Origin of the sequence: Variovorax sp. ZS18.2.2, assembly GCF_024701975.1 — a bacterium.
Taxonomy (GTDB): Bacteria; Pseudomonadota; Gammaproteobacteria; order Burkholderiales; family Burkholderiaceae_C; genus Variovorax.
This window is the reverse complement of the sequence record NZ_JANLNM010000004.1, coordinates 451,968-508,668: the sequence shown is the minus strand read 5'-3', so window position 1 is coordinate 508,668 and position 56,701 is coordinate 451,968. Positions and strand designations below refer to the sequence as shown.

Below are 56,701 nucleotides of genomic sequence, written 5' to 3'. Positions count from 1 at the left end.
CGCCAGGGTCAGCATGTCGATGCCTTGCCCATACAAAAGCCGCAACGTGATCGCAGTGTGTCGCAGGCAATAAAGGGTTCTCGATTGACCCAACGGCCCCTTTTCAAGACCGGTCTTCTCGAGCACCCAATGAAAGAAGAAGTTGAGCACTGCGAGAGCATGTTCACGATTCTTCAACTGAGGCAGAAAAATATAGTCCTCTGCGGCGCCGAATCCGTGTTCACGGCGACAAGCGAGCAGACATTCATAGACCCGCACAGCCGGACGCAAGCTCACGATGGGCTGGCTGTGCCGCTTGGTCTCCGGCAGATTCATTCGCAGGTAGACGTGCTTGCCGCGCACGACCTCGATGTGCTTGTGCTTCATGAGCTTGATGTCGCTCGGACGAACGAAGGTGTTAACCATCCAGCGAATCAGCCAAGGCAGCTCGTTCGGCATCACGAGAAGTTCACGTGCAATCCAGAAGCGCTCGCCCGAGCTCAGCCTGTCGAGCACTGGATGCGAATGTCCTCGCAAGCTGCGCGCAGTTGCAACGATCGTCCGGTATTCAGAAACACTGAAGCTTCCACGCGGCTGACTGCGCACCTTGACCTTCGGAAACAGTGGCGCCTCGCGCAGCACGCCGGTGTGCACGCCATGCATCACCACCTTTCGCAAGAGCACCAGGTACTGCGCAATCGTCGTGCTGGTGAAACCCTGCTCACCAAGGTGATCGATCAGTCGCTGCACATCGGATGTAGCAAGCGACTGGGCAGGCAAATCGCCCAGCAGCGGAACGATGTGCGCACGCAATCTGTTGCCCATCACTTGCCATGTGGCGCGTCCGATTTCTCCTCGCTGAACGCGCGCCGCTTCGGCTTGCATCAGTCCCTTCGAAAGGTCACTGACAAAAACTGATAACAAATTTTGTTCGAACGTAATTTCATTTGCAGGCGTATGAATTGCGGAATAGGTGCGCGCAAAAAAACCGGAATCATTTGCTGCTGGCACGCTATTGAAGAGGGTTATGACATTTGTGTCCATGTCATATCTCGCAAGCAATCTCGATACCATTTATCATCACGGGTAAACAAATGAAAACTCCCTTGGAAAAAACTACGCACACGGCATCTGTACCGGCGCAATTGACGCCCGCCGACTATCTCAGAAAAATTCTCAACGCCCGGGTTTACGACGTTGCTGTCGAGTCCGCGCTCGAGAAGGCGCGCGCACTCAGTGAGCGTCTTGGAAATACCGTATTGCTCAAGCGCGAAGACCAGCAACCGGTATTCAGCTTCAAACTTCGCGGCGCATATAACAAGATGGCGCATTTGAGCGCTGGGCAGTTGGCAAGTGGCGTGATCTGTGCATCGGCCGGCAATCACGCCCAAGGCGTCGCGCTCGGCGCGCGCAAGCTAGGCACCCGTGCAGTGATCGTCATGCCGGTCACCACGCCCAAACTGAAGATCGATGCCGTGCGCGGATTCGGCGGCGAAATCGTCCTGCACGGCGACAGTTATTCCGATGCTTATCTGTATGCGCTTGAATTGCAGAAACAGCAGAACCTGACATTCGTCCATCCCTTCGATGATCCGGACGTCATCGCGGGCCAGGGCACCATCGCCATGGAAATCCTGCGGCAGCACCAAGGTCCGCTCGATGCGGTCTTCGTCGCGATCGGCGGCGGTGGCTTGATCTCCGGCGTGGCCAACTACATCAAGGCCGTGCGTCCCGAGATCAAGGTGATCGGCGTTCAGATGAACGACTCCGACGCAATGATGCAATCGGTCGCCGCCCGCCAACGCGTGAACCTGCCCGACGTGGGCCTGTTCTCCGACGGCACCGCCGTCAAGCTGGTCGGCGAGGAAACTTTCCGCATCGCCAGCGAACTGGTCGACGAATACATCGCCGTCGATACCGATGCCGTTTGCGCCGCCATCAAGGACGTCTTCGTCGACACGCGCAGCATCGTGGAGCCCGCGGGCGCGTTGGCCGTGGCGGCGATCAAGCAGTACGTGGCCGGACACGGTCGCCGCGGCGAGACCTACGCGGCCATCCTGTGCGGCGCCAACATGAACTTCGACCGGCTGCGCTTCGTGGCCGAGCGCGCCGAGGTCGGCGAAGAACGCGAGGCGCTGTTCGCCGTCACGATCCCAGAAGAGCGCGGCAGCTTCCGCCGCTTCTGCGAACTGGTCAGCGAGCTGCCTGCGAGCGATGCCGAGGAATCGGGATCGACCGGCGGCGCATTGCGCAACGTGACCGAGTTCAACTACCGCATCAGCGACGCGGCCAAGGCGCACGTGTTCGTTGGCCTCACGACATCGGCGCGCGGTGAATCGGCCACCATCGCCCGAAGCTTCATCGACCACGGTTTCGACGCGCTCGACCTCACGCACGACGAGCTCGCCAAGGAACATCTGCGGCACCTGGTCGGCGGGCGCACCGGCCTCGCGCACGACGAGCGCCTGCTGCGCTTTGTGTTCCCCGAGCGTCCCGGCGCGCTGCTCAAGTTCCTGAGCCTGATGCGGCCGAACTGGAACATCAGCCTCTTCCACTACCGCAACCAGGGCGCCGACTACGGCCGCATCCTGGTGGGGCTGCAGGTGCCGGCGGGCGACGCCGCGGCCTTCGATGCGTTCCTCGAAAACCTGGGCTATCCCTACGTCGAGGAAACGGCCAATCCGGCCTACCGGCTGTTCCTGCAGGCCTGAGGCACGGCCCTTGCAACCAACGAAAAAGCCGGCGCGAAGCCGGCTTTTTCATGGGCGTTGCATTGCCGCTATTGCGCAGCGACTGGCGCCTGCCCTTGCGGCTGTTGCGCCGCCTCGGTCGGGGGCGGCATCACCACGGCGGGCATGGTGGACGGCAACATCCCGGCCGACCTCTGCGCCGGCACCGGTGCGGGCGACACGCCAGAGATCGGCGGCGGCGGCAGCCCCACGCCGATCGGCGCGCGCACCGGCAGCTGCAGCGTGAACGCCGGCGGTCCGTCTACTTGTGCGCCGAGCGTCGCCGCGCGCACGCCCACCGACTGCAGCACGTAGTTGTCGCCGACGCGCGAGCCGACGCGGAACGGCTTGGGCGGCTTGCCGTCGATGGCGATCAGCGCAGCGCCCTGGTTCGACGGATCGGCGACCACGCCCACCAGCGCGAAGCGGCTGGCCGCCTCGGGGGCTGCGGGCGCCGCGGCCTGCGCGGACACCACGCCGAGCAAACGCCCGACCGCCTCGGCATCCGCCGTGACCGAAGGCCGCGGCATCGCGGCCGCAGCGGCCACGGCATCGGCCGGCGAGGAGAGGCGCAGGGCCCAGAACACCGCAGCGCCAGCGGCCAGCGCCCAAAGCCCCGTTGTTGCAAGTGGGGCATGCCAGCGGGCAGCGGAGTAAGGACTTGTCATGGGCGCGGATTATCATGCAGCGCGCTTTCCGAATCATGTCGCCCAACCTATGAACAAATTCCTTCGTGCCGCTTCCCGGACCGCCCAGCGCGGCTTCACGCTGATCGAACTGATGGTGGTGCTGGTCATCATCGGCGTGCTCGCCGCGCTGATCGTGCCGAACGTGATCGAGCGTGCCGACGACGCCCGCGTGACGGCCGCCCGCACCGACATCAACAACCTGATGCAGGCGCTCAAGCTCTACCGCCTGGACAACCAGCGCTACCCGACCGCCGAGCAGGGCCTGCAGTCGCTGCTGACGCGCCCCACCGTGGGCCCGGCCGCTCCGAACTGGAAGCCCTACGTCGAGAAGCTGCCCAACGACCCCTGGGGCCACCCCTACCAGTACATGAACCCGGGCATCAAGGGCGAAATCGACGTGCTCTCGTTCGGCGCTGATGGACAGAACGGCGGCGAGGGCAAGAATGCCGACATCGGCAGTTGGCAATAGCAGCAAGGGCAGCACGGCGCGCGGCTTCACGCTGCTCGAGCTGATCATCGTGATCGCGATCATCGCGATCGCCACCGCCAGCGTGAGCTTTGCCATGCGCGACACCAACGCGGCCAAGCTCGACCGCGAAGCCGACCGGCTCGCCGCGCTCCTCGAATCGGCCCGCGCCCAGTCGCGGGCCAGCGGCGTCGCCGTGCGGTGGCGCCCTGTCGAAGGCAGCTTCGTGTTCGATGGCCTCCCGGCCGACGCCATCCCCAGCGGCTGGGTCGCCGAAGGCATCACCGCCCAGGCCGCGCTCGGCAACGGCACGCTGGTTCCCGCGCTGCAGCTCGGGCCCGATCCGATCATCGCGGCGCAGCAGATCACGCTCTATTCCGCCGGCCCGCCCGCGCGCGCGCTGCGCATCGCCACCGACGGCCTGCGGCCCTTCACCGTCTTCCCCGTGCCATGAGATTGCGGCGCCGAAAAAGGGCATGGGCCTCCAGCGGTTTCACGCTGATCGAAGTGCTGATCGCGCTGGGCATCGTCGCGCTCGCGTTGGCCGCGGGTTCGCAGGCCACGATGTCGCTCACGCGCAATGCGCTGCGCCAGTCCGACCTGGTGCTGGCCGACCTGTGCGCGGAAAACGAACTCGCCAAGGCCCGCCTCGCGCGCCAGATGCCGGCCGTGGGCGACTCGGGCTCGATCTGCGTGCAGGCGGGCGCCTCGTTCAACGTGACGACCTCGACCGTTCCCACGCTCAATCCGAACTTCCGGCGCGTCGATGTGCAGGTGCGCGATGAAGGCGACTTGCCGATCCTGCGCATCTCGACCGTGGTGGGACGCTACTGATGAAGACGAAGAAGACATCGCGCGGCTTCACGCTGATCGAACTGCTCGTCGCTATCTCGGTGATGGCCCTGCTCTCGCTTGTGAGCTGGCGCGGGCTGGACAGCATGTCGCGCGCCACCACGCAGAACCAGCAGCGCGCCGACGCCATCCTGACCCTGCAGGCCACGCTCGCCCAATGGGGCGCCGACCTCGACGCCGTGACCTCGATCGCGCAGACCCGCCCCATCGACTGGGACGGCAACGTGCTGCGGCTCACGCGCCGCGGCAGCGATCCGATGGCGCCCAGCATGCAGGTGGTGGCCTGGATCCTGCGGCCGGGCGCCGAAGGCCCGCGCTGGCAGCGCTGGCAGTCGCAGTCCTTCACCACGCGCGGCGAATGGCAGCAGGCCTGGAACCTCGCGGCCTCCTGGGCGCAGGATGGCGGCGCACAAGGCGGTGGCTACAACGACGTGGTGCTGATGCCCGCCAGCGGCTGGCAGCTCTATTACTTCCGCGACAACAACTGGACGCCCGCGAGTTCGCTGCCCACGACACCCACCACGCCGGTCAATCCGGCCAACCCCGCGGGCCCGATCGTCACCATGCCCGATGGCGTACGCCTGGTGATCAGCCTGCCGCCCGGCGACGGGTTGTCGGGCACGCTCACACGCGATTGGGTCAAGCCGATCGTGGGGGGCGCGCGGTCATGAGGAAGCACGCTCCCGCATTCATGCGCCGCGCACGCCGCCAGTCCGGTGCCGCGCTGCTCGCGGCGATGCTGACAGTGATGCTCGTCGCCACCTTCTCCGCGGCCGCGCTGTGGCAGCAATGGCGCGCGGCCGAGGTCGAAGGCGCCGAGCGCGCGCGCGTGCAGGCGGCCTGGGTGCTGATCGGCGCGCTCGACTGGTCGCGGCTGATCCTTGCCGAGGACGGCCGTGCCGGCGGCCCCGACCACCTGGGCGAACCGTGGGCGGTGCCGCTCGAAGAGGTCCGGCTCACCAGCTTCCTGTCGGCAGAGAAGAACGTGGCAAGCGACAACCTCGAAGGCCTCCCTGACGCCTTTCTCTCGGGCCGCATCGTCGATGCGCAGTCCAAGCTCAATGTGCTGTCGCTGGTCGATGCGGGCAAGCCGGTGCCGGCCAGCGTCGCCACCTTCACCCGGCTCTTCACCCTGCTGGGCCTGCCGGCCTCGGAGCTCAGCCTGATGACGACCGGACTCGTCAGGGCGCTGTCCACCGGCACCGACGAAGCCTCCGGCGGCGGCGATGCGAGCAATGCGCCCTTGATGCCGCAGGAGGTCTCGCAACTGGTGTGGCTCGGGCTCTCGCCTTCGACCGCCGCGGCCATCGAACCCTACGTGACCGTCCTGCCGGTCAAGACCACCCTGAACCTCAACACCGCGAGCGCCGAAGCCATCAGCGCCAGCATGGAGAACCTGCCGATCGCCAGCGCGCGGCAGTTGGTGGAAAAGCGCACCCGCTCCTTCTTCAAGACCATCGACGAGGCCAACCAGGGGCTGCCCAGCGAAGGCTCCCGCTTCAACGCAGCCCAGCACGGCGTGGGCACCCAGTACTTCGAGGTCTACGGGCGCCTCCGCCTGGACCGCACCTGGGTCGAAGAGCATTCGCTCCTGCAACGCAACGGTGTCACCGTGACGACTGTCTGGCGCACCCGCGGCGCCGGCGCAACGACCACTCCGGCTAAACCCTGAGTACCGTTGACATATATTGATCAAAAAGCCTTATAACGCCCGTCACATCTGTCAACTACGCTATTCAAATAATAGCAATTGACTGTCAGACGCCCTCCTACAATCACCGGCTTTTCCGACCACCTCCATGACCCCGCTGCTGCTCATTGCCCCTCTGCCTCCGGCCGACGCCGCGGGTGAGTACGACTGGGCCCAGGCCGGCGACGACGGCATTGCATTGCGCGACCAGGGCCGTGCGCTGCTGGCGCTGCTGCCTTCGGGCAGCGAAGTCACGCTCGGCATTCCTTCCGCGGCCCTGTCGTGGCACCGCGTCACGCTGCCCAAGGGCAGCATGGGCAGCGCGTCGAAGCTGCGCGCCGTGCTCGACGGCCTGCTCGAAGAACACCTGCTCGACGACCCCGAGGCCCTGCACTTCGCGCTCGAGCCCGACGCGAAGGCCGGCGCCCCCGTGTGGGTGGCGGCGTGCAACCGCATCTGGCTGCGCAGCATCGTGCAGGGGCTCGAAGCGGCCGGGCGCCGCGTGGTGCGCATCGTCCCCGAATTCGCACCGCAGGCCGCAGACGGCCCGCCGCTCCTGCAGGTCACCGGCGAACCCGAAGCCCCGCAGCTCACCGTCTGCGATGCCGACGGCGTGGTCTCGCTGCCGCTGGCCGGCGCCGGGCTCGCGCTCTCGGGCAGCCTGCCGCTGGACACCGCCGTCATCACCACCGAGCCTGCGGTCGCCGAGGCCGCCGAGCACCTGCTGGAGCGCCGCGTGCCGATCGTGCAGGCGCCGCAGCGCTGGCTCAACGCCGCGCGCACGCCGTGGGAGCTTGCGCAGTTCGATCTCGCCGCAACGGGCCGCGCGCGCGCCGGCAAGAAATTCGCCTCCGTGCTGCAGACGCTGCGCTACGCGCCCGAATGGCGCGCCGCGCGCTGGGGCATCGTCGTGCTGCTGCTGACGCAATTGATCGGCCTCAACGCCTGGGCCTGGAAGGAGCGCAGCGCGCTCGAGTCCAAGCGCCAGGCCGCCAAGACCATCCTCACCCAGACCTTTCCCTCGGTGAAGATCGTGATCGACCCGCAACTGCAGATGACCCGCGAAGTCGCGGCGCTGCAGCAGGCCGTGGGCGACGTGGCCGCAACCGATTTCGAACCCATGGTCGGCGCGCTCGCCACCAACCTTCCACCCGGCCGCACGCCGTCGGCCGTCGACTACACCGGCGGCCAGCTGCGCCTGCGCGGCCTCGGGCTGCAACCGTCGGAGGTCTCGCAGATCACCGGCGCGATGGCGCCGCGCGGCTACAGCGTGCGCACCGAGGGCGATCTGCTGCTCGTGCAGGCCGAGGCCACCCGATGAACTTCAGCGAACAACTCAAGGCCCGTTGGGCCGCCCTCGAAACGCGCGAGCGCCAGATGGTCGGCGCGGCCATCGCGCTCGTGGCACTGGCCTTGCTTTGGTGGGTTGCGCTCGCCCCCGCGTTGCGCACGCTGGCCGCGGCCCCGGCCGAACACGCGCAGCTCGATGCGCAACTGCAGCAGATGGCCACCTTGCAGAACCGCGCGAAGGCGCTGCAGTCGCAGCCCCGGCTCGCCCGCGACGACGCGCTGCGCTCCCTCGAAACCTCGGTGCGCGAAGGCCTCGGCGTCAACAACGCGCAGCTCATGACGGCCGGCGGCGATGGCGCCACCGTCACACTGCGCGCCACGCCCGCCAGTACGGTCGCCCAATGGCTCGCGCAGGCGCGCGGCAACGCCCATGCGGTGCCGCGCGAAGTGCATCTGACGCGCGCTCCCGTCGCTCCGCCAGCCACGCCGACGCCCGCCAGCAAGGACGCGCCGCAGCTCCCGCAAGTCCGCTGGGAGGGCACGGTCGTGATGGCGCTGCCCGCCCCCCGATGAACAGCCCGGCATGGTGACGCGCGCCCCTCTCTCCTCGCTTTCCGAGTCGAAGCCGCGACGCGGCTGGCGCTGGGCCCTCCTCGGCATCGTCATCGGCGCGGTGCTGGCGGTGGTGCTGTTCGCGCCCGCGCGCTGGCTTGCCTCGGCGCTGTCGAACTGGAGCCAGGGCCGGCTGCTGCTGGTCAATCCGCGCGGCACGGTGTGGAACGGCGCGGCCGCCGTGGTGTTTGCCAGCGGTGCCGGCGGCGCGCAGGCCGTCTCGCTGCCCGGCCTCCTGCACTGGCGCCTGCGGCCGAGCTTCAGCGGCATCTTCGCCTCGCTCGACCTGCCCTGCTGCGCCCCTCGCCCGCTCGAACTCAAGGCCAGCCCGCGCGGCAACGGCATGCAGGTCGACTGGCAGGACGGCCGCTCGCGCTGGCCCGCCACGATGCTCACCGGCCTCGGCGCCCCGTGGAACACGCTCAAGCTCGACGGCGCGCTCGACCTCTCCACCAAGGCCTTCTCGCTGCAATGGGACGGCCCCGTGCTGCGCATCGCGGGCCAGGCCACGCTCGACGCCACCGACGTTTCTTCCAGCCTGTCGACCCTGCGGCCGATGGGCAGCTACCGGCTCTCGCTCGAAGGCGGCAACAGCCCCACGCTCCTGCTCAGCACGCGCGAAGGCAGCCTGCAACTGAACGGCAGCGGCAGCTGGAACGGCACCGCCTTCCGCTTCAACGGCGAAGCCAGTGCCGCGGCCGGCCGCGAAGACGCTCTTTCCAATTTGTTGAACATCATCGGACGGCGCGACAACGCGCGTTCGATCATCACCCTGGGTTGATCATGATGAAGCCACTGTCCACGCCCGGCGCCCGCCTCGGCATCGTCGCACTCGCGGCGCGCCTGCTGATCGCGGCGTCCTTCCTGCAGGTCGTGCCGCCCGCCTTCGCGCAGGGCGAAGCACCGCGCCGCGGCGAGCCGATCACGCTCAACTTCTCCAACGCCGACATCGAGGCCGTGGCCCGCACCATGGCGGTGGTCACCGGTCGCGACGTGGTGGTCGATCCGCGCGTCAAGGGCACGATGAACCTGGTCACCGACCGGGCCATCCAGCCGGCCGCCGCCTTCAACCAGTTCGCCTCGGCACTGCGCCTGCAGGGCTTTGCGGTGGTGGAGGCCGACGGCCTCTACAAGGTGGTGCCCGAGGCCGATGCCAAGCTGCAGAGCAGCACCGTGAACACCTCGATCGGCGCCACCGCGTCCTCGGGCAGCAACCAGATCGTCACGCAGATCTTTCGGCTCAACTACGAGTCGCCCAACAGCCTGCTGCCGGTGCTGCGCCCGCTGATTCCGCCGAATAACACCATCAACGTGAACCCGGGCAACAACTCGCTCGTGATCACCGACTACGCCGACAACATGCGCCGTCTCGCGCGCATCATCGCGGCGCTCGACGTGCCCAACGCGTCCGATATCGAGATCATCCAGCTCAAGCACTCGGTCGCGAGCGACCTGCTGCCGCTGGTGCAGCGGCTGGTCGACGGCAGCGGTTCGGGCGCGGCACCGGGGGCTGCACCGGGCGCGGTCGATGCGTCGTTCCGCACCACGCTGCTGGCCGATCCGCGCAGCAACTCGCTGATCCTGCGCGCCGCCAATCCGGCGCGCGCGCAGCTGGTTCGCACGCTGGTCGAGAAGCTCGACCGCCCGCCCGTGGACAGCAGCAACGGTCTGGCCGGCAACATCTACGTGGTCTACCTGAAGAACGCCGATGCGGTGCGGCTCGCGGCCACGCTGCGTGCTGCGATGGCGGCGAATCAGCAGTCCACGCCGGGCACGCCCGGTGCCGCGGGCGGCGGTGGCGGCAGCCCCGCGCCGCAGCAAACCAGCTTCCAGCCCAACAACCAGAACAGCCTGAGCGGCAGCGGGCAAAGCGGCTCGCCGGCCGCCAATGCACCGCTCAACAACGCCAACCAGCCGTCGACCGGCGGGCAGATCCAGGCCGACCCGTCGACCAACTCGCTGATCATCACGGCGCCCGAGCCGCAGTACCGGCAGATGCGCGCGGTGATCGACAAGCTCGACGGCCGGCGTGCACAGGTGATGATCGAGGCGCTGATCGTGGAGGTGAGTGACACCGCGGCTGCCAAGTTCGGCGTGCAATGGCAAAGCGCGCTGGGCGGCAATGCCGTGCTCGGCACCAACTCCACCGTCGCGGGTTCCAGCATCCTGGCGCTCACGCAAGCATTGGCCACGCGCAACGCGGCCGGCATTCAGCTGCCGGCGGGCCTGAACCTCGGCATCGCCGGCAAGGTCGGCGGCCAGTACATCCTGGGCGCGATCGCCAGCTTCTTCGACAGCGACAAGGACGCCAACGTGCTGTCCAAGCCCAACCTGCTGACGCTGGACAACGAAGAGGCCAAGATCGTCATCGGCCAGAACGTGCCCTTTCCCTCGGGCTCGTACGCCAGTTCCGGGGGCGCGGTGGGTGTGAATCCATTCACCACGGTCGAACGCAAGGACGTGGGTCTCACCTTGCGCGTGCGCCCGACCATCAACGAGAACGGCACCGTCAAGCTGACGATCTTCCAGGAGACCTCCACGGTCGATCCAAACAGCATCAACAACGTGAACGGCCCCACCACCAGCAAGCGCTCCATCGAGTCGAGCGTGCTGGTGGAAGACGGTGGCCTCGTCATGCTGGGCGGCCTGCTCTCGGACACCTACAACAACACGGTCGAGAAGGTCCCGCTTGCCGGCGACATTCCTGTGCTCGGCAACCTGTTCAAGAGCCAGGCCCGCTCGCGCGAAAAAATCAACCTCATGATGTTCCTGCGTCCGGCGGTTATGCGCGACGGCAACGCGACCGAGGCCTTTGCCTTCGACCGCTACGACGAGATCCGCGGCATGCAGCAACGCACACAGCCTGACCCATCCAACGTGATGCTGCGCGCCGTGGACGGCGCCAACGTGCTGCCCGAGCTCCCGCCACGTGCAGCCGACACCGGCCGGCAGAGGGAATCCCGCCTCCAGGGCACGCAGCTCATTCCGCCGCCGCAGCCGGCGACCGACCCCCGCAAGCTCGCCCCCAGCCCCCTGCGCGGCGCCCTGCCCCCCACCGACGACCCGATCAGCGCCCGCGAACTGCCTTGATGTCCATGCGCTACCCGCTTCCCTACGCGTTCGCACGCAGCCAGCAACTCCTTCTTGAAGAAGCCGACGACGGCCGCTACACGCTGTGGATGTCGGACCACCCCGCGCGCAGCGCGGTCGGCGAAGTGGCGCGCAAGTACAGCGTGCAAGCCTTCGAGGTGCTGGCCGATGCGGCGCTCGCTCAGCGCATCAGCGCGGCCTATTCGCAGGGCGAATCGAGTGCCGCCGCGGTGGTGAGCGAAGTGCAGAACGATGCCGACCTCTCGCGCATGATGCAGGAGCTGCCCGCGGTCGAAGACTTGCTGGCCAGCGCGGGCGATGCGCCCATCATCCGCATGCTCAATGCGCTGCTCACGCAGGCCGCGCGCGACGGTGCGAGCGACATCCACATCGAGCCTTACGAGCGCACCTCGTCCGTGCGCTTTCGCATCGACGGCACGCTGCGCGAAGTGGTGCAGCCCAACCGCGCGCTGCACGCCGCGCTGATCTCGCGCCTGAAGATCATGGCCGACCTCGACATCTCCGAGAAGCGGCTGCCGCAGGACGGGCGCATCAGCTTGCGCATCGGCACGCGCGCGGTCGACGTGCGCGTCTCCACGCTGCCGAGCGCGCATGGCGAGCGCGCCGTGCTGCGCTTGCTGGACAAGAGCGAATCGAAGCTCACGCTCGAATCGGTGGGCATGCAGGGCGACACGCTACAGCGCTTCGAAAAACTCATCACGCAGCCGCACGGCATCATCCTGGTGACCGGCCCGACCGGCTCGGGCAAGACCACCACGCTGTATGCCGCGCTGGCCCGGCTCGATGCGAGCCGCAGCAACATCATGACGGTGGAAGACCCCATCGAGTACGAGCTGCCGGGCGTGGGCCAGACGCAGATCAACGCCAAGATCGAGCTCACCTTCGCCAAGGCCCTGCGCGCGATCCTCCGGCAAGACCCGGACGTGATCATGATCGGCGAAATCCGCGACTTCGAGACCGCGCAGATCGCCATCCAGGCCTCGCTCACCGGTCACCTGGTGCTCGCGACGCTGCACACCAACGATTCGGTCAGCGCCGTCACGCGCCTCACCGACATGGGCGTCGAGCCATTCCTCTTGAGCTCGTCGCTGCTGGGCGTGCTCGCGCAGCGCCTCGTGCGCAAGGTCTGCACGACCTGCGCGGGCGCCGGCTGCGATGTCTGCGGGCAAACGGGCTACCAGGGCCGCACCGGCATCTTCGAATTGCTGGTGGCCGATGAAACCGTGCAGGGCCTCATCCACAGCAAGGCCGCCGAGAGCGAATTGCTCAAGGCCGGCGCGCGCGGCGGCCTGCGCCTGATGCGCGAGGACGGCGAACGGCTGGTGCAGGCCGGTATCACCTCGCGCGCGGAACTCCTGCGCGTCACGCGCGACTAGCGCCGCAGCCTCGCCATGCCCGCCTATTCCTTCGAAGCCATCGACGCCAGCGGCCAGTCGCGCGAAGGCGTGCTGGAAGCCGACACCGCGCGCAGCGCCCGCAGCCTGCTGCGTGCGCAGGCGCTGATTCCGCTGTCGGTCAAGCCGGTCGGCAGCGACCACATCAATGGCACCGGGCAGCGCAGCGGTCTTTCCCGCTGGCTGGGCGGCGGCAAGCGCGTCTTCAATTCCACGGGCCTGGCCGTGTGGACGCGCCAGCTCGCGGGCCTCGTCTCCTCGGGCCTGCCGCTCGAACGCGCGCTCACGGCGCTCACCGACGAAGCCGAGTCGGAGCCGCAACGCAACCTCGTCGCCTCGCTGCGCGCCGAGGTCAACGCGGGTTCGCCCTTCGCGCGCGCGCTGTCGGCGCACTCGCGCGAGTTCTCGCCCATCTACATCGCGGTGATCGGCGCCGGCGAGCAGAGCGGCAATCTCGGCCTCGTGCTCGACCGCCTGGCCGACGACCTGGAAGAACGCCAGGTGCTGCAGCAGAAGCTGATCGGGGCGGCGCTGTACCCGGCGATCGTCACGCTGGTGGCGATCGTGATCGTGATCTTCCTCGTGAGCTACGTGGTGCCGCAGGTGGCGCAGGTGTTCGCGGGCAGCAAGCGCTCGCTGCCTTTTCTCACCACCGTGATGCTCTCGCTGAGCGCGGGCGTGCGCAACTACGGCTGGTGGATGCTGGGCGCGCTCGCGCTCGTCGCCATCGGTGCGCGCGTGGCGCTGGCGCAGGAAGCGTTCCGCCTCAAGTTCGATGCGGCCTGGCTCAAGCTGCCGCTGGTCGGCAAGCTCGCGCGCGGCTACAACGCGGCGCGTTTCGCGAGCACGCTCGCGATGCTCGCGACAGCCGGCGTGCCGATCCTGCGTGCGCTGCAGGCTGCCTCCGAAACGCTGGGCAACCGCGCGATGCGGGCCGATGCGCTCGACGCCCTGGTGCTGGTGCGCGAAGGCGCGCCGCTCGCTTCGGCGCTTGCGCAGAAGAAGCGCTTTCCCGGCCTCGTGTCGATGTTCGCGCGCCTGGGTGAGCAGACCGGCACCCTGCCGCTGATGCTGCAGCGCGCGGCCAACCAGCTGGGCGCCGAAGTGCAGCGCCGCGCGATGCATCTGGCGACCATCCTCGAGCCGCTGCTCATCGTGGCGATGGGCGGGGTGGTGATGCTGATCGTGCTGGCCGTGATGCTGCCGATCATCCAGTTGAACCAGCTCGTCAAATAGCGGAGTCGCGCCATGGCCAATCGGAGCTACCTGTTCGCAAGCCCCTTCGTTCCAGGCCCGGACGCCGCAGGCAACGATCCGAAACAGGTCAAGGGCCTCTCGGAGTGCAACTACAACATCCCGCTGGTTTACCGGCTGCTGGTGTCGGCCGACGTGCAACGCTGCCGCTCGCTGATCTGGTCCATGCCCGAACCCACCGCTCTCGCGGGCCGCGCCGGCGCGGGCATCGACCGGCTCGAGCAGTTCCTGTCCCGCATCGACCACCCCGCCATTGCACCGATGCGTGACCAGGCGCTCGACTTCCTGAACCGCCACGCCGACCGCAACGGCTACATCTTTCTGGAGTGCGCCGAGGTTCTCAGCATGGACGACACGCCGCTCGACACGCAGGCCGCGAGTCTGCTGCATGGCGTGCAAAACATCGACGCCGAGGTCGAGGCAGCCCTGGCCCTCCTGACCCCGAAGAAAAAGAGCTTCTGGGACCGCATCTTGACGCCCTCGCAGGAGAGCATCGAGGCGCCGCTGCGCGACCTGGGCCTGGGCTACTGGTCGGATACGCTCTACTTCTCGCTCAACGCAGCGCCCACCGACGACGCCTGAACCGCCTCCTGCCATGCCAGTCACTCTCGAAGACAAACTCGTGGTCGCGATTTCCTCGCGGGCGCTGTTCAACCTCGAGGAAGAAAACAAGATCTTCGAGGCCGGCGACAACGAGGGCTACATGAAGCTGCAGCTCGACCGGCTCGACGTGCCGGCCGCGCCCGGCATCGCGTACTCGCTGATCCGGAAGTTGCTGCGCTTCAACGACGACGGCGTGCAGCGCGTGGAGGTGGTGATCCTCTCGCGCAACGATCCGGTCTCGGGCATGCGCATCTTCAAGTCGAGCGCGGCGGCCGACATCAAGCTGCAGCGCGGCGTGTTCACGCAGGGCCGCCCGCCCTTCGGCTACCTGCGCCCGCTGCGCGCCCATCTGTTTCTCTCGGTCAATGCACAGGACGTGCGCGAGGCGCTGGTCGCGGGCTTTCCGGCCGCGCGCGTGCTGGTCGAATCGGTGAAGGCGAGCGATGCCTGGCCCAACGAAGTGCGCATCGCCTTCGACGGCGACGCGGTGCTGTTCTCCGACGAAGCCGAGCGCGTGTTCCAGGCCGAGGGGCTCGATGCCTTCCAGGCCCATGAACTCAGCAAGGCCGACCTGCCGCTGCCCGAAGGCCCGTTCAAGCCGCTGCTGATGGCGCTGCACCGGCTGCAGATGGCGGGCAACGCGCAGATGCGCATCCGCACCGCACTGGTCACCGCACGCAGCGCACCGGCGCACGAGCGCGCGATCCGCACGCTGATGAACTGGAACATCCGCGTCGACGAGGCGATGTTCCTCGGCGGCCTGCCCAAGGGCGAGTTCCTGCGCGAGTTCGAGCCCGATTTCTTCTTCGACGACCAGACGGGTCACGTCGATGCAGCCTCGCGGCATGTGCCCGCGGGGCATGTGTCCAGCGGCATCAGCAACGAGCCCTGAGAAGGTGTGAGCGAGCAGCCTGAGTGCCCCTTGAGAGGCCCTCGGGACACAGTTCGTCACGCGAGCGCCTTCGCTTTGTCATCGTCGGTTCACGGCGACGTCACGCGTTCTCCATAGTCTTGCGGTCAGTCCGGTGCGCGGTGCCTTCATGGCGCCTTTTTTTTGTTGCGCCCGCTCCCACTGCTTGCGCCTGATCACTCGATCGATACCCACGAACTACACAGAGAGGACCACTCCATGCTTCATTCACTTCCTGCGCGGCTCGTGTCCGCATTGATCCTGGCTTGCACGCTTTCCGCCTGCGGTGGCGGCAACGACGGTGGCGGCTTCTTCGGTGGCCTGCCGGGCGCCGGAACACCCACCACGCCCCCCGTCACGCCCCCGCCAGACACCGGCGTCAAGCCCGAGATGCGTTGCGCACCGTGAGCGAACTCATGCCCCACGACAAGACCATGAATTCACGCCGCAAATTCCTCACCGGTACCGCCACCACAGGCGCTGCCGCCCTCGCACTCTCGGCATTCCCGCCGAGCATTCGCCGTGCGCTCGCCCTTCCCGCCAACAACAAGACCGGCACGATCAAGGACGTCGAGCACGTCGTGATCCTGATGCAGGAAAACCGCTCGTTCGATCACTACTTCGGCACGCTCATGGGCGTGCGCGGCTTCGGCGACCGGTTCACGATTCCTCTGCCCAAGGGGCGCAACGTCTGGCAGCAGGAAGATGACACCGGCAGGCTCGTTTTGCCCTACCACCTCGACCAGACCAAAGGCAACGCGCAACGTGCAGGCGAGACGCCGCATCGATGGGAGAACGCCCAGCCCGCCTGGGACGGCGGCCGGATGTATCAGTGGGCAAAGTACAAGAGAGCAGACACGCCTCCGCACACACAGGCGATGGGCTACCTCAAGGAAGCCGAACTGCAGTTCCAGTTCGCCCTCGCCAACGCCTTCACGATATGTGACAGCTACCACTGCAGCATGCACACAGGCACCAACTCGAACCGCTTGTTCCACTGGACCGGAACCAACGGCCCCTCGGGCCAGACGACCACCGGCGTTGCCGGTGTCGCATCGGTAGACAACACCTGGGACAGCATCGGCCCTTCCGGGGATTCCCTGGACTGGAAGACGTTTCCCGAGCGCCTGCAGGAGAAGGGGATCACCTGGTTCGTCTATCAGAATTTGCCCGACAACTTCACGGACAACCCGCTCGCCGGCTTCAAGAACTATCGCAAGGCCAACGAGAAGAACATGGTCGACGAGAAGGCGACGACAGCAGGTCCCTACAAATCCATCTACGACGATCGCACGAACGAGAAGTACAACCCGCTCTACAAAGGCATCTCCAACACCATGCCCGACGGCGGCTTTCTGAAGACATTCAAGCAAGACATCCTGGACAAGAAACTGCCGCAGGTGTCATGGATCGTCGCACCCGCCCAATACTCGGAGCACCCAGGGCCTTCCAGCCCGGCAGAAGGCGCTTGGTACACGCAACAGGTGCTGGAAGCGCTCACCGACTCTCCCGACACATGGAGCAAGACGGTGCTCATCGTCAACTTCGATGAGAACGACGGCAACTTCGACCACATGCCTTCGCCTTCGGCTCCGTCGCTGATCAACCCTGATACCCCCGGCAACAGCCTCGCCGCAGGCAAGACCACGCTGTCCGATGCAGACCTGAGCTACGAGTACTTCACCCACAAGTCGGTTTCGGGCTCGATGTATCCCTCGAACGGGGACGGTCTCGTCTATGGTCCGGGCCCGCGTGTGCCGATGTACGTGATCTCGCCGTGGAGCCGCGGTGGCTGGGTCAACTCGCAGGTGTTCGACCACACCTCGGTCATCCGCTTTCTCGAGGAATGCTTCGACGTGAAGGAGCCGAACATCCCGCCCTTCCGGCGCGCGGTATGCGGCGACCTCACGAGCGCCTTCAACTTCGTGACGCCCAATACGGAAGTGCCGCCCCCGCTGGCGGGTCGCACGACGAAGCCTGAGACCGGCGATCTGCGACTGGCTCAGGAGGCCCTGGGTGCGGTCCCGCTTCCGCTCGATCCGCAAGTGCCACGCCAGGCCACCGGCACGCGCCCGTCACGTGCCCTCCCCTATGAACTGCACGTGAGCGCGCGCAGCGATGCCATCGGCGGCAAGGTGCAACTGCTGTTCTCGAATACCGGCAAGGCCGCCGCCGTGTTCCACGTTTACGACAAGTACCACCTGGATCGCCTGCCGCGCCGCTACATGGTCGAGTCCGGCAAGACGCTGGACGACGCATGGAGCGCGATGACCGACAACAGCGGCTTCTACGACCTCTGGGTGCTCGGGCCGAATGGCTTTCACCGCCACTTCAAGGGCGACCTCAATCGCCTGCGCGCGGGCGATGCAGCGGTGCCTGAAGTGCGTGTGTGCTACGACATCGCCAATGGCAACGTGTACCTGAGCATGCGCAACGACGGCAAGAGCGCCTGCACGTTCACGATTCGCGCCAAGGCCTACCGCAACGACGGCTCATGGACTGCCACCGTCGCCGGCGGCAACTCGGCCGAGCAGCACTGGGACCTCGCAGCCAGCGGCGCCTGGTACGACTTCGACGTGACCTGCGATGCGGACACCACCTTTCACCGCCGCTTCGCCGGCCGCGTGGAAACCGGCAAGCACTCGGTGAGCGACCCCGCGATGGGCATGCCAGACCTCTGAGCCTCGCTGCCTCGTTTCGATGACAAGGCGATGGGTGCGCACAAGACGCACCCGCGCCTTGCCACGCCCCCACCTCAAGAATCATCAGGACCAGCCACGATGAACTCACGCCGCAAATTCCTCACGGGCACCGCCACCACCGGCCTCGCCGCGGCCGCGCTCGCGGCCTTTCCGCCGGGCATCCGGCGCGCCCTCGCCCTTCCCGCCAACAACAAGACCGGCACGATCAAGGACGTCGAGCACATCGTGATCCTAATGCAGGAGAACCGGTCGTTCGACCAGTACTTCGGCACCCTCAAGGGCGTGCGCGGCTTCGGCGACCCGCGTCCGATCGCATTGCCCGATGGCAAGCCCGTCTGGTATCAGCCCAAGGGCAGCGGCTATGTGCTGCCTTATCACCCGGATGCCGGCAACCTCGGCTCGAAATTCATCTCCGGCCTGAATCACGGTTGGACCGACGGGCACAACGCGTGGAACAAGGGTCAATACGACGGATGGGTGTCGGCCAAGAGCGCCCGCACGATGGCCTACATGACGCGCGAGGACATCCCCTTTCATTTCGCGCTGGCCGACGCCTTCACGATCTGCGACGGCTATCACTGCTCCTTGCTGGGCCCCACCGACCCCAACCGGTACTACATGTTCAGTGGATGCTGCGGCAACGACGGCACCAACGGCGCCACCGGCGGCCCGGACATCTCGAATGGCGAGACGGGCAACTACAGCTGGACGACCTATCCTGAGCGGCTCGAGGCGGCAAATCCAAAGATCTCGTGGAAGGTCTACCAGGACATCGGGACCGGGCTGGATGCAGGCGGAGGTTGGGGCTGGACGAGCAACGACAAGTTCATTGGAAATTACGGCGACAACTCGTTGCTCTATTTCAAGCAGTACCGCGATGCCACGCCGGGCAGTGCGCTGTACGACAGGGCTCGGACCGGAACCAACATTGCCGTCACCAAGGGATCGCTCTTCGAGCAACTCGAGAACGACGTCGCCAGCGGCAATTTGCCAAAGGTGTCGTGGATCGCCGCGCCCGAGGCCTACACCGAGCACCCCGACTGGCCAGCGAATGGCGGCGCCTGGTACATCGACCATGTCCTGCAGGCACTGACCTCCAACGCGGATGTGTGGAGCAAGACCGTGCTGCTCGTGACCTACGACGAGAACGATGGCTGGTTCGACCATGTGCCGCCGCCCTTCGCGCCCTTCTCCGCGGATCAAGGGCTGTCCACCGTCAGCACCCGGAACGAATACCACACCGATGGCCAGCCTTTCGGCCTTGGCGTGCGTGTCCCGATGCTGGTGGTTTCACCTTGGTCCAAGGGCGGTTGGGTCAATTCGCAGGTGTTCGACCACACGTCGATCATTCGTTTCATCGAAGCCTGTTTTGGCGTGCAGGAGCCGAACATCTCGCCCTGGCGTCGCGCAGTCTGTGGCGACCTGACTTCGGCTTTCAACTTCGCCAATCCGGACCCGGTCATTCCGGCGCTCTCGCCCACCGCGGGCTATGTGCCACCCACGACGAACCCGGGCAGCTATACATCCACGCCACCGGCCGCCCAGACGCTGCCGAGGCAGGAACCCGGTCAGCGCCCCGCTCGCGCCGTCCCCTACGAACTGTTCGTGCATGGCAGGACCGATCGCGCCGCCGGCAGGTACTGGCTCGACTTCGGCAACACCGGCAGCGTGGCGGCCGTGTTTCAGGTGTATGCCGGCAATCGCACGGACGGCCCCTGGGTGTACACCGTCGAAGCGGGCAAGAAGCTCTCGGATTACTGGAACGCGGTTGCCATCACGCAAGGGATCTACGATTTCAGCGTCTACGGCGCCAATGGCTTCCTGCGTCAGTTCAAAGGCAATGTGTCGACGGCGACCGCTGCGGGACACGCCAATCCGGAAGTCGCCGCTTGCTACGACATCACCAACCGCAGCATCCAGCTGACGCTCAAGAACACGGGCGACGCACCATGCCAGGTGACGGTGGTCAACGGCTACGGCAGCGCGGCGCAGCGCGACTTCACGTTGAACGCCGGCGCCAGCGTCGAGGATTACTGGGACCTGAGCACGAGCGACGGGTGGTACGACTTGTCGATCACGGCCAACACCGGCGACAGCTTTCTTCGGCGCTTTGCGGGGCATGTCGAGAACGGCAAAGCGAGCAAGTCTGACTCGAAGTTGGGCCTGGCGCCGCCGCCGGTGATTCCTCCTCCGCCGCCACCACCACCGGCCCCGCCTGCGACGCTGACGGCCTTGAAGACCAGCATCGCGGCGGGAAGCACCATCGATTTCAGCTACAGCGTTCCGGACAAGGACGTCGATGCAACGAACTGGGTCGGTGTTTTCTCCTCCTCCCTCGCGACGCCAGTGTCACCCTCCCTGGCCTGGCAATACGCGACCAGTGCCAGCGGCCAGGTAACGCTGAAGACGGAAGCGCTTGCTGCGGGTTCTTACAAGGTATGGCTTCTGGCTGACGATGGATATGAAGTGCTGGCGGGGCCGGTGGCGTTTGCGGTGACCTGAAGCATTGCGGCCAGTGGTACTGACTTCGTGGTGAGTTGCGAGGCAGACACTGGTCACTACTGCCGCTTCGCCGGCCGCGTGGAAACGCGGCAAGCACACGGCGAGCGATCCCGCGATGGCTTACGGGACCTCTGAGCCGCACACGGGCTCTCGCGCAAAATCCCGCCATGCTGATCCTCCAACACGCCGACATCCTCGTCACCATGGACGCCACCCGGCGCGAAATCGCCGACGGCGCCGTGGTGACCGACGGGCCCGCGGTGGCCTGGGCCGGGCCCACCGCCGAGCTGCCCACCGCCTACCTCGATGCCCTGCGCAACGGCCAGGCCGAGGCCATCAACATGCACGGCCACGTCGTGATGCCCGGCCTGGTCAACACGCACCACCACATGTACCAGAGCCTCACGCGCGCCGTGCCCGAGGCGCAGGATGCCGAGCTCTTCGGCTGGCTCACGAACCTGTATCTGCTGTGGGCGCGCCTCACGCCCGAGATGATCCGCGTCTCGACGCAGACGGCGATGGCCGAGCTGATGCTCTCGGGTTGCACCACCACCAGCGACCATCTCTACCTCTTTCCCAACGGCTCGAAGCTCGACGATTCGATCGAGGCGGCCGACGCGATGGGCATGCGCTTTCATGCCGCGCGCGGCAGCATGAGCGTGGGCCGCAGCGCCGGCGGCCTGCCGCCCGACGAGGTGGTGGAAACCGAAGAAGCCATCCTGCGCGACAGCGAGCGCCTCATCGGCCGCTGGCACGATGCCTCGCGCCATTCGATGCGCCGCATCGTGCTCGCGCCCTGCTCGCCGTTCTCGGTCTCGCGCGACCTGATGCGGCTGTCGGCCGAACTCGCGCGCGAGCGCGGCGTGTCGCTGCACACGCACCTCGCCGAGAACGACAACGACGTCGCCTACTCACGCGAGAAGTTCGGCATGACGCCGGCCGAGTACGCCGAAGACCTGGGCTGGGTCGGCCGCGACGTGTGGCACGCGCACTGCGTGAAGCTCGACGAAGCCGGCATCGCGCTCTTCGGGCGTACCGGCACGGGCGTGGCGCATTGCCCCTGCTCGAATATGCGGCTGGCCTCGGGCATCGCGCCCATCGGGGCGATGCGGCGCGCGGGTGTGCCGGTGGGCCTGGGCGTGGATGGCAGCGCGTCGAACGACGGCGCGCACATGCTGGGCGAAGCGCGTCAGGCCATGCTGCTGCAGCGCGTGGGTCATGGCCCCGCGGCGATGACGGCGCGCGAGGCGCTGGAGATCGCGACGCTCGGTGGCGCGCAAGTGCTCGGGCGCGACGACATTGGCGCGCTGGCACCCGGCATGTCGGCGGACATCGTGGCCTTCGACATGCGGGGCGTGGCGCACGCGGGCGCGTGGCATGACCCGGTGGCGGCGCTGGTGTTCTGCACGCCGGCAGCGGCTTCGCTGAGCGTGATCAATGGGGAGGTCCGCATTCGCGATGGACGCTTCACGGGGCTGGAGTTGAGGCCGTTGCTCGCGAGGCATCGGGACTTGGCGCGAACGCTGTATGAGAGCGCCCGGCATCCGCATGTGGGCGCGCGATAAGGACGCTCAGTTCAAGCGAACCATCGGGCACGACAGGATCAGCCGCTCCTCCAGCGGCGAGTTGCGCCAATCGGGCAATGCCCTGTTCCTGTACGACGCCAGCGACTGGTAGCCGTTGATGTTCCAGCCGTAGGTGCTGGTCTGTTCCATTTCGAAGACTTCATACAGGCACCGACGGCTTCGCGATTTGATGTGCACGGCAATCCGCTGGTGGCCGGCCGTCGAATCCTTCGCAAGCACTTCGTACCGGCTCGGCTTGCAGATGCTGTAGGTCGATATCCACTCGACCGTCTTCTCGCGGATATAGACCCCTCCGGAACAAGCCCGCCCCGTTCCGTTGAAAGCGCCGGTGAACGGCGCATCGGCCGCCATGACGGTGCCTGCGAAGAGCCACAAGACCAGTCCTCCCATCGCTCTCGCTCTCTGCATACGGCCTCCGCTGCCTTGTGTCGTTGGATCGTGCGCGTATCTGACGGCGCTTCAACGCCGCATGGTGTCCAGCTGCGTGACGGGTGCGCTGTCGTTGCCCCACGAGCCGCGAATGTAGGTGAGCACGGCCGCCACTTCCGCGGCATCCAGCACCTGTCCGAACGGCGGCATGCCGTACGGGCGCGGATTGCCCGCCGTCGATGGCAGGAAGCCGCCGTGCGAAACCACCTGGATGAGGTTGGTCGGTGGCGACATGTTCACCGCGCGATTGCCTGCCAGCGGCGGATAGGCGCCGGTCGCGCCCTGGCCCTGGTCGCCATGGCAGTAGGCGCAGCGCTGGTCGTAGATCTTGCCGCCGCGCGCCATCGTGCCGGCATCGCGGCGGATGGGCGTTGGCGAGCGTGCGGGTTCGTCGGCCCTGGGAACCTCGGGCAGGTCTTTCAGGTAGCCCGCCATGGCCGTGAGGTCCGCCTCGCTCAGGTGCTGCGTGCTGCGGAACACCACGTCGGCCATCGGCCCCATCACCGAGCCGCCCGGCGCGGTGCCGGTCTTGAGCAGCGCCACCACGTCGGCCGTGGGCCACGCGGCCACGCCGGCCTGGTGCCTGTCGGTGAGCGAGGGCGCATACCAGTTCTCCACCGCGATGAGCCCGCCCGAGAGGCCGAGCTTCGTCTCGGTTGCGCCGAGCGAATTGCGTGCGCCGTGGCAGGCGATGCAATGGCCGAGGCCGTCGACAAGGTAGGCGCCGCGGTTCCATTCGGCAGGCTTGCCCGCATTGGCCACGAAGGGCTCGGGCTTGAACGAGAGCGCGCGCCACACGGCCAGCGCGGCCTGCGTGTCATAGGGAAAGCGCAGCCGGTGCGCCATGTTCGGCACCGGTGCGGGCGCCACGGTGCGCAGGTAGGCGTAGATGGCGTCCGAGTCCTCGCGCGTCACTTTGGTGAAATTGGGGTACGGGAACGCCGGGTAGAGCAGGCGCCCGTCCTTGCTGCGGCCGTTGTGCATCGCGCGCCAGAAATGCGCGCTGCTCCAGCCGCCGATGCCGGCCTTGGCGTCGGAGGTGAGGTTGCTCGAATAGATGGTGCCGAAGGGCGTCTCGATCGGCAGTCCGCCTGCATAGGGCTGGCCGCCGCGCGTGGTGTGGCAGCCCACGCAGTTGCCGGCCAGCGCGAGGTAGCGGCCGCGCTCGACCTGCTGGGGCGTGGCGTCGAAAGCCTGGGGTTGTTCGGGCAGCGGGTCTTCGCCGCGCAGGTTCATCGCCACGAGCACGCCGGCGAACACGGTCGCGAGCACGATGAGGGTGAGAAGGGTCCAGCCGAGGTGTCGCAGTTTCATCGCGGACTCACTTCGGCATGCCGCCGCACGCCACACGCTGCGATCCAGGCAAGGGTGCGGGCAACGAAGCCGCGGGCTTGCTGTTCGCCGGCATCGGCTGCACGGCCAGCCAGCTTGCGACCGCGTTGATGTCGGCCGTGTTCATGTGACGGCCGACATCCGCCATGCAGTCGGGCGCCATGGCATGCCGCTCGCTCGTGAGCCACGCGCCGAGCTGCGACGACACATAGAGCCGCGGTAGCCCGAGCAGCCCCGGGATCGCCGGCCGCACGCCGGTGAGCGCCGCGCCATGGCACTGCACGCAGGCCGGGATGCCGCGTGCCGCATCGCCTTCGAGCGCGAGCTTGCGGCCGCGCTGCAGTTGCTCGGGCGTCGCATCGCTGTTGGGCGAGATCGGCGGGTACGGCAGGTCGAGCCCCGCGAAGTACTCGGCCATCTCGCGCAGGTAGGCGTCGGAGAGGTGCTGCACCATGTACGCCATGTCGGCGTTGAAACGGCGGCCGTCGCGAAAGTTCACGAGCTGGTTGAAGAGATAGCCTGCGGGCTTGCCGGCCAGGCGTGGAAAGAAGCCCGCGTTGGTGGTCGCACCTTCGCGGCCGTGGCAGGCGATGCACGCGGCCACGCGCTGCTCGATGGTGTCGGGCACGGTGGCCGGCGGCGCGGCACTTGCCACGCCTTGCACGAGGAACAGCAGCGCGAGCGCGAAGGAGCGGAGACCGGCCGTCATGTGCCGGCCACGAAGCGCGCCAATGTGATCAGGCCCGCGACCAGCAACAGCACCACGCACAGCGCGACGCCGATCAGCGGCAGGATGCCGACCTGCGCGGTCCGCTTGTCGGCGTCGGCGCGGCGTCCGCCCAGCCCGATGAAGCTCCAGAGAACGGCGCGCACCGCGCGCATGAGATTGGACATGCACCGACTGTGCGCCAGAACGCCCCGAAAAAACAGATGCAGATCCAGCCCGATTCACCGGTGCAGATAAAGTCCGTGCCAATGACGAGCCCCCGGAAATGAAACAACGAGCACCTGTGCGATGAAGCGTTACGAAGCCCTGGCCGCCGACATCGAGGCCTCGATCCGCAACGGCACCCTGAAGACCGGCGACCGCCTGCCCTCGGTGCGCCACACCGGGCAGAGCCGCGGGGTCAGCGCATCGACGGTGTTCCAGGCGTACTACCTGCTGGAAGCGCGCGGCCTCGTGCGCGCACGCGACCGCTCCGGTTATTACGTGACGGGCGGCGGCCTGCGCGATGCGCCGCCCGAATCCACCCTCACCTCGCGCCCCGCGGACGGCCCCATGTCGCTCGACGTGAGCGACCGCGTGTTCGACATCCTCGAAGCCAGCATGTCGCGCAAGGTCGTGCCCTTCGGCTCGGCGTTTCCGAGCCCGCTGCTGTTTCCGCTCGCGCGGCTGGGCCAGTTCATGGCTGCGAGCGCCAAGTCGCTCGACCCGTGGAGCACGGTGGACGACCTCACGCCCGGCAGCGCAGCGCTGCGACGGCAGATCGCGCTGCGGTATCTGGCTGACGGCATGCAGGTGCCGGCCGAGGAGATCGTCATCACCAACGGCGCGCTCGAGGCGCTCAACCTGTGCCTCGCGGCGGTCACGCGGCCGGGCGATGCGGTGATCGTCGAATCGCCCACCTTCTATGCCGCGCTGCAGGCGCTGGAGCGCATGGGCCTGAAGGCCATCGAGGTGCCGACGCATCCCGGCGAAGGCATCGACCTCGGCGCGCTCGAACAGGCCATCGCGGCGCACCAGCCCAAGGCCTGCTGGCTCATGACGACCTTCCAGAACCCACTCGGCAGCCTGATGCCCGATGCGAAGAAGAAGGCGCTGGTCGCGCTGCTCGCGCGCCATGAACTGCCGCTGATCGAGGACGACGTGTACGCCGAGCTCTACTTCGGCGACCGCCGGCCCGCGCCGGCCAAGGCCTTCGACACGCAAGGGCTGGTGCTGCACTGCTCGTCGTTCTCGAAGTGCCTCGCGCCGGGTTACCGCATCGGCTGGACTTCGGCCGGGCGCTTCGCGCGCAAGGTGGCGCGGCAGAAGCTCACGTCCACGCTCAGCACCTCGGCGCCCGCGCAGCTTGCGCTCGCGGCGTACCTGGAAAAGGGCGGCCTCGACAAGCACCTGCGGAAGCTCCGCCAGACGCTCGCGATGCAGCAGGCGACCTTCGCGCAGGCGGTGGGGCACTACTTTCCCGAGGGCACGCGCGCCACGCGGCCGTTGGGTGGCTACTTCCTGTGGGTCGAGCTGCCGGCGCAGGTGGATGCGCTCGATATCCACCGCAAGGCGCTGGCGCTCGGCATCAGCGTCGCGCCGGGCCCGATCTTTTCAGCGACGCGCGCCTTCACGCATTGCCTGCGCCTGAACTACGGCCACGTGTGGGATGCGCAGAGCGAGAAGGCGATGCGGACACTGGGCCGCCTGGTGGCCGAAGCCGCAGGCGGTACAGCCTGAACAGCAGGAACGACGCGATGGCGAGGTTCAGCAGGTTCCAGCCGATGCCGTTGATGAAGGCCGCGTGGTAGCTGCCGGTCAGGTCGAAGACCTTGCCCGACATCCACCCGCCCAGCGCCATGCCGAACAGCGAGAACATCAGCACCGTGCTCACGCGCGCGCCGGCTTCCTTCGGCGGAAAGTGCTCGCGCACGATGATCGCGTAGGCCGGCACGAGGCCGCCCTGGAAAAGCCCGAACAGCGCCGAGATCACATAGAGCGACACCAGCCCGTCGAACGGCAGGAACAGGAGCAGCGCGATGCACTGCAGCACGCCGCCCAGCAGCAGGGTGCGGAGACCTCCGATGCGGTCGCAGATCGCACCCGACACCAGCCGGCTCACCACGCCGAAGCCGAGCATCAGCGACAGCATCATCGCGCCCTGCGCGGGCCCGTAGCCCAGGTCGCCGCAGTAGGCCACGATGTGCACCTGCGGCATCGCCATCGCCACGCAGCAAGCCACCGCTGCGACGCACAGCAGGCCTTGGGCTGTGCCCATGCCGAGGCCGAAGGGCCGGGTCAGGTCGCGAAACGGTGCTGCATTCGATGTGCCGTTGACAGGCGCGGCAGCCACTGCCGGCGGTCGCGCACGGAAGAAGAGCGCGAGCAGCGCCATCGCGATGCCGCAGAAGATGCCCATGCCGATGTAGGTCTGGCGCCAGCCGACCGTCTCGATGAAGTGCTGCGCGATTGGCGGCCAGATGGCGCCGGCGACGTAGTTGCCGCTTGCGCACACCGCCACCGCGATGCCGCGCCGCTTGACGAACCACAGCGAGGTGTCGGCCACCAGCGGTGCGAAGGCGGCCGAGCTGCCAAGCAGGCCGACCAGCAGGGCCTGCGCGATGGTGAACGAGACGATGCCGCCCGACAGCCCCGTGGCGATGTAGCCCGCGGCGAGGAAGACCGAGCCCATCAAGAGCGGCCACATCACGCCGAAACGGTCGGCCAGCTTGCCCATGAGCACGCCGCCGAAACCGAAGCCGAGCATCAACCAGGTGTAGGGCAGCGAGGCAGCGGCACGGTCGATGCCAAACTCGGTCTGTACCGCGGGCAGCATCACCGACACCACATACATGCCGCTGCTGCCGACCGTCATGATCAGCAGCGTGAGGCCCAGGCGCAGCATGGCGTAACGCGAATCCGCCGCGTGGACGGTTGTCTCGGATGTCTTCATTGTTTTTCTCCCCGCCGAGGATACCCCCGGCGCGAAGATGCGAGCGAGCAGTGTCCGGCGACGCGGGGCCGCCTTCGCGCGCGAGACGCGGATCAGCTCGCCAACGCGGCCGGCAGCACGACGTTCGCCGAAGCCTTGGGCATCGGCCCACCCGGCTTGGGCTTGTCGTCGCAACCGGCCGCGATGAGGCCGATGCAGAACAGAAGAGCGAGTGCTGTGCTTCTCATGCGGCGGATGCTATGCCTGCCGCCTTGCGCGTCAAGTCGGACGCAATGCCGCGCCGGTATCGGCGGTATCAGGCAAGGGTCGGGCGTTCGCCGTCCTGCAGCCGGCGCTCGATGTCCTCGAGCACGTTCGGCAGGTCGGCCACGCTGTCGATCACGTAGTGCGCGCCGGAGGCCTTGAGCTGCGCGGTCGCGGCTTCGCGCAACGCCTGCTGCTTCGCTTCGTCGAGCGCCGTCCACTCGGCCAGTGTGAGCCCCACCGAGTTGCCGCTGACCGCGAGGCCGACGGCCCAGGTGCCCGCGTTGAGGCCTTCCTGCAGGCCCACGCCGGTGTCGTCGACCTTCACCACGGTGTGCGGCGGCCACACGCCGAGGTCGGCAAAGCAGCGGTACATCATGAGCGGCGACGGGCGACCTTCGGCGAGGTCGCCGCCGCACACAAGGTTGTCGGGCGAATAGCCGCCGGCCGCGGCGATGGGCACGACCACTTCCATGATCGGTCGGTTGTAGCCGGTGGTCGAGCCGATCTTGAGGCCTCGCTCGCGCGCCGCGTTCACCGCGTCGAGCGCGCCGGGAATGAAATCGGCATGGTCGCGCGCGCTCGCGGCATTCATCGGCGTGAACACCTCGTAGAGACGGTCGACGTCCGCATCGTTGAAGGCGTGGCCGTGCTTCGCTTCCCATTGCGACGCGATGCGCGGCAGCGTGCCGAGCGCCTTGATGTGGTCCCACTTGGCCATGCCCATCGGGCCGCGGGCCTCGGCGATGGTGATGTCCACGCCGAACTGTTCGAACAGCTTCACGAAGGCGCCCATGGGCGCGCAGGAGCCGAAGTCGAGGATGGTGCCGGCCCAGTCGAAGACGACGGCCTGGAGCTTGGAGTGGTTGTGGGCGTTCATGGCGGCTGAAGGGATGGAAGGGATCGGCGAGGTGCGCATCACCACGCGTCGAGAACGTCGTGCGCGATGCCGAAGCCGGTGCTCGCGCCGCTGCCGCTGGTGACCAGCACCACGCGCGTGGCATCGTCGGGTGCGTCGATCACGCAGGGCGTGGTCTTCGACGACGGATAGACGCCGGTCCAGCGTTCGGTGACCTGCGCCGTCTCCAGGTTGAGCGTGCTGCGCAGGTGGCGCAGGATGAGCTGGTCGACCTCTTCCATCGCGAAGGGCTCGGGTGCATCGCCGTAGTGGTGCGAATCGCCGACCACGAGCGAGCCGTCGGCGCTCTGCACCACGATCAGGTGGATGCCGTGCGCGAGCGACGCCGCCTCTTCCTCCTGCAGCCGCGCGCGCAGCGCGGCGGCCTCGGGCAGCGTGTTGTAGCCCTCGTAGCGCACGAGGCTCAGGTCCGTCATCACCGAGCCCGGCAGGCGGAAGCCCGCCTCGGGCTTCACGCGCAGCATCTGCAGGCGGCACAGCGTGAGGTCATAGGCGGCGATGCGGTCGGCGAAGAGGTCGTGCAGGTCGGAGTTGGTGCAGACCACCACGCGCTCGCCGCGGAGCATGCCGCGCGAGGTGCGCACGCGCGGCGTTTCCACCTCGTGCACGGTCTCGCCGAAGCGGAACACGACGCCATGCACCTCGGCCAGCCATTGGGTGAGCAGGCCGATGGCGGTGCGCGACTCGATGCGCAGTTCGTGTGGGCTGAACAGCACCGAGCGCGCATCGGCCAGGCTCATGGCGGGCGCCTTGGCCTGCGCGTCGTCTGCATCGAGCAGCTCGCAGCCTTCGCCCATCGGCGTGCGCATGAAGGCTTCGAGCACCGCATGCGCCTCGGGACGGTAGGCCGCGAGCCAGAGGTTGCGGTGCACGATGTCGATGCGGGCCTCCGGCGCCACGCGCTGCCAGACCTCGCGCGCATGCATCGCGCGGCGCCAGGTGTCGCCCGGCGCCTGGCCCGAGATGGTGATGAAGCCGAAGTTGCGGATCGATGCGCCGATGCAGGCCGCATCGCGCTCGACCACGCAGACCTTGAGGCCGCGCTGCGCGGCGGTGTAGGCATGCGCCAGGCCGACGATGCCGGCGCCGACGACGATGAGGTCGAAGCTGTCCTTTGGGGTTCCGGGCATCACCGGTTTCTCCAGGCTTGGGTGCGCTTGAGCGTCCAGTGCCCGGCCAGTGCGAACACGCCGCGGCCGATGGCGGCCGTGAGCATGATCAGCGAGGCCATGGCGGCCGCGGGCGCCACGTCGCCGGCGTCGTCCATGTTGAGCACGGCGATGGCGGCCAGCGTGGTCTGCGGCGAGTAGAGGAACACGACGGCCGACACGGTGGTCATCGCGTTGACGAAGAAATAGCCGCCCACGTTGAGCACGGTCGGCAGCGCCACCGGCAGGTGCACGCGCCAGATCGTGTGCCAGAACGGCACGCCCATCGACTCGGACACCAGCTCGTACTCGCGGTCGAGCTGGCGCAGCGCGGTGAGCGAGGTGAGGTGCGCCACCGAGAAGAAGTGCGCCACGGTGCAGATGACCAGGATCGTCATGCCGCCGTAGAGCCCGTTCAGCGGATTCGACGGCGAGATGAAGAAGAAGATGTAGCCCACGCCCAGCACCAGCCCCGGCACCGCGAGCGGCAGGTTCGCGAGCAGGTTGAGCAGTTCGCGCAGCAGGCCGAAATGGCGCGGCTTCTCCACCAGATAGGCCGAGACGAAAGTGACGAGCGCGCCCGCCACTGCGGCGCACAGCGCGAGCCGCAGCGAGTTGAAGTAGCTGCCCCAGCCGCCGCCATCCATGTTGCTGAAGTCGTAGTTCTTCAACGACGGCGCGAGCTGGTAGGGCCAGTAGGTGGCGAGCGATGCGAACACCGCCATGCCGATCATCACGAGGATGGCACAGGCCGTGAGCACGCAGAAAACGAGCAGCGCGCGGTCGCGCGACGCCACGGGTTCGGGCTGGTACGGCGTGGCGCGCGCCGAGAGCGCCGCCGCCTGCTTGCTGCGCACGCGGCGCTCGACCAGGAAAGACAGCACCGCCGGAATCAGCAGCACGAGCCCGACCACCGCGCCCATCTGGAAGTTCTGCTGCCCGACCACCTGCTTGTAGATGTCGGTCGCGAGCACGCCGGTCTGGCCGCCGACCACCTTGGGCACGCCGAAGTCGGTGATGACCAGCACGAACACCACCATCGCGGCCACGATGAGGCCGTAGCGCGAGGCCGGCAGCGTCACGGTGCGGAAGATGCGCCAGCGCGAGGCGCCGAGCGTCTGCGCCGCCTCATAGAGACGGCCGTCGGACGTGGCCATGGCGGTCGTGAGGATCAGCAGCGCATGCGGCAGCGTCCAGAACACCGAGCCGAGCACGATGCCCAGCGGGCCGTAGATCGTGGCACCGCCCATCAGCCCCTTGAAGAGCCCCTGGTTGCCGAACAGGTAGACCAGGCTGATGGCCGGCAGCAGCGAGGGCGCGAGCAGCGGAATGAGCGCCACCGCACGCAGCACGCCCTTGGCCGGCATGCACGAGAGCGTCAGCGCATAGGCGAACACGTAGGCGATGGCCGTGCAGATCACGGCGCTGATCGCGGCGATCCACAGGCTGTTGAAGGCCGATTGCACGAGCGCCGGGCTGTCGAGGTAGCGCGCGAAGTTCGCGAGGCCGACAAAAGCGCCGGCGCGATCGAAGAAGCTCTGGCCGACCAGCGCGCCGACGGGCAGCGCGACGATCACGACCAGCAGCAGAACGACCAGTGCAACGGCCGCGCCGGTGAGCCAGCGCTCGCGGTCGAACGCGCTGCTGCACGATATCGCCACCGGCACGACGGCGATGGCGTCAGGGGTGCTGCTCATGGCGTGGCTCAGCGCGCCAGGACCGACAGCGCATTCAGGGGCAGTTGGATGTGCACCATGCTGCTGGGCACCAGCGGCTCCTCGCCGCCGCTGCGCGCATCGGCGGGCAACTCGGCTTCGATCTCGATACCGAGCGGTTCGCAGGCCAGCCGCGCCGAGGTGCGGTTGCCGAAGAATTCCGTGTCGAGCAGGCGCGCCGCAAAGCTGTTGGCGCCGAGCTCGGTGCCGAAGCGCTTGACCACCACATGTTCGGGGCGGATGCCCACGGTGGCCTGCGAACCGACGCTGAGGTTGCCGGGCGCGCAGAACAGCTCGCTGTCGCGCACACGCACCTTGCCGTCGGCCAGCACGGTGGCGGGCAGCATGTTCATGCGGCCGACAAAACCGGCCACGAAACGGGTGCGCGGCTGGCGGTACAGCTCATCGGGCGTGCCGGCCTGCTCGATGCGGCCGTTGTGCATCAGCACCACGCGGTCGGCCATCGAGAGCGCTTCTTCCTGGTCGTGCGTGACCATGATGGTGACGATGCCCAGGCGCCTCTGCAGCGCACGGATTTCGCTGCGCAGGCTCGCGCGCACCTGCGCGTCGAGCGCTGAGAGCGGCTCGTCGAGCAGCAGCAGGCGTGGGTTCGGCGCGAGGGCGCGCGCCAGCGCGATGCGCTGCTGCTGGCCGCCCGAGAGTTGCACCGGGTATTTGTCGGCATGCGCGGTGAGGCCCACGAGGTCGAGCATCTCGCGCGAGCGCTTGGCCATCTCGCGCGCCAGCGCGCCGGTGGGATGCAGGCCGTAGGCGATGTTCTGCGCCGCCGTGAGGTTGGGGAACAGCGCATACGACTGGAACACCACGCCGAAGCCGCGCGCCGCGGGCGGCAGGCCCGCGATGTCCTGGCCGCCGAGCAGGATCTGCCCGCTGTCGGCACGCTCGATGCCGCACACGATGCGCAGCAGCGTGGTCTTGCCGCAACCCGAGGGACCGAGCAGGCACACGAATTCGCCCGGCTCGATATCGAGATCGATGCCGTCGAGCACGCGGGTGGCACCAAAGGACTTGCCGATGCCGCGGAGAGAAAGAAAGCTCGTCATGTGCTGCTTGTCCGGAAGCCGGATTACATGGGCTTCTTTTCCGACTTGGATTCGTAGCGCTTGGACCATTCCGTCAGGATGCGGTCGCGGTTGGCAGCGGCCCAGGTGAAGTCGTTCTTGGCGAGCAGCTTCTCGACATCGCCCGGCACGAACTCGAGCTTCTCCTGGATGCCCGGCAGCGCGAGCACGGCGAAGTTCTTCGCGTAGAGCTCGTTGGCCTGCTTGGTGACGGCCCAGTCGGCCAGCGCCTTGGCGGCGTCCTGCTTCTTGCTCGTCTTGATGATGCCGGTGGCTTCCATGTCCCAGCCGAGGCCTTCCTTCGGCAGCACGATGTCGATCGGTGCGCCGTCGCGCTTGGTCTTGTTGGCGCGGTATTCGAAGGACATGCCGAGCGCGAATTCGCCGGCGCCGGCCTGGCGGCAGGGCTTGCTGCCCGACTGGCTGTAGATGCCGATGTTCTGGTGCAGCGCGTCCATGTACTTCCACGCGTTTTCTTCACCCATCATCTGGATCCAGCCCGAAACCATCAGGTAGCCCGTGCCCGATGCCGCGGGGTTGGGCATGGTGATCTGGCCCTTGTAGACCGGGTTGGTCAGGTCGGCCCAGCTGGTCGGCTTGGGCAGGCTCTTCTTCTGTGCTTCGACGGTGTTGAAGCAGATGGCCGACGACCACACGTCCATGCCGACCCACTTGGGCGGGTTGGCCGGATCGCGCATGGTGGGCTTGATGGCGGCCAGGCCCTTGGGCGCGTAGGGCTGGAGCATGCCTTCCTTGTCGAGCAGCATCAGCGAGGTGGCGGCCAGGCCCCACACCACGTCGGCCTGCGGGTTGGCCTTTTCGGCCAGCAGCTTGGCGGTGACGATGCCGGTCGAGTCGCGCACGAACTTCAGCTCGATGTTCGGGTTTTCCTTTTCGAACGCGGCCTTGTAGGCCTGCACCTGGTCGGCTTCGAGCGCGGTGTAGACCAGCAGCTCGGTGCGGCCCTGCGCGGAAGCGGCGAACGCCAGCGAGAACAGGGCGGCCGGTACGGCGGCACGACGGATGAAGCGAAGCAGCATGATGGGAAATCCCTGGCGATGATTGAAATGACGCGGACAAAAGTACGCACGGCGTGGCCGTGAACGCGGCGATGCTGGCAGCACCATGTGACAGGGGTTTGTCAGGCGCGTCACACGGGCGTCATGGCGTGCGGCGACGCTCTACAGGCTGTCGCACGCGCTTCGTTTCAATTCCATGACACTCGACCTTGCCGAGATTGCCCGCCTGTTCGCCGAACGCGGCGGGGTTGCCTACGCAGGTGAGCCGGTGTCGCAGTTGGAGCACGCATTGCAATGCGCGTGGCTCGCCGAGCAGGCAGGTGCGGGCGATGCGCTCGTCACGGCCGCGCTGCTGCACGACCTCGGACACCTGCTGATCGCCGAGCACCAGACGCTGTCGCAGTCGCCCACCGAGCTGGGCATCGACGACCGCCATCAGTACATTGCACTGCCCCTGCTGCGCGGCGCTTTCGACGTGGAAGTGCGCGAGCCGATCCGCCTGCACGTGGATGCGAAGCGCTACCTGTGCGCAACGCGGCCGGACTATTTCTCGAAGCTCTCGCCGGATTCGGTGCGCAGCCTGGCGTTGCAGGGCGGGGTGATGGATGCGGCGGCGGCGACTCGTTTTGCCGAGCATCGGTGGGCCAACGATGCTGTTCGGCTGCGGTTGTGGGATGAAGAGGCGAAGGTCGAAGGGCTGAAGACGCCACCGCTGGCGCACTTCCTTGCGACGGCTGCGCGGGTTCTGCTGCGCTGACGATTGGCGAACATTTAAGAAACAGTTAAGAAACACTTGACTACGATGGGTTCCTCACGATGTCCGGCGCGCGAGCGCCTGCGAGGAAACCTGCATGTCTTCATCCGTCACGGCGCGTGCCGCCACGTTCGCCCAGGTTCTGAAGCGCGTCTTTGCGCTGTCTGCGCCCTATTTCAGGTCTGAAGAGAAATGGCGGGCGCGCGTCATGCTGCTGGGCATCGTCGCGCTGAACCTGTTCTATGTATTTGTGGCGGTACTGGGCAACCAGTGGTACGGGCGCTTCTACGACGCGTTGCAGAACAAGGACTCGGTGGTCTTCTGGCGCGAGGTGGGCGTCTTCGGCTGGATCGCCTTCGCCAACATCGCGGTGCAGGTGCTCAAGTTCTATGTGACGCAGCTGCTGCAGCTTCGCTGGCGCACCTGGATGACGCGCGACTACCTCACGCGCTGGATGTCCAACCGCACCTTCTATCACCTCGAACTCGCGCGCTACGCGACCAAGGACGGCCAGACGCCGGACAACCCCGACCAGCGGATCCAGGAGGACATGCAGCTGTTCACCGACTACACGATGACGTTGTCGATGGGCCTCTTGAACGCCGTGGTCACGCTGGTGAGTTTTGTCGGCATCCTGTGGGCGCTGTCGGGCAGCTTCGCATTCTCGATGGGCGGCACGACCTACCAGATCGCCGGCGCCATGGTCTGGCTGGCAGTGGTGTACTGCGTGGTGGGCACGGTCATCACGCACTTCATCGGCCGGCCGCTGATCGATACCAACTTCCGGCAACAGCGCTTCGAGGCCGACTTCCGGCATCACCTGGTGCGAGTGCGCGAATACAGCGAGGCGATCGCGCTGGACAAGGGCGAGAAGGTCGAGCACGGCCAACTCGACCTGCGCTTCGGCAGCGTGCTGCGCAACTACCTGGTGCTCATCAAGCAGCAGAAGAACCTGATCACTTTCACCTCGTTCTTCGGACAGGCCGCGGTGATCTTCCCGTTCATCGTGGCCGCGCCGCGCTTCTTCAGCGGTGCGATCCATCTGGGCCAGTTGATCCAGATCTCGTCGGCTTTCGGCAAGGTGCAGGAATCCTTGAGCTGGTTCGTCGACAACTACGACCGCGTGGCCGTCTGGCGCGCCACCACCGACCGCCTGACCAGCTTCGACGACGCGATGCGCGCCCACGCGGAGCAGGCCATACCGCTGGAACGCGACGAGGCCGCCGAACTGCGCAGCGATGACCTCTCGGTGACCCTGCCCAACGGCGCCACGCTGCTGAGCGGCGCCGCGCTGGCCGTGAAGCCCGGCGACAGCGTGCTGCTGCAGGGCCCGTCGGGCAGCGGCAAGTCGACGCTGTTCCGCTCCTTCGCCGGCATCTGGCCGTTCGCGAGCGGCCACGTGAAGGTGCCTGACGGCGCGGTGTTCATGCCGCAACGCCCCTACGTGCCCGACGGCAAGCTGCGCGACGCGCTGACCTACCCAAACCCCGCCGCCGATTTCACCGACGACCAACTGCGCCAGGCCCTGACCGACGCCCTGCTCCCCGACCTCGTCACCCGCCTCGACGACAGCGATTCATGGAGCCAGAAGCTCTCGGGCGGCGAGCAGCAGCGCCTGGCCATCGCACGCGTGCTGCTCAAGAAACCGGCATGGCTCTTCGCCGACGAGATCACCAGCGCCCTCGACGCCAAGGCCGAAAGCGAGCTCTACAAGCGGCTGTCGGACACGGTGCATGCGGCGGGCGGCGCGATGGTGTCGATCGCGCACCGCGCGGCGGTCGGCGACTTCCACAACCAGCGCTGGACGCTGGTGCCGCAGGAAGAAGGAACAGCGGGCGGCGCGCGCTACCGGCTGAACACCTCGGCGGCTCAGCCCGCCGCGGCCTGATCGACGTAACGCTCCCAGCCCTTCTTGCGCAAATCGCAGGCGGGGCATTCGCCACACCCATAACCCCACGCCTGCCGATGCACCCGGTCGCCGAGGTAGCAGGTGTGGGTCTCTTCCACGATCAGCTCGACCAGCGGCTCGCCGCCCAGGCGCTGCGCCATCTGCCAGGTCTCGGCCTTGTCGATCCACATGAGCGGCGTCTCGATGACGAGGCGGCGCTCCAGCCCGAGCGAGAGCGCGAGCTGCATCGCCTTCATGGTGTCGTCGCGGCAGTCGGGGTAGCCCGAGAAGTCGGTCTCGCAGACGCCGGTGACGATCACCTGCAGCCCGCGCCGGTACGCCAGCGCGCCGGCCAGCGTGAGGAACAGCAGGTTGCGCCCCGGCACGAAGGTGTTGGGCAGGCCGTCGGCCTGCATCGCGAACGCCACCTCTTCGGTGAGGGAGGAGCCGCCGAGCTGGGCCAGCGCCGCGAGCGTGAGCACATGGTCTTCGCCCAGGCGCGGCGCCCAATCGGGAAAGCGCTCGCGCATCTGCGCAAGGATGGTGCCGCGCACGTCGAGCTCGACGCGGTGGCGCTGCCCGTAGTCGAAGCCCAGCGTCTCGACACGCTGGTACTTCGAGAGCGCGTCGGCCAGGCAGGTGGTCGAGTCCTGGCCGCCGGAGAACAAGACGAGGGCGGTGGTGTGCAGGGGCATGTCCGTCAGCGGGGCCGTTGTAGTCCAAAGACGCGATTTTCGCAGGCCCGGCCTGGGGCGCGGATACGATCCCGCGGATGAGCACCAAACACCTCGTCGCATGGGCCGCCACCTTCGTCGTGCTGCTGGTGATCGACATGCTCTGGCTCGGCGTCGTCGCCAAGAGCATGTACCAGGAGGCGATGGGCGACCTGATGTCGCCGCAACCCCGGCTGGCCTTCGCGGCGGTGTTCTACCTGATCTATCCCGTCGGCCTCTTGGTCTTCGCGATCCTGCCGGGCATGGAGGCGCAGGGCGTCGCCCGGGCCGCCCTTCTGGGTGCGCTCTTCGGCCTCTTCTGCTATGCCACCTACGACCTCACGAACCTGGCGGTGATCCGCAACTGGCCGCTGGCGCTGTCGTTCATCGACATCGCCTGGGGCACGCTGGTGAGCGGCGTGGCCGCGGCGGCGGGCGCCCTGGCCCTGCGCTGGTTCGCCGCGCGTTGATTCCACCCCACATCGTGACTTTCGTCATGGGGGTTGTAACGCCTTGTCAATGCAAAATCCTGCACCAACAATGCAGGGGGCAACAAGATGGGCGAGCGCGGCACCGCGATCAGCTTCGAAGACTTTCAGGGCACACGCAATTTCGGCGCACTCGACGGCCTGCGGGCCGTCTCCGTTTTCCTCGTCTTCAGTGACCATTTCGGCGGCATCGGCTGGACACGTTTCTCGGGCTGGCTCGGCGTCCACGCCTTCTTCGTCCTCTCCGGCTTCCTGATCACCACGCTGCTGCTGCGCGAGCGCGACAGCACCGGCGGCGTGTCGCTCAAGGCCTTCTACATCCGCCGCACCACCCGCCTGCTGCCGCTCTACCTGCTGGTCTTCCTCGCCGTGCTGGGCCTGAGCCATGTCGCGCAAGACGGCACCTGGGAGCAGATGAAGGCGGCCACGCCCTACTACCTGACGCTGCTCAACGAGCTGGCCGACATGGCGCCCCTGCACATGACCTGGACGCTGGGCGTGGAGTGGAAGTACTACCTGGTCTGGCCCGCGTTGCTCGTGGCCTTCGGTGCGACGCTCAGGTCGGGCCTGGCGACCGTCGGCTTCTGCCTCGTGGCGCTGGCCATGATCGGCATCGGCGACTTCCAGTGGAAGCTGCTGCTTCCGCAGAACTACGTCGGCATGCTGTTCGGCTCGGGGCTGGCCATTCTGATGAATGCACGCCGCACCTTCGGGCTGGTCCGCTGCTTCATGAGCCATGGCGCGGCCATCGCGCTCGTGCTGGCGCTGCTGGTGGTGCATCGGCGCTTCCCGGTGATTGCCGGACGCATCGGCGATGCCTCGGCCATCGCGCTGTACAGCCTGCTGATCGCGATGCTGATCCCCGCGCTCATCGCCGCCCGCACCTGGGTCGCCCGAGCGCTGGCATCGAAGCCGCTGGTGTTCGTCGGGCACCGGTCGTATGCGATGTACCTGGTGCAGTACACCGCCGCGCACGCGGTGATCGCGGTGCTGCCGGGCCCCACCATCGTGGGCGGCACGCTGCTCTTTCTTTCGTTCGCGGTGGCGCTGGTGTTCTCGGACCAGCTCTACCGCTGGTTCGAGAAGCCGATCACCGACTGGGGCCACCGCTGGGCCAGGGCGGTGAAACAGCCGATGGCGCTGCGTCCGGCGGGGGGCAGCCCGCTCGCCTGAGCCATTTCGCCCGGCGCGTCATGGCGGCGTCACTCATTCTGTGAAGAATCCGCGGGCTTTCAAACAAAACAAGGTTTTTCAATGAGGGTCGGACAGCCACTTCGGCGGCCGCTGCTGCTGGGGGTGGTCTTCGCCGCCAGCGCCGCTTGCGCGCAGGAAAGTCATTTGCGGGAGATCGAGGTACAGGGGCCGCGCGATGCCACCGTGGGCTCGGCGGACAGCGCGAGCGAAGGCGCGGCGGAGCGCGAGTCGTTCCAGGCCCGGCCCAAGCTGCGGCCCGGCGACATCGTCGAGGCGGTGCCGGGCGTGGTCGCCACGCAGCACTCGGGCGACGGCAAGGCCAACCAGTACTTCCTGCGCGGTTTCAACCTCGACCACGGCACCGATTTCGCGGTGACGGTCGACGGCATGCCGGTGAACATGCCCACGCACGGACACGGCCAGGGCTATGCCGACCTGAACTTCCTGATTCCCGAGCTCGTGTCGGGGGTGCGCTACCGCAAGGGGCCGTACTTCGCCGAGGGCGGCGACTTCTCGCTCGCGGGCAGCGCGTCGCTCGACTACTTCAGCGTGCTGGACGCGCCCTTTGCCGAACTCACGCTGGGCGCCAACAACTTCAAGCGCCTGCTGGCCGCGGGCTCGCAGACCCGGCAGGACCAGACCTGGCTGGGCGCCATCGAGATCGAGGGCAACAACGGGCCCTGGGACGTGCCGGAGAACCTGCGCAAGGTGAGCGCCGTGGCGCGCTACTCGCAGGGCTCGCCCACGCGCGGATTCAGCGTCACCGGCATGGCCTACAAGAGCCGGTGGACCTCGACCGACCAGGTGCCCGAGCGCCTGATCGACAGCGGGCAACTCTCGCGCTTCGGTTCGCTCAACCCCACCGACGGCGGCACCACCGAGCGCGTGAGCCTGTCGGGCAAATGGTTCGACAAGGGACCGGAAGGCGAGACGACGATCAGCGCCTATGCAATTGCCTACCGCTTCGACCTGTTCTCCGACTTCACCTATTTCCTGAACAACCCGGTCAACGGCGACCAGTTCGAGCAGACCGACCGCCGACGCATCTTCGGCGCGCAGGCGGCGCACACGATGCCCACGAAGTTCGGCGGGCTGGACGGTGTGCTGAGCTTCGGTGCGAGCTGGCGCGGCGACCGGATCTCGGAGGTGGGCCTCTACAACACGCAGGCCCGCGAGCGGCTCTCGACGGTGCGCAACGACAAGGTCTCGCAGGACCTGTTCTCCGTGTACGGCCAGCAGCTGGTGTATTTCACCGACCGGCTGCGCGGCTATGCGGGCGTGCGCGGCGACATGCTGCGCTACCGCGTCGACGGCCTCGAGCCCGTGTACGGCGCGGTCAACAGCGGCAAGGGGCATGACTCGATCGCGAGCCCCAAGGCCGGCCTCGCCTTCGCGCTGACGCCGCAGCACGAGCTCTACCTGAACGCGGGCGTCGGCTTTCACAGCAACGACGTGCGCGGCGCGACCATCGCCGTCGACCCCGCGAGCGGTGCGGCCGCCGACCGCGTGCCGGCGCTGGTCAAGGGACGGGGCGCGGAGCTGGGCTGGCGCTTCCAGCCCGACGAGAACTTCACCGCGACGGTGGCGCTGTGGCAGCTCAGGCTGGACTCCGAACTCGTGTATGTCGGCGACGCCGGCACCACCGAGCCCGGACGCGCCAGCAGCCGCCGCGGCATCGAGGCGACGATGCGCTGGAAGCTGGCCGACGCCTGGCGCCTGGAGCTCGACGGTGCGGTGTCGCGCGCGCGGTTCAAGGGGCTCGCGCCGGAAGGCGAAGGCAACTACATCGACAACGCGGTCGAGAAGGTGTTTGCCGCCGGCGTCACGTACACGCAAGGCCCGCTCACCACGTCGCTGCGGCTGCGCTACCTGGGCCCACGCGCCCTCGACTCGCGCAACATCGAACGCTCCAAGGCCGCGACCCTGCTCAACCTGGGCATTCGCTACGCCGTCAACCCACGGCTCACGCTTGGGCTGGACGTCTTCAATCTCGCCGGCAAGAAGGGCAACGACATCGAATACGCCTACGCCTCGTGCTCGGCAGGCGAGATCGCCAGCGGTGCCTGCGGCGAGGGCATCGACGGCCGCCACGTGCATCCGATGGAGCCGCGCAGCGCGCGTGTCAGCGCGCGCTGGACTTTCTAGCCATCGCCGCCTCTGCCTCTCAGCCTCTGGGCTGAGCGGGCGGGATCAGCACCACTTCAAGCCTTCATCGCGACATCGGCGATGGAGGTTTGCCTGCACGCGGCGACTGTGTACGGATTGCAAAGCTTTCAAAAAAGAAAGCTTCGGACCCTCAAATTCACGGCAACGTAACAACCGAAAAATAGAGTGAACTTTTCGGTGACGGGACGCACGCGCCCCGAAAAAACACAGCCCTTCATCCACAACTCACTTCAGAAAAGAGAAAGGCATCCGCCATGAATTCATCTCAAGGTCAGCGTTTCCGATTCCTGCTCGCCAGCAGCCTGCTGGCCGTACTGACCGCCTGCGGCGGTGGCAGTGACGGCGGCGGCCAAGCCTTCTTCTTCCCACCACCCTCCGGCGGCGGCGCGGGCGGCGGCTCGAACGACACGACCCAGCAGGCGGCGGCGTTCGCCACCGACTACGGCAGCGGCCTGGCCGCACTCAACAGCTACGGCGGCCTGACCAACTCCGCCTTCCTCAACAACTTCGACGACACCTTCCTGGACGCTGGCTATTCCAAGCCGCAGGTGCGCGACGCCCTGGCGCAGGAAGCCGCCGCGCTGCTGCTGTTCTCGACGGAGCTGTCGTCCTTCCCGTCCGTGAAGCTGTCGGCAGTCACCATCACCGGCTGCAATGCGGCCAACGTGTGCACGCTGACCGCCACGCTGACCAACTCGGATGTCGACACCACCGCCGTGACCTTCACCACGCAGCTGTCGTACGTCGGCGGCAAGTTCCGCCTGCTCGGCGACCAGAAGCAGGCCTGAGCCGCCTGTTCTCCATCACGAACCGAACACGGAAATTCCTCTCATGAAGACTCCTTTTCCCCGACGCGAACTTGCGCTGGTCGCGCTGGCCAGCATCGCCGCGATTCCCTTGAGCCTCGCCCAGGCCGCCGACCGCGCGGACACCAAGGCGAGCGGCACCTACGTCGCCGGCGACTTCCACAACCACACGACCTGCTCGGACGGCTCGCTGTCGGTGCAGAAGCTGGTCGACAAGTCGGCCAAGACCTTCGGCCTGGACTGGTTCGTCCAGGCCGACCACGGCGGCAACAGCGCGCGCAACTGCACGTTGGCCGAAGACCCGTTCGAGCCGGTGGCGCCGGCCCTGGGCCTGACCAACAGCGCGACCGGCCCGTACCCGCCCAACACCTACCCGAACCCCGGTCAACCCGCCAGCATGGGCAAGGGTCCAAACCAGACCTGGGAAGCGACGCTGCCCAACGGCCGCGCCGGCATCAAGGGCGACGGCACCGACACGCCCAAGAAGATGTGGCGCTGGCAGGAAATCAAGGAATACCAATACCCCGTGATCGAGGCCGAGAGCCGCGCCCGCAACAAGCCGATCTGGATCGGCGTGGAGCAGAACGCGCCGGGCCATGAGCACGTGTCGACCAACGTGCTGCCGGGCCAGTTGCCCTGGCCCTCGACCGCCGCCGGCGGCAATGCCGCGCTGCAGGCGCAGTACGAGTACTGCTTCGACCGCAGCGACGGCGACACCAGCCGCGGCGCGGAGAACCAGTGGGATTGCACCGTGAACGGCAGCAACAACAACAACCTGCTGGACTCCGCCGCGCGCAAGATCACCGGCAACAACAGCGGCGCCACGCCCAACCTCGGTCACCTGAAGACCGTCGAAGGCATCAAGTGGATGAACGAGAAGGCGCCGACCTCCAGCTACTTCGTTCCGGCCCACCTGGAACGCGCGGGTGCCTACAACCCGACCGGCAGCAACGGCTTCAACATCGAGCACCTGCGCAACTTCAACAACGCCGCACCGAAGGTCGCCTTCGGTTTCGAGTCGATGCCGGGCCACCAGGCCGAAGGCAACCGCGGCAGCTACACCACCAACGCGGTGGGCGGCGGCACCTACGGCGGCACGGGCGTCTACGCCGCGACCGTGGGCGGCGTGTGGGATGCGCTGCTCGGCGAAGGCCGCAACTGGTTCTTCTTCGCGAGCTCCGACTATCACAACCGCGGCAGCTTCGGCGCCGACCAGCGCGAGAGCACCGCCGACTTCTTCCCCGGCGAGTACACCCGCGACTACGTGATGGTGCGCAAGGGCAGCAACAACCTCACGGCCAACGGCATCATCGACGGCCTGCGCAGCGGCAACAGCTTCGTGGCCAACGGCCAGCTGATCGATCGCCTGTCGTTCACGGTGTGCGCCGCCAACCCCGGCCTGCCGCGCAGCGCGGGCAACGCCCTGTTCGAGAAGGCCGGCCAGAACGCCGCGTCGGCCAACGGCGACGTGCGCATCAACGGTTGCGCGACCATGGGCGAGAAGCTGGTCGTGCGCCCGGGCGCGGACCTGGTGGTGACGGTGGTGCTGCGCGATCCGCAAGGCACCAACAACTCGCCGTACTCGTTCCCGAACCCGTCGCTCAAGCAAGTGAACATCACGCAGCCGCTCAATGCGCCGGTGCTGGACCACGTGGACGTGATCAACGGGATGGTGAAGGGCATGGTCAGCCCGTCCGACACCGAGAACTACGCCGGCACGCTGGGCTCGAAGGCCGCCACCAACACGACGGCAAAGGTCGCCAAGGTGTTCAACAGCACCAACTGGACGGCCCTGCCCGACGGCACGCGGATGATGAGCTACGTGGTTCCGGCCGCCAAGGCTTCGCAGTACTTCCGCCTGCGCGGCAGCAACCTGCCGGCCTCGGTGCCCTTCGAGACCGATGCCGACGGCAACCCGCTGCTCGACTTCACCTCGAACCCGTCCGACGGCACCCAGCCGGGCAAGATCGCCTGCTCGGACGCCGCCTGCCCGACCCACATGCGCACGCTGTCGGGCACGAAGTACTCGAGCCATGACGTGGCCGGCTGGTCCGACCTCTGGTTCTACAGCAACCCGGTGTTCATCGAAGTCGTGAACACCGTCAGGGTCGCCGGCATCAAGTAAGAAAAGAAGCCACCACGGTCCGTGCCTGTTGCCTTGTGCGGCGGGGCGGTCCCTGGTGCAGATCCATGTCAGAAGAAATCCGGAGCGCCATGCCCGACGGGCTCCATGAAATGTTGTCATCCGCTCGACGGGCGGATGGCGTGCGCCCGGAACTCTCCGCCGCTCACTTGCTGATGGTCTTGTCCGGCGCCGCGGCGCTGGCGTGGCAGATGGTCTGGACCGCCGAATTCGGCGCCGCCATGGGCCACGAGATCGTTGCGGTGCTGGCCGTGCTGGCCGCCTTCTTCGGCGGCCTCGCGCTCGGCGCGCAGATGTTGGGCCGGACGCTGGCACGCAGCCGCTGGCCCGGGCGCTGGTATGCCGGCTGCGAGGTGCTGCTGCTGGCATGGGGCCTCGTCCTCACCATGGCCATGCCCTCGCTGATCCAGGCGACGGCGCTGCTGATCGGCCCCGAACCCTCGGTGCTGCGGCACTGGACGGTCGCCTTCCTTTTTCCGTTCCTCCTGCTGCTGCCCGCCAGCGCGGCGATGGGCGCCACCCTGCCCGCGCTCGAGCGCCAGTTGAGCGCCGCGCGCAGCCGCCTCGGCGGGCTCTATGCGGCCAACACCTTCGGCGCGGTGCTCGGCCTGCTGCTGGCGGTGTTCGTCGCGATTCCGCACGGCGGGCTGCTGCGCACCGCGCTCCTCTGCGCTGCGGCGAATGCGGTGTGCGCGGCGCTGGCGTGGTGGCTCTGGCGCGATGCGCCGGTAGTGCCCGAGACGCCTGCACCGGCACAAGCGCGAGCGGCCGCCGGCCCTCGCGTGTCGACCCTGCTGGCGGCCACCGGCGTGCTCGGCATCGGCTACGAAGTACTCGCCGTGCGTGTGCTCAGCCAGGTCACCGAGAGCACCGTCTACAGCTACGCGTTGCTGCTCGCCATGTACCTGCTCGGTACGGCTGCCGGCGCCGCGATTTATCAACGCCTGGCCCATCGCGCGGACGATGCACGCCGGCTGCGGGACCAACTGCTGTTCGCGCTGGCCGCCGCGGTGCTGCTGTCGGGCCTGGCCCTGGGTTGGGCCGATGTGCTGTGCGCCTGGCCCGCCCGCTGGATGGGTCCCGGCGCGGCCGGTGCGCTGGCGGGCGAAGCGCTCGCGGCTGCGGCCGCCATGTGGGCGCCGACGCTGGTGATGGGCGCGCTGTTCACGCACCTGTGCATCGAGGCACAGTCCGCCGGCCGGCCGCTCGGCCGCGCGCTGGCGCTCAACACCGCGGGCGCGGCGGCGGCCCCCGCGCTGGTCGGCGTGTGGCTCATTCCGGCGGTCGGTGCGCCGGCCGGCCTGGCCCTGATGGTCGCGGGCTACCTGCTGCTGCAATCGCCCGCGCGCTGGCGGCGCCCGCACAACCTGCTGATCGCCGCGGCGGCCGGCGCCTCGGTGCTGTGGGGCGCGAACCTGCGCTTCGTCGACGTGCCCGACGGCGGCCGGGTGCTGAGCTACCGCGACGGCGTGATGGCCGCGGTCAGCGTGGTGGCCGACGCCGACGGCGTGGCGCGGCTGCGCATCAACAACCGCGCGCAGGAAGGCAGCAGCGCCAGCGGGCTGGTCGAGTGGCGCCTGGCGCAGTTGCCCCTGCTGCTGCACACGGCGCCGCCCCGGCAGGCGCTCTTCCTCGGACTGGGCACCGGCTTCACGGCCGCGGCCGCGGCGCAGGAGGCGGGCTTGCAGGTGCATGCGGTGGAACTGCTGCCCGAGGTGATCGCCGCCGCCGACCTGTTCGCAAAATATCCCGCCGCACCGATGCCGCTGCAGCCCGTGCACACCGTGCCGGCCGATGCGCGGCGCTTCGTGCAGGCCTCCGGCGCGCGCTACGACGTGATCGTGGCCGACCTGTTCCATCCCGCGCGCAGTGGCGCCGGCGCGCTGTACACCCAAGAGCAGTTCGCGGCCGTCCGCGCGCGCCTCGCACCCGGCGGCGTCTTCTGCCAATGGCTCGCGCTGCACCAGATGGACCTGGGCACGCTGCGCAGCATCGTCGCGGCCTTCCTCGCCGTGTACCCGGACGGAATCGCGGTGCTGGCCAGCAACAGCCTCGACACGCCGGTGCTTGGCCTGATCGCGCGGCCGGACGAGCCGGCCATCGACCTGGCCGCCGTGCGCACCCGGCTCGCGCGACTGGCCGGCTCGCCGCAGCTGGCGGCCGCGCGCCTCGAAGATGAATTCGCAGTGGTCGGCAGCGTGCTGGCCGGCCCCGCGACGCTCGCGCGCTTTGCCCAGGGCGCCACCGCCAACACCGACGACCGCCCGGTGGTCGTGCACCAGGCGCCGTGGGCCACCTATGCGCCGCCATCGACGCCGCGCGAGCGGCTGCTGCAGCTGCTGGACGAACTGCAGCCGCGCGCCGCCGAACTGCTGCGCACATCGCGGGGCACCGAGGCCGACCGCATGCAGGCCTACTGGTCCGCGCGCCGCCGCTACCTCGACTTCGGCGCCACCGTCCGCCCCGTCGCCGACCCGGGCCAGATGCTGCAGCGCGTGCAGGCGCCGTTGCTGGACCTGCTGCGCCATAGCCCCGAATTCCGGCCCGCCTGCGAGCCGCTGGTGGCCATGGCCCGGGCCCTGCGCGACAGCGACCCGGCACGCGCGCAGGCCATCGCCACCGCACTCGACGGCACGGGCGCCACCTGCGCCCATGCCCCGCGCACCGCCGCACCGGCGCCGTGAGCGCCCCGATCACGCGGCCTCTCAATCCTTTCACCTTCACCGCCCACCCATGGACATTTCCAACGCCCTGAAACGCGCCGCACGCGAGCCGTTGCTTCACTTCCTCGTCCTCGGCCTGTTGCTGTTCGGCGCGGACCACCTGCTCAATGCCCGCCGAGAAGACCCGCAGACCATCGTCGTCGGCGCCGACGTGCAGAAGGAAGTGCGCGAGATCTTCGTGGCCGGCATGAAGCGCGAGCCGACGCCCGGTGACATGAAGAAGCTCGTCGACCGTTGGGTCGACAACGAGGTGCTCTACCGCGAAGGCCTGTCGCTCGGCCTGGACCGCGGCGACAGCACCATCCGCGAGCGCGTGATCTTCAAGGCCATGAGCATCGCGCGCAGCGGCCTCAGCCTGCCCCCGATCGACGAGCCGCGGCTGCGCGCCTGGTTCGAGGCGCGCCGCGACCGCTACGACACGCCGACCCGCTACGACTTCATGGAGGCGGTGGTCATCGGCGACAGCACGCCCGAGGCGCTGGAGACCTTCGCCGCCGCCCTGAACGGCACGGCCAAGAGCGACTCGCAAAGCGACCTGCGCGTCTTCAAGGACCGCCCGCGCACGAACCTGGTGGAGAGCTACGGCAGCGACTTCGCCGACAGGCTGACGCAGCTCAAGCCCGGCGAATGGCAGGCCGTGGCGAGCACCGCGGGCCTGCGCGTGGTGCGCGTCGAAGCGATCAAGCCCGGCACGACGGCGAAGTTCGACGACATGAAGGATTCGGTGCACCAGGACTGGAAGGACGACACGATGGCGCAGCTCACCTCCGACGCGGTGCGCGAGATGGGCAGGAAGTACGCCGTCCGCATGGAGGGCCCGAAACCGTGACGGCCATGACGGCAACGGCACTCTGGCGCCTGGCGCTGCGCGCGCTGTTCGCGCTGGCCATCGGCTGGCACGCGGCCGGTGCCGGCGCGCACGAGATGAGCATCGCCGAGATGACGATGCGCGAGGTCGCCACGGGCCAGTTCGTCTGGGCCTGGGGCGCGCCGGGCAAGAGCCGGCCCGTTTCCGAGGAACTCACGCCGACCTGGCCCGAGGGCTGCGTGGGCGATGCGCAGACCGTGCAGTGCCCCGGGCCGATGGCGGGCACGCTGTCAGTCGAGGGCGTGGGCAAGGCGTATTCGGCCGCGCTGGTACGCATCTACTGGCGCGACGGCCAGCAGAGCGTGCACACGCTGAGCGGCTCGCAGCCCAGCGTGCGGCTTTTCGGCGGCGCGCGCGACGAACGCGGCGGCCTGGAGCTGGCCAAGGTGTACGGCATCCTGGGCGTCGAGCACATCCTGAGCGGCATCGACCACCTGCTGTTCGTCATCGGCCTGCTCTTCCTGGTCGGGCTGAACAAGCGGCTCATCGGCACCATCTCGGCCTTCACGCTGGCGCACAGCTTCACGCTCGCGGCCAGCGCACTGGGCTGGCTGACGCTGCGATCGCCGCCGGTGGAAGCGACCATCGCCCTGTCGATCGTGCTGGTCGCCGCCGAGGCGCTGCACGACCGGCAGACCTGGAGCCGCCGCTGGCCCGCGCTCGTCGCCTTCCTGTTCGGGCTGATCCACGGCCTGGGCTTCGCCGGTGCACTGAAGGACATCGGCCTGCCGCAGCAGAACATTCCGCTGGCATTGCTGAGCTTCAACCTCGGCGTCGAAGCCGGGCAGCTGCTGGTGGTGGCGCTGGCGTGGGGCCTTGTGGTGCTGCTGCGGCGCTACGCCTTCGCGCTCGCCGTGAAGCGGCCGGCGCTCTACGGCATCGGCGCGCTGGCGAGCTTCTGGACGATCTCGCGCATCGTCGCGATCGCGGGCTGATTGCCATGACCGAGCCTTCGTCTCCTTCACCTCGCGCGCAGGTCTTCGAGCTCTTCCCGACGCCGGTGATGCGCGTCGAAGGTTGCCTGGACGCTGCGCTGGTCGCCGGGGTGCTCGCGCAGCTCGGCGATGGCCTCTCGCAGGCAAACCATCGCTCCGACGCGCTGGCGCACAGCCGCCTGCTGTCGCCGGAGGACGCACCGCTGCTGCGCGAAGTGGCGCAGCGCCTCGATGCGCCGCTGCGCGAATTCGGCACGCTGCTCTTCGGCGAGGCGCTGCAGTGGCGCCTGAAGGAGATGTGGCTCAACGTGATGCAGGCCGGCGGCCAGCAGACGGTGCACAACCACGCCAACAGCTTTGCCTCGGGCATCCTCTATCTGAGCGATTGCGAGCCGGCGAGCAACACGGCCTTCATCCGCAGCCTGGGCGGGCGCGACTACGTGTTCAGCAACGCCAACCCGCGCAGCGCCACCGGCCCCTTCAACGCCGAACGGTGGATCGGCCCGACGCCGGCCGCGGGCGACCTGCTGCTGTTTCCGAGCTACCTGCTGCACGAGGTGCCGGTGAACCGCGGGGCAACGCGCACCACCCTCGCCTTCAACGCCATGCCGCATCGGCTCGATGCGTGGGGCTACGCGATGTCCTTTTCGAGCTGAGGCGTCGAACTCTCTCTTCTTTCATTCCCGACCCCATGACACCCACCCCGCGCTTCTCCCGCATCGCTTCCGCCGTGCGGCGCGTCCTTTTGCTGACGCTGGTGCTCTCGCCGATCGCCGCTTCGGCGCACGAGTACTACGGCCTGGACTTCACGCTGATCCATCCCTGGGCCGACGCCACGGAAGAAGGCCAGCTGGCGTCCGCACCGATCTACTTCACCATGGAAAGCGTGCGCAGCAAGGACCGCCTGGTGCGCGTGAGCACGCCCTACGCCGAGTCGGTGGAATTTCGCAGCAGCGACGCGCCCTCGGCCAAGGCGATCAAGAGCATCGACTTTGCGCCGGCCGACAAGCTCGATTTCGGCAAGGACCGCCCGCACATGGTGCTGCGCAACCTGAAGGTGCCGCTGCAATGGGGCCGCAGCTACGAGATGACGATGTTCTTCGAGAAGGCCCCGCCGATGCAGGTCATGGTGTCGGTCGGCGCGCACTAGGACGGCCGAGCGGCTTTCTTAGAGGAACCGTTCGAGCAGCTTGCGTGAAGGCCGGTCGAGCGCCTTCGTATCGGGAATGCGGAACTGCACGCCGTGCGCGCTCGCGATCAGCAGCGCGCCGCCTTCGAGCCGGCGGATATCTTCCTCGGCCTTGAGCACGAAGCTGGTGTCGCCGCGGTCGGTGCTCACGGTCCAGGTGCTGGGCACGCCGAAGCTGGAGACCTTGTGCAGTTTCAGCAGCGTGGGGGCGAAGTCGCGCACCGCGAGTTCTTCCTCGAGCAATGCCCGGGTCTGCGGCGGCAGCGTCTCGACGCGGTCGATCCAGACCAGCTCGCGGCCGTCGCCGCCGACCAGCGAGATGCCCTCGCCGGGCGCCGTGAGCGGAAAGGCGCGCACGGGCGTGATGCCGACGTGGCGCTCGCCCTGGGCGTCGGTCAGCACGAGGCGGCCGAAGGCGTCGCGCTCCAGATCAAATGTGGTGTTGTCTGTCATGCGTCACCTGCCGGATGGGCTGCGTGGCTGATGAGTGGCAACTGCGCGCCGGCGCGTTCGTCGACAGCACCTTCGCTCGCATCGTCGTCGGCCTGGCGCAGCTGCGCCTGGTAGAGCCGCCAGTAGGCGCCCTGCTTGGCCATGAGCGCATCGTGCGGCCCGACCTCGACCACCTCGCCGCGGTCCATGACCACGAGCCGGTCGGCCTTGCGCAGCGTCGACAGCCGGTGGGCGATGGCGATGGTGGTGCGGCCCTGCACGAGGTTGTCCAGCGCCTTCTGGATTTCCTTCTCGGTCTCGGTGTCCACCGCCGAAGTGGCTTCGTCGAGGATCAGGATGCGCGGATCGATCAGCAGTGCGCGCGCAATGCTGATGCGCTGGCGCTCGCCACCCGAGAGCCCCTGGCCGCGCTCGCCGACCAGCGAGTCGTAGCCGTGCGGCAGGCGCAGGATGAAGTCGTGCGCGTGCGCGGCGCGGGCGGCGGCCACCACCTCTTCGCGCGTGGCGTCGGGCTTGCCGTAGGCGATGTTCTGCGCGATGGTGCCGAAGAAGAGAAACGGCTCCTGCAGCACCAGCCCCACATGCCGCCGGTAGTCAGCCACGGCGAAGCGGCGGATGTCGGTGCCGTCGACCTTGATGGCGCCGTCGGTCACGTCGTAGAAGCGGCAGATCAGGTTGACCAGCGTGCTCTTGCCCGAGCCGCTGTGGCCCACGAGGCCGATCATCTCGCCGGGTTCGATCACGAGGTTCAGGTCGTGGATCACCGCGCGCGAGCCGTAGCGGAAACCGAGGCCGCTCATCTCGATGCGGCCCTGCACGCGCTCCACCTTCACCGGGTTCACCGGCTCGGGCACGTTGCTCACGTGGTCGAGGATGTCGAAGATGCGCTTGGCGCCGGCGGCGGCCTTCTGCGTGACCGAGACGATGCGGCTCATCGAATCCATGCGCGTATAGAAGCGGCCGATGTAGGCGATGAAGGCGGTGAGCACACCCACCGTGATGCTGCCACGCGAGACCTGCCAGATGCCGAAGCCCCACACCACGAGAAGGCCGATTTCGGTCAGCAGCGACACGGTCGGCGTGAACACCGACCAGGTGCGGTTGAGCTTGTCGTTGACCTGCAGGTTGTAGGCGTTGGCGGTGCGGAAGCGGTCGGCTTCGCGGCGTTCCTGCGCAAAGGCCTTGACCACGCGGATGCCGGGAATGGTGTCGGCCAGCACGTTGGTCACCTCGGACCAGACGCGGTCGATCTTCTCGAAGCCGGTGCGCAGGCGATCTCGCACCACGTGGATCATCCAGGCGATGAAGGGCAGCGGCACCAGCGTGACCACCGCAAGCAGCGGGTTGATGGAGATCAGGATGGCCGCCGTCATGACGATCATCAGCACGTCGTTGGCGAAATCGAGCGCATGCAGCGACAGGAAGACGTTGATGCGGTCGGTTTCCGAGCCGATGCGCGACATCAGGTCGCCGGTGCGCTTGCCGCCGAAATAGTCGAGCGGCAGGGTCAGCAGGTGTTCATAAGTGCTGGTGCGCAGGTCCGCGCCGATGCGCTCGGACACCAGTGCCAGCAGATAGGTGCGCGCCCAGCCCAGGCCCCAGCCCAGCAGCGCGGCGCCCAGGAGGCCGCTCAGGTAGAGGCCCACCAGGCCCGGATCGATCTGCTTGCCGTTCTGGAACGGGATCAGGATGTCGTCCATCAGCGGAATGGTCAGGTACGGCGGCACCAGCGTGGCGGCGGTCGAAAGCAGGGTCAGGAAAAACCCCAGGAAAAGCTGTTTGCGGTACGGCTTGGCGAAACGGCCCAGGCGCAGCAGCACCCAGGTCGAGGGGGGGGTCTGGAGTTCGGTGTCGGCCGGCTCGTCGCCGTCGATGGCCTCGGGTGTCGCCTCCGCGACATCGGTCGCGCGCTGACCGAAGAGCTTGAGCAGGCGCAGCGCATTGGCCTGGCTGGCCAGCGTGTAGCGCCAGCGCGCCAAACGGCCATCGGGGCCGATCAGGTCAAGCGTGCCGACGCCCGAATGGTCGGCCAGGCGCAATTGAAGTGCGGGTTCTGTGAGCGGCCACTCACACCATTCGCCGCCCGGCTCCAGCGCAATCAGGCGCTGGTCAGTCAGGGCAACTAAGCCGAAAGCGAAACGAAGTTCGTAATCGAGGTCAACCGCCAGTGTTACCAGAACGTTTTCCGCGACTGCGAGCCGGTTTTTCAGCGCGTCTGAAGCCGCCTCGATTTCGCCCTCCCGGGTGCCGACTGGATCGTGATGTTGCATTGTGTTTCTTTGACTCTTGCCCGTCGCGGGCCGCAGGGACCGCGTCATGGCGTCCTTTGTCGGGCGCCGATTCTGACTGATTGCCATGGGCGCGCTTGAAGGCGCCGTGGTGCTCGGCCAAAGCACATCGAACGTTTGCATGACCCGTTTCGACGACATCCGCCTGCTGCGCATCAACTATTTGCGCGGTCCCAACCTCTGGACCTACCGTCCGGTGCTCGAAGTCTGGCTCGATCTGGGCCAACTGGAAGATTTCCCCTCCAACAAGATCGACGGTTTCACCGACCGCCTCACGGGCCTGCTGCCGGCGCTCATCGAGCACCACTGCGGCGTGGGCGAGCGCGGCGGCTTCATCCAGCGGCTGACCGAAGGCACCTGGTCGGGCCACGTGCTCGAGCACGTCGTCATCGAACTGCTGAACCTGGCCGGCATGCCGACCGGGTTCGGGCAAACCCGTAGCACCTCGGAGCACGGCGTCTACCGCATGGTGTTCCGGGCGCGCGACGAGCAGGTCGCCCGAGTGGCGCTGGCCGAGGGGCACAAGCTCCTGATGGCCGCCATCAACAACGACCCGTTCACCGCTGCCGAAGTGCAAAAGGCCGTCGACGCGGTCAAGGCCAAGGTCGAAGACTGCTACCTCGGCCCGAGCACCGCCGCCATCGTTTCCGCCGCCACCGACCGCGGCATCCCGCACATGCGCCTGAACAGCGGCAACCTCGTGCAACTGGGCTACGGCGCCAATCAGCAGCGCATCTGGACCGCCGAGACCGACTACACCAGCGCCATCGGCGAATCGATCGCCAGCGACAAGGAACTGACCAAGTCCCTGCTCGCGAGCTGCGGCGTGCCGGTGCCCGAAGGCCAGATCGTCGCCAGTGCCGAAGAAGCCTGGGAAGCCGCCGAGGACATCGGCCTGCCGGTGGTCGTGAAACCCTCGGATGCCAACCACGGCCGCGGCGTGTCGCTCGAACTGACGACGCGCGAAGAAGTCATGGCCGCCTTCGCGGTCGCCGAGCCCGAAGGCAGCGACGTGATGGTCGAGCGCTTCATCCGCGGCCACGAACACCGCCTGCTGGTGGTGGGCGGCGAAGTGGTGGCGGCCGCGCGCGGCGAGATCATCACCGTGACCGGCGACGGCAAGCTCAGCGTGGCCGAACTCATCGAAAAGCAGCTCAACAGCGACCCGCGCCGCGGCGCCGAAGAGGAATACCCGCTCGACCTGATCGTGCTGGCCACCGACGCCAAGCTGCAGCTCGAACTCAAACGCCAGGAACTCGATGGCGCGGCAGTGCCGGCCGCCGGCCGCGTGGTCACGATCCAGCGCAACGGCAACATGGCCAACGACTGCACCGACCAGGTCCACCCCGAAGTCGCGCACGCCGCCGTGCTGGCCGCGCGCGTGGTGGGCCTGGACATCGCGGGCATCGACCTCGTGGCGCTGGACATCTCCAAGCCGCTCGGCCCGCAGCGCGGCGCGATCGTCGAAGTCAACGCCGGCCCGGGTCTCCTGATGCACCTGAAGCCGGCCGTCGGCTCGCCGCGCCCGGTGGGCCGCGCGATCTGCGACCACCTGTTCCCCAACGACGCGCCCGGCCGCATTCCCGTGGTCGGCGTGGCCGGCTCGCAGGACACCGCGGTGCTCGCGCGCCTGGTTGCCTGGCTCATCAACCTGGGCGGGCGCCACACGGGCCTGGCCTGCCGCGATGGCCTGTTCCTGGAGCGCCGCCGCGTCGATGCGCGCGACAGCGCCAACTGGGAAGCCGGCCACCGCCTGCTCGTGAACCGCGCGGTGCAGGCCGTGGTGATCGAGAACGGCGCCGAGACCATCCTGCGCGACGGCCTGGCCTACGACCGCTGCGAAGTCGGCATCGTGACCGACCTCGAAGGCGCCGAAGCGCTCGCCGACTACGACATCACCGAGAGCGACCAGATGGTGAAGGTGCTGCGCACCCAGGTCGACGTGGTGCTGGGCGAAGGTACGGCCGTGCTGAATGCGGCCGATGCGCGCGTGGCCGGCCTCGCGCCACTGTGCGATGGCGCCGTCATCCTGTATTCGGCCGACCCGCAGGCCGCAGCACTCACCGCGCACCAGAGCGCCGGCGGCAAGGCCGTGCTCGTGCGGCAAGACCGCGTGGTGCTGGCCAACGGCAGCAGCGAATCGTTCCTGCCGGGCCTGGGGCGCCTCACGATCTGGCGCGCCACCCATGCCGGTGTGACGCTCGAAAGCTTGCTGGCCGCCGTGGCCGCCGCCTGGGCCATGGGCATTCCGCTGAACCTGATCGGCGCCGGCGTGGAGGCTTTCGAAGCCGACCTGCAGGCGGCCCTGGCTTCGCTGCAACTCTCGCAAACGCAGCCCCTTCAACCCCAATTCGCATGAATGATGCTCGCCCCCAGGCTTCGCGCACTTCGTGTCGCTTCTCCAACCCCCTACCGGGGGCAACACCAGTGGCCCGGCAAAGCCGGTTCCACGGTGTTTCTTGAATAAGTCAGTGCCCCATGAAAGTCACCCGCATCCGAGCCCTTCGCGGGCCCAATCTCTGGAGCCGCCACACCGCCATCGAAGCGGTCGTGGCCTGCGAAGGCGATGAAAACGCCATCAGCAAGCTCGCCGGTTTCGAAGCGCGCCTGCGCGCCCGCTTCCCGACCATTGGCGAACTGCACCCGATGGTGCTGGGCCAGCCGCTGGCGCTCGCCCATGTGCTCGAAAACGCGGCCGTGGCGCTGCAGGCGCAGGCCGGCTGCGCCGTCAACTTCGGCCACACCGCGCCGACGGTGGAAGACGGCGTCTACCAGGTCGTGTTCCAGTACAGCGAAGAGGCCGTGGGCCGCCGCGCGATCGAACTGGCCGAACAGCTGATCGCCGCCGCGCTGGCCGACACGCCCTTCGACGCCACCGCCGCCATCACCGACCTGCGCGACCTGGACGAATCCGAGCGCCTCGGCCCGAGCACCGGCTCCATCGTCGATGCCGCCGTGGCGCGCGGCATTCCATACCGTCGCCTCACGAGCGGCAGCCTGGTGCAATTCGGCTGGGGTGCCAAGCAGCGCCGCATCCAGGCCGCCGAGGTCGACAGCACCAGCGGCGTGGCCGAATCGATCGCGCAGGACAAGGAACTGACCAAGCAGCTGCTCAACGCCGCCGGCGTGCCGGTGCCGCTGGGCCGCCCCGTCTCCAGCGCCGAAGACGGCTGGGTCGCGGCCGGTGAAATCGGCCTGCCGGTCGTGGTCAAGCCGCAGGACGGCAACCAGGGCAAGGGCGTCACCGTCAACATCACCACCAAGGAACAGCTGACCTCGGCCTACGACTCGGCCGCCGTCTACGGCGAAGTGATGGTCGAGAAATTCCTGCCGGGCTTCGACTTCCGCCTGCTGGTGGTGGGCGACCGGCTCGTGGCCGCCGCGCGGCGCGATCCGCCGCAGGTGATCGGCGACGGCCAGCTCACCGTGCGCCAACTGGTGGACACCGTGAACCTCGACCCGCGCCGCGGCGAGGGCCACGCCACCTCGCTCACCAAGATCCGCCTCGATGACATCGCCATCGGCCGGCTCGAATCGCAGGGCCTCACGCCCGAGAGCGTGCCCGAGCGCGGCCAGCGCGTGGTGCTGCGCAACAACGCGAACCTCTCCACCGGCGGCACCGCCACCGACGTGACCGACACCGTGCACCCCGAAGTGGCCGCGCGCGCGGTCGATGCGGCGCAGATGGTGGGCCTGCACATCTGCGGCGTCGACATGGTCTGCGAGAACGTGCTGCGCCCGCTCGAAGAGCAGCACGGCGGCGTGGTCGAAGTGAACGCCGCGCCGGGTCTGCGCATGCACATTTCGCCCTCGTTCGGCCGTGGCCGCGCGGTCGGCGAAGCGGTGATGGACACCATGTTCGCCCACGGCGACGACGGCCGCATTCCCGTGGTCGCCGTCACCGGCACCAATGGCAAGACGACCACCGCGCGCCTCATCAACCACCTGCTCGCCTCCAGCGGCCTGCGCACCGGCATGACCAACACCGACGGCGTGTACGTCGATGGCCGGCAGACCGACAGCGGCGACTGCAGCGGCCCGAAGAGCGCGCGCAACGTGCTGATGCACCCCGACGTCGATGCGGCCGTGTTCGAAGTGGCCCGCGGCGGCGTGCTGCGCGAAGGCCTCGGCTTCGACCGCTGCCAGGTGGCCGTGGTCACCAACATCGGCAGCGGCGA

At 67.7% G+C, this 56,701-nt stretch carries 48 protein-coding genes and 1 pseudogene (2 of these 49 only partly in view); 33 read left to right on the top strand and 16 right to left on the bottom strand.

What is annotated here, in order from left to right; genetic code table 11:
• On the bottom strand, positions 1 to 1,023 hold the 5' portion of the coding sequence (locus NU688_RS19210; RefSeq protein WP_257862385.1) for a hypothetical protein. 108 nt of this gene lie to the left of the window's left edge; 1,023 of the gene's 1,131 nt are visible here — the first part of the coding sequence; it begins with the start codon at positions 1,021 to 1,023; its stop codon lies beyond the left edge, outside the window.
• Positions 1,024 to 1,073: 50 nt separating this feature from the next.
• On the opposite strand from NU688_RS19210, the gene ilvA reads away from it, so the two are divergent.
• The gene (gene ilvA / locus NU688_RS19205; protein WP_257862384.1) at positions 1,074 to 2,690 is read left to right on the top strand and encodes a threonine ammonia-lyase, biosynthetic; all 1,617 of its coding nucleotides are present in this window, start codon (positions 1,074 to 1,076) and stop codon (positions 2,688 to 2,690) included.
• Between the two features lie 68 nt (positions 2,691 to 2,758).
• On the opposite strand, the gene NU688_RS19200 is transcribed toward ilvA, so the two are convergent.
• Positions 2,759 to 3,376 carry a type II secretion system protein N gene (locus NU688_RS19200; RefSeq protein ID WP_257862383.1) on the bottom strand — a complete coding sequence of 206 codons (618 nt, stop codon included), beginning with the start codon at positions 3,374 to 3,376 and terminating at the stop codon, positions 2,759 to 2,761.
• A 49-nt stretch (positions 3,377 to 3,425) separates the two neighbouring features.
• On the opposite strand from NU688_RS19200, the gene gspG reads away from it, so the two are divergent.
• The 17 genes and pseudogenes from gspG (at position 3,426) to NU688_RS19115 (ending at position 22,348) form a co-directional block, all read left to right on the top strand.
• The gene (gspG, locus tag NU688_RS19195; RefSeq protein ID WP_013539627.1) at positions 3,426 to 3,866 is read left to right on the top strand and encodes a type II secretion system major pseudopilin GspG; all 441 of its coding nucleotides are present in this window, start codon (positions 3,426 to 3,428) and stop codon (positions 3,864 to 3,866) included.
• Positions 3,841 to 4,317, top strand: a complete 477-nt coding sequence (locus NU688_RS19190; RefSeq protein ID WP_257862382.1) for a prepilin-type N-terminal cleavage/methylation domain-containing protein — start codon at positions 3,841 to 3,843, stop codon at positions 4,315 to 4,317. The genes gspG and NU688_RS19190 overlap by 26 nt, the downstream gene beginning before the upstream one ends.
• Positions 4,314 to 4,697: a type II secretion system minor pseudopilin GspI gene (gene gspI, locus NU688_RS19185; RefSeq protein ID WP_257862381.1), complete on the top strand. Its 384-nt coding sequence runs from the start codon at positions 4,314 to 4,316 to the stop codon at positions 4,695 to 4,697. The genes NU688_RS19190 and gspI overlap by 4 nt, the downstream gene beginning before the upstream one ends.
• Entirely contained in the window at positions 4,697 to 5,386 is a 690-nt protein-coding gene (locus NU688_RS19180) for a type II secretion system protein J (RefSeq protein ID WP_257862380.1), read from the top strand. The genes gspI and NU688_RS19180 overlap by 1 nt, the downstream gene beginning before the upstream one ends.
• Positions 5,383 to 6,387 carry a type II secretion system minor pseudopilin GspK gene (gene gspK, locus NU688_RS19175; protein WP_257862379.1) on the top strand — a complete coding sequence of 335 codons (1,005 nt, stop codon included), beginning with the start codon at positions 5,383 to 5,385 and terminating at the stop codon, positions 6,385 to 6,387. Before NU688_RS19180 ends, gspK begins: the two co-directional genes overlap by 4 nt.
• A gap of 127 nt (positions 6,388 to 6,514) precedes the next feature.
• Positions 6,515 to 7,726, top strand: coding sequence for a type II secretion system protein GspL (gene gspL, locus NU688_RS19170; RefSeq protein ID WP_257862378.1), 1,212 nt, complete (start codon positions 6,515 to 6,517; stop codon positions 7,724 to 7,726).
• Positions 7,723 to 8,268, top strand: a complete 546-nt coding sequence (locus NU688_RS19165) for a type II secretion system protein M (RefSeq protein WP_257862377.1) — start codon at positions 7,723 to 7,725, stop codon at positions 8,266 to 8,268. Before gspL ends, NU688_RS19165 begins: the two co-directional genes overlap by 4 nt.
• A 10-nt stretch (positions 8,269 to 8,278) precedes the next feature.
• Positions 8,279 to 9,088: a type II secretion system protein N gene (gene gspN, locus NU688_RS19160; protein WP_257862376.1), complete on the top strand. Its 810-nt coding sequence runs from the start codon at positions 8,279 to 8,281 to the stop codon at positions 9,086 to 9,088.
• A gap of 2 nt (positions 9,089 to 9,090) precedes the next feature.
• Complete coding sequence (gene gspD, locus NU688_RS19155) at positions 9,091 to 11,397, top strand: type II secretion system secretin GspD (RefSeq protein ID WP_257862375.1); 2,307 nt, start codon at positions 9,091 to 9,093, stop codon at positions 11,395 to 11,397.
• 5 nt (positions 11,398 to 11,402) lie between these two features.
• Positions 11,403 to 12,794 (top strand): GspE/PulE family protein, encoded by a 1,392-nt coding sequence (locus NU688_RS19150; protein WP_257862374.1) that lies wholly within the window; start codon positions 11,403 to 11,405, stop codon positions 12,792 to 12,794.
• 15 nt (positions 12,795 to 12,809) lie between these two features.
• Positions 12,810 to 14,048, top strand: a complete 1,239-nt coding sequence (gene gspF, locus NU688_RS19145) for a type II secretion system inner membrane protein GspF (RefSeq protein WP_257862373.1) — start codon at positions 12,810 to 12,812, stop codon at positions 14,046 to 14,048.
• Positions 14,049 to 14,060: 12 nt separating this feature from the next.
• Positions 14,061 to 14,648, top strand: coding sequence for a hypothetical protein (locus tag NU688_RS19140; protein WP_257862372.1), 588 nt, complete (start codon positions 14,061 to 14,063; stop codon positions 14,646 to 14,648).
• Positions 14,649 to 14,661: 13 nt separating this feature from the next.
• Complete coding sequence (locus NU688_RS19135) at positions 14,662 to 15,561, top strand: 5'-nucleotidase (RefSeq protein ID WP_257862371.1); 900 nt, start codon at positions 14,662 to 14,664, stop codon at positions 15,559 to 15,561.
• 237 nt (positions 15,562 to 15,798) lie between these two features.
• The gene (locus tag NU688_RS19130) at positions 15,799 to 15,987 is read left to right on the top strand and encodes a hypothetical protein (protein WP_257862370.1); all 189 of its coding nucleotides are present in this window, start codon (positions 15,799 to 15,801) and stop codon (positions 15,985 to 15,987) included.
• Between the two features lie 26 nt (positions 15,988 to 16,013).
• Positions 16,014 to 18,260, top strand: coding sequence for a phosphocholine-specific phospholipase C (locus NU688_RS19125; RefSeq protein ID WP_257862369.1), 2,247 nt, complete (start codon positions 16,014 to 16,016; stop codon positions 18,258 to 18,260).
• Positions 18,261 to 18,359: 99 nt separating this feature from the next.
• Positions 18,360 to 20,447, top strand: a pseudogene (locus NU688_RS19120) (phosphocholine-specific phospholipase C); the annotation flags it as partial.
• Positions 20,448 to 20,950: 503 nt separating this feature from the next.
• Positions 20,951 to 22,348: an 8-oxoguanine deaminase gene (locus NU688_RS19115; protein WP_257862367.1), complete on the top strand. Its 1,398-nt coding sequence runs from the start codon at positions 20,951 to 20,953 to the stop codon at positions 22,346 to 22,348.
• 6 nt (positions 22,349 to 22,354) lie between these two features.
• Here the strand turns inward: NU688_RS19115 and NU688_RS19110 are convergent, their stop codons facing one another.
• From NU688_RS19110 to NU688_RS19095, 4 genes are all read right to left on the bottom strand, one after another.
• Entirely contained in the window at positions 22,355 to 22,720 is a 366-nt protein-coding gene (locus tag NU688_RS19110; protein ID WP_257862366.1) for a hypothetical protein, read from the bottom strand.
• Between the two features lie 108 nt (positions 22,721 to 22,828).
• Entirely contained in the window at positions 22,829 to 24,112 is a 1,284-nt protein-coding gene (locus NU688_RS19105; RefSeq protein ID WP_257862365.1) for a cytochrome c, read from the bottom strand.
• Between the two features lie 7 nt (positions 24,113 to 24,119).
• Complete coding sequence (locus NU688_RS19100; RefSeq protein WP_257862364.1) at positions 24,120 to 24,839, bottom strand: cytochrome c4; 720 nt, start codon at positions 24,837 to 24,839, stop codon at positions 24,120 to 24,122.
• The gene (locus NU688_RS19095) at positions 24,836 to 25,024 is read right to left on the bottom strand and encodes a DUF2970 domain-containing protein (protein WP_257862363.1); all 189 of its coding nucleotides are present in this window, start codon (positions 25,022 to 25,024) and stop codon (positions 24,836 to 24,838) included. Before NU688_RS19095 ends, NU688_RS19100 begins: the two co-directional genes overlap by 4 nt.
• Before the next feature lie 121 nt (positions 25,025 to 25,145).
• Here NU688_RS19095 and NU688_RS19090 point away from each other — a divergent pair, with 121 nt between their 5' ends.
• A complete protein-coding gene (locus NU688_RS19090; protein ID WP_257862362.1) occupies positions 25,146 to 26,576 on the top strand; it encodes a PLP-dependent aminotransferase family protein in 1,431 nt (476 codons plus the stop codon).
• On the opposite strand, the gene NU688_RS19085 is transcribed toward NU688_RS19090, so the two are convergent.
• The 7 genes from NU688_RS19085 to NU688_RS19055 all read right to left on the bottom strand — a co-directional run bounded on the left by NU688_RS19085 (position 26,467) and on the right by NU688_RS19055 (position 33,936).
• Entirely contained in the window at positions 26,467 to 27,789 is a 1,323-nt protein-coding gene (locus NU688_RS19085; RefSeq protein WP_257862361.1) for an MFS transporter, read from the bottom strand. The genes NU688_RS19090 and NU688_RS19085 overlap by 110 nt on opposite strands.
• A gap of 92 nt (positions 27,790 to 27,881) precedes the next feature.
• Positions 27,882 to 28,016: a hypothetical protein gene (locus NU688_RS19080; protein ID WP_257862360.1), complete on the bottom strand. Its 135-nt coding sequence runs from the start codon at positions 28,014 to 28,016 to the stop codon at positions 27,882 to 27,884.
• Positions 28,017 to 28,084: 68 nt separating this feature from the next.
• On the bottom strand, positions 28,085 to 28,912 hold the full coding sequence (gene phnX, locus NU688_RS19075) for a phosphonoacetaldehyde hydrolase (protein WP_257862359.1): 828 nt from the start codon (positions 28,910 to 28,912) through the stop codon (positions 28,085 to 28,087).
• A gap of 38 nt (positions 28,913 to 28,950) precedes the next feature.
• Complete coding sequence (locus tag NU688_RS19070; RefSeq protein ID WP_257862358.1) at positions 28,951 to 30,081, bottom strand: TIGR03364 family FAD-dependent oxidoreductase; 1,131 nt, start codon at positions 30,079 to 30,081, stop codon at positions 28,951 to 28,953.
• Complete coding sequence (locus tag NU688_RS19065) at positions 30,081 to 31,796, bottom strand: putative 2-aminoethylphosphonate ABC transporter permease subunit (protein ID WP_257862357.1); 1,716 nt, start codon at positions 31,794 to 31,796, stop codon at positions 30,081 to 30,083. The genes NU688_RS19070 and NU688_RS19065 overlap by 1 nt, the downstream gene beginning before the upstream one ends.
• Before the next feature lie 8 nt (positions 31,797 to 31,804).
• Positions 31,805 to 32,878 carry an ABC transporter ATP-binding protein gene (locus NU688_RS19060; protein ID WP_257862356.1) on the bottom strand — a complete coding sequence of 358 codons (1,074 nt, stop codon included), beginning with the start codon at positions 32,876 to 32,878 and terminating at the stop codon, positions 31,805 to 31,807.
• 23 nt (positions 32,879 to 32,901) lie between these two features.
• Entirely contained in the window at positions 32,902 to 33,936 is a 1,035-nt protein-coding gene (locus NU688_RS19055; protein WP_257862355.1) for a putative 2-aminoethylphosphonate ABC transporter substrate-binding protein, read from the bottom strand.
• Positions 33,937 to 34,111: 175 nt separating this feature from the next.
• On the opposite strand from NU688_RS19055, the gene NU688_RS19050 reads away from it, so the two are divergent.
• Both NU688_RS19050 and NU688_RS19045 read left to right on the top strand, forming a co-directional pair.
• Positions 34,112 to 34,672: a phosphonate degradation HD-domain oxygenase gene (locus NU688_RS19050; protein WP_257862354.1), complete on the top strand. Its 561-nt coding sequence runs from the start codon at positions 34,112 to 34,114 to the stop codon at positions 34,670 to 34,672.
• A 94-nt stretch (positions 34,673 to 34,766) separates the two neighbouring features.
• The gene (locus tag NU688_RS19045; RefSeq protein WP_257862353.1) at positions 34,767 to 36,557 is read left to right on the top strand and encodes an ABC transporter ATP-binding protein/permease; all 1,791 of its coding nucleotides are present in this window, start codon (positions 34,767 to 34,769) and stop codon (positions 36,555 to 36,557) included.
• On the opposite strand, the gene queC is transcribed toward NU688_RS19045, so the two are convergent.
• Entirely contained in the window at positions 36,539 to 37,252 is a 714-nt protein-coding gene (queC, locus tag NU688_RS19040; protein ID WP_257862352.1) for a 7-cyano-7-deazaguanine synthase QueC, read from the bottom strand. The two genes, NU688_RS19045 and queC, sit on opposite strands and share 19 nt — an antisense overlap.
• Before the next feature lie 77 nt (positions 37,253 to 37,329).
• Between queC and NU688_RS19035 the strand changes: the two genes are divergently transcribed.
• From NU688_RS19035 to NU688_RS18990, 10 genes are all read left to right on the top strand, one after another.
• Positions 37,330 to 37,740, top strand: coding sequence for a DUF2177 family protein (locus NU688_RS19035; RefSeq protein ID WP_257862351.1), 411 nt, complete (start codon positions 37,330 to 37,332; stop codon positions 37,738 to 37,740).
• A gap of 87 nt (positions 37,741 to 37,827) precedes the next feature.
• A complete protein-coding gene (locus tag NU688_RS19030) occupies positions 37,828 to 38,931 on the top strand; it encodes an acyltransferase (protein ID WP_257862350.1) in 1,104 nt (367 codons plus the stop codon).
• A gap of 81 nt (positions 38,932 to 39,012) precedes the next feature.
• Positions 39,013 to 41,097, top strand: a complete 2,085-nt coding sequence (locus NU688_RS19025) for a TonB-dependent receptor (RefSeq protein ID WP_257862349.1) — start codon at positions 39,013 to 39,015, stop codon at positions 41,095 to 41,097.
• Positions 41,098 to 41,372: 275 nt separating this feature from the next.
• Positions 41,373 to 41,906 carry a hypothetical protein gene (locus tag NU688_RS19020; RefSeq protein WP_257862348.1) on the top strand — a complete coding sequence of 178 codons (534 nt, stop codon included), beginning with the start codon at positions 41,373 to 41,375 and terminating at the stop codon, positions 41,904 to 41,906.
• A gap of 43 nt (positions 41,907 to 41,949) precedes the next feature.
• Positions 41,950 to 44,049, top strand: a complete 2,100-nt coding sequence (locus NU688_RS19015) for a hypothetical protein (RefSeq protein ID WP_257862347.1) — start codon at positions 41,950 to 41,952, stop codon at positions 44,047 to 44,049.
• A 110-nt stretch (positions 44,050 to 44,159) separates the two neighbouring features.
• Positions 44,160 to 46,751 (top strand): fused MFS/spermidine synthase, encoded by a 2,592-nt coding sequence (locus NU688_RS19010; protein ID WP_257862346.1) that lies wholly within the window; start codon positions 44,160 to 44,162, stop codon positions 46,749 to 46,751.
• A 49-nt stretch (positions 46,752 to 46,800) separates the two neighbouring features.
• On the top strand, positions 46,801 to 47,619 hold the full coding sequence (locus NU688_RS19005) for a peptidylprolyl isomerase (RefSeq protein ID WP_257862345.1): 819 nt from the start codon (positions 46,801 to 46,803) through the stop codon (positions 47,617 to 47,619).
• A 5-nt stretch (positions 47,620 to 47,624) separates the two neighbouring features.
• On the top strand, positions 47,625 to 48,593 hold the full coding sequence (locus tag NU688_RS19000) for a HupE/UreJ family protein (protein WP_257862421.1): 969 nt from the start codon (positions 47,625 to 47,627) through the stop codon (positions 48,591 to 48,593).
• Between the two features lie 5 nt (positions 48,594 to 48,598).
• Positions 48,599 to 49,249 (top strand): 2OG-Fe(II) oxygenase family protein, encoded by a 651-nt coding sequence (locus tag NU688_RS18995; RefSeq protein WP_257862344.1) that lies wholly within the window; start codon positions 48,599 to 48,601, stop codon positions 49,247 to 49,249.
• A gap of 35 nt (positions 49,250 to 49,284) precedes the next feature.
• The gene (locus NU688_RS18990) at positions 49,285 to 49,743 is read left to right on the top strand and encodes a copper chaperone PCu(A)C (RefSeq protein WP_257862343.1); all 459 of its coding nucleotides are present in this window, start codon (positions 49,285 to 49,287) and stop codon (positions 49,741 to 49,743) included.
• Positions 49,744 to 49,761: 18 nt separating this feature from the next.
• Here NU688_RS18990 and NU688_RS18985 read toward each other — a convergent pair whose 3' ends face one another.
• Together NU688_RS18985 and NU688_RS18980 are read right to left on the bottom strand one after the other, a co-directional pair.
• Positions 49,762 to 50,235: a DUF1854 domain-containing protein gene (locus NU688_RS18985; protein ID WP_257862342.1), complete on the bottom strand. Its 474-nt coding sequence runs from the start codon at positions 50,233 to 50,235 to the stop codon at positions 49,762 to 49,764.
• Positions 50,232 to 52,505 carry an ABC transporter ATP-binding protein gene (locus NU688_RS18980; RefSeq protein ID WP_257862341.1) on the bottom strand — a complete coding sequence of 758 codons (2,274 nt, stop codon included), beginning with the start codon at positions 52,503 to 52,505 and terminating at the stop codon, positions 50,232 to 50,234. The genes NU688_RS18985 and NU688_RS18980 overlap by 4 nt, the downstream gene beginning before the upstream one ends.
• Positions 52,506 to 52,590: 85 nt before the next feature.
• On the opposite strand from NU688_RS18980, the gene cphA (NU688_RS18975) reads away from it, so the two are divergent.
• Together cphA (NU688_RS18975) and cphA (NU688_RS18970) are read left to right on the top strand one after the other, a co-directional pair.
• On the top strand, positions 52,591 to 54,882 hold the full coding sequence (cphA, locus tag NU688_RS18975) for a cyanophycin synthetase (protein ID WP_374684662.1): 2,292 nt from the start codon (positions 52,591 to 52,593) through the stop codon (positions 54,880 to 54,882).
• 119 nt (positions 54,883 to 55,001) lie between these two features.
• Positions 55,002 to 56,701, top strand: partial view of a cyanophycin synthetase gene (gene cphA / locus NU688_RS18970; protein ID WP_257862339.1) — the 5' portion only. It continues 868 nt past the right edge of the window; only the first 1,700 of its 2,568 coding nucleotides appear in the window; it begins with the start codon at positions 55,002 to 55,004; the stop codon falls past the right edge of the window.

What these genes read in the sequence shown, in the direction of transcription:
- ilvA (WP_257862384.1), top strand. Translation starts at nt 1,074, where the DNA reads ATGAAAACTCCCTTGGAAAAAACTACGCACACGGCATCTGTACCGGCG.
- NU688_RS19200 (WP_257862383.1), bottom strand. Translation starts at nt 3,376, where the DNA reads ATGACAAGTCCTTACTCCGCTGCCCGCTGGCATGCCCCACTTGCAACA.
- gspG (WP_013539627.1), top strand. Translation starts at nt 3,426, where the DNA reads ATGAACAAATTCCTTCGTGCCGCTTCCCGGACCGCCCAGCGCGGCTTC.
- NU688_RS19190 (WP_257862382.1), top strand. Translation starts at nt 3,841, where the DNA reads ATGCCGACATCGGCAGTTGGCAATAGCAGCAAGGGCAGCACGGCGCGC.
- gspI (WP_257862381.1), top strand. Translation starts at nt 4,314, where the DNA reads ATGAGATTGCGGCGCCGAAAAAGGGCATGGGCCTCCAGCGGTTTCACG.
- NU688_RS19180 (WP_257862380.1), top strand. Translation starts at nt 4,697, where the DNA reads ATGAAGACGAAGAAGACATCGCGCGGCTTCACGCTGATCGAACTGCTC.
- gspK (WP_257862379.1), top strand. Translation starts at nt 5,383, where the DNA reads ATGAGGAAGCACGCTCCCGCATTCATGCGCCGCGCACGCCGCCAGTCC.
- gspL (WP_257862378.1), top strand. Translation starts at nt 6,515, where the DNA reads ATGACCCCGCTGCTGCTCATTGCCCCTCTGCCTCCGGCCGACGCCGCG.
- NU688_RS19165 (WP_257862377.1), top strand. Translation starts at nt 7,723, where the DNA reads ATGAACTTCAGCGAACAACTCAAGGCCCGTTGGGCCGCCCTCGAAACG.
- gspN (WP_257862376.1), top strand. Translation starts at nt 8,279, where the DNA reads ATGGTGACGCGCGCCCCTCTCTCCTCGCTTTCCGAGTCGAAGCCGCGA.
- gspD (WP_257862375.1), top strand. Translation starts at nt 9,091, where the DNA reads ATGATGAAGCCACTGTCCACGCCCGGCGCCCGCCTCGGCATCGTCGCA.
- NU688_RS19150 (WP_257862374.1), top strand. Translation starts at nt 11,403, where the DNA reads ATGCGCTACCCGCTTCCCTACGCGTTCGCACGCAGCCAGCAACTCCTT.
- gspF (WP_257862373.1), top strand. Translation starts at nt 12,810, where the DNA reads ATGCCCGCCTATTCCTTCGAAGCCATCGACGCCAGCGGCCAGTCGCGC.
- NU688_RS19140 (WP_257862372.1), top strand. Translation starts at nt 14,061, where the DNA reads ATGGCCAATCGGAGCTACCTGTTCGCAAGCCCCTTCGTTCCAGGCCCG.
- NU688_RS19135 (WP_257862371.1), top strand. Translation starts at nt 14,662, where the DNA reads ATGCCAGTCACTCTCGAAGACAAACTCGTGGTCGCGATTTCCTCGCGG.
- NU688_RS19130 (WP_257862370.1), top strand. Translation starts at nt 15,799, where the DNA reads ATGCTTCATTCACTTCCTGCGCGGCTCGTGTCCGCATTGATCCTGGCT.
- NU688_RS19125 (WP_257862369.1), top strand. Translation starts at nt 16,014, where the DNA reads ATGAATTCACGCCGCAAATTCCTCACCGGTACCGCCACCACAGGCGCT.
- NU688_RS19115 (WP_257862367.1), top strand. Translation starts at nt 20,951, where the DNA reads ATGCTGATCCTCCAACACGCCGACATCCTCGTCACCATGGACGCCACC.
- NU688_RS19110 (WP_257862366.1), bottom strand. Translation starts at nt 22,720, where the DNA reads ATGGCGGCCGATGCGCCGTTCACCGGCGCTTTCAACGGAACGGGGCGG.
- NU688_RS19105 (WP_257862365.1), bottom strand. Translation starts at nt 24,112, where the DNA reads ATGAAACTGCGACACCTCGGCTGGACCCTTCTCACCCTCATCGTGCTC.
- NU688_RS19100 (WP_257862364.1), bottom strand. Translation starts at nt 24,839, where the DNA reads ATGACGGCCGGTCTCCGCTCCTTCGCGCTCGCGCTGCTGTTCCTCGTG.
- NU688_RS19095 (WP_257862363.1), bottom strand. Translation starts at nt 25,024, where the DNA reads ATGTCCAATCTCATGCGCGCGGTGCGCGCCGTTCTCTGGAGCTTCATC.
- NU688_RS19090 (WP_257862362.1), top strand. Translation starts at nt 25,146, where the DNA reads ATGAAGCGTTACGAAGCCCTGGCCGCCGACATCGAGGCCTCGATCCGC.
- NU688_RS19085 (WP_257862361.1), bottom strand. Translation starts at nt 27,789, where the DNA reads ATGAAGACATCCGAGACAACCGTCCACGCGGCGGATTCGCGTTACGCC.
- NU688_RS19080 (WP_257862360.1), bottom strand. Translation starts at nt 28,016, where the DNA reads ATGAGAAGCACAGCACTCGCTCTTCTGTTCTGCATCGGCCTCATCGCG.
- phnX (WP_257862359.1), bottom strand. Translation starts at nt 28,912, where the DNA reads ATGAACGCCCACAACCACTCCAAGCTCCAGGCCGTCGTCTTCGACTGG.
- NU688_RS19070 (WP_257862358.1), bottom strand. Translation starts at nt 30,081, where the DNA reads ATGCCCGGAACCCCAAAGGACAGCTTCGACCTCATCGTCGTCGGCGCC.
- NU688_RS19065 (WP_257862357.1), bottom strand. Translation starts at nt 31,796, where the DNA reads ATGAGCAGCACCCCTGACGCCATCGCCGTCGTGCCGGTGGCGATATCG.
- NU688_RS19060 (WP_257862356.1), bottom strand. Translation starts at nt 32,878, where the DNA reads ATGACGAGCTTTCTTTCTCTCCGCGGCATCGGCAAGTCCTTTGGTGCC.
- NU688_RS19055 (WP_257862355.1), bottom strand. Translation starts at nt 33,936, where the DNA reads ATGCTGCTTCGCTTCATCCGTCGTGCCGCCGTACCGGCCGCCCTGTTC.
- NU688_RS19050 (WP_257862354.1), top strand. Translation starts at nt 34,112, where the DNA reads ATGACACTCGACCTTGCCGAGATTGCCCGCCTGTTCGCCGAACGCGGC.
- NU688_RS19045 (WP_257862353.1), top strand. Translation starts at nt 34,767, where the DNA reads ATGTCTTCATCCGTCACGGCGCGTGCCGCCACGTTCGCCCAGGTTCTG.
- queC (WP_257862352.1), bottom strand. Translation starts at nt 37,252, where the DNA reads ATGCCCCTGCACACCACCGCCCTCGTCTTGTTCTCCGGCGGCCAGGAC.
- NU688_RS19035 (WP_257862351.1), top strand. Translation starts at nt 37,330, where the DNA reads ATGAGCACCAAACACCTCGTCGCATGGGCCGCCACCTTCGTCGTGCTG.
- NU688_RS19030 (WP_257862350.1), top strand. Translation starts at nt 37,828, where the DNA reads ATGGGCGAGCGCGGCACCGCGATCAGCTTCGAAGACTTTCAGGGCACA.
- NU688_RS19025 (WP_257862349.1), top strand. Translation starts at nt 39,013, where the DNA reads ATGAGGGTCGGACAGCCACTTCGGCGGCCGCTGCTGCTGGGGGTGGTC.
- NU688_RS19020 (WP_257862348.1), top strand. Translation starts at nt 41,373, where the DNA reads ATGAATTCATCTCAAGGTCAGCGTTTCCGATTCCTGCTCGCCAGCAGC.
- NU688_RS19015 (WP_257862347.1), top strand. Translation starts at nt 41,950, where the DNA reads ATGAAGACTCCTTTTCCCCGACGCGAACTTGCGCTGGTCGCGCTGGCC.
- NU688_RS19010 (WP_257862346.1), top strand. Translation starts at nt 44,160, where the DNA reads ATGTTGTCATCCGCTCGACGGGCGGATGGCGTGCGCCCGGAACTCTCC.
- NU688_RS19005 (WP_257862345.1), top strand. Translation starts at nt 46,801, where the DNA reads ATGGACATTTCCAACGCCCTGAAACGCGCCGCACGCGAGCCGTTGCTT.
- NU688_RS19000 (WP_257862421.1), top strand. Translation starts at nt 47,625, where the DNA reads ATGACGGCAACGGCACTCTGGCGCCTGGCGCTGCGCGCGCTGTTCGCG.
- NU688_RS18995 (WP_257862344.1), top strand. Translation starts at nt 48,599, where the DNA reads ATGACCGAGCCTTCGTCTCCTTCACCTCGCGCGCAGGTCTTCGAGCTC.
- NU688_RS18990 (WP_257862343.1), top strand. Translation starts at nt 49,285, where the DNA reads ATGACACCCACCCCGCGCTTCTCCCGCATCGCTTCCGCCGTGCGGCGC.
- NU688_RS18985 (WP_257862342.1), bottom strand. Translation starts at nt 50,235, where the DNA reads ATGACAGACAACACCACATTTGATCTGGAGCGCGACGCCTTCGGCCGC.
- NU688_RS18980 (WP_257862341.1), bottom strand. Translation starts at nt 52,505, where the DNA reads ATGCAACATCACGATCCAGTCGGCACCCGGGAGGGCGAAATCGAGGCG.
- cphA (WP_374684662.1), top strand. Translation starts at nt 52,591, where the DNA reads ATGGGCGCGCTTGAAGGCGCCGTGGTGCTCGGCCAAAGCACATCGAAC.